The 57,671-nt window shown below is 54.2% G+C and carries 39 protein-coding genes and 1 tRNA gene (2 of these 40 cut by a window edge); 19 read left to right on the top strand and 21 right to left on the bottom strand.

Annotated features, from left to right (window positions below):
- From KF752_19005 to hflC, 4 genes are all read left to right on the top strand, one after another.
- Window positions 1–8,837: the 3' portion of a VCBS repeat-containing protein gene (locus KF752_19005; GenBank protein ID MBX3423651.1), read on the top strand. The gene continues 4,753 nt to the left of window position 1, outside the view; only the last 8,837 of its 13,590 coding nucleotides appear in the window; the start codon falls outside the window, past its left edge; its stop codon occupies window positions 8,835–8,837.
- Between the two features lie 788 nt (window positions 8,838–9,625).
- The gene (locus KF752_19000) at window positions 9,626–10,537 is read left to right on the top strand and encodes a PEP-CTERM sorting domain-containing protein (GenBank protein MBX3423650.1); all 912 of its coding nucleotides are present in this window, start codon (window positions 9,626–9,628) and stop codon (window positions 10,535–10,537) included.
- Between the two features lie 953 nt (window positions 10,538–11,490).
- Window positions 11,491–12,498 carry an FtsH protease activity modulator HflK gene (gene hflK, locus KF752_18995; protein ID MBX3423649.1) on the top strand — a complete coding sequence of 336 codons (1,008 nt, stop codon included), beginning with the start codon at window positions 11,491–11,493 and terminating at the stop codon, window positions 12,496–12,498.
- Between the two features lie 8 nt (window positions 12,499–12,506).
- On the top strand, window positions 12,507–13,469 hold the full coding sequence (gene hflC / locus KF752_18990; protein MBX3423648.1) for a protease modulator HflC: 963 nt from the start codon (window positions 12,507–12,509) through the stop codon (window positions 13,467–13,469).
- A gap of 162 nt (window positions 13,470–13,631) precedes the next feature.
- On the opposite strand, the gene KF752_18985 is transcribed toward hflC, so the two are convergent.
- The 5 genes from KF752_18985 to KF752_18965 all read right to left on the bottom strand — a co-directional run bounded on the left by KF752_18985 (window position 13,632) and on the right by KF752_18965 (window position 19,011).
- Window positions 13,632–14,456, bottom strand: coding sequence for a hypothetical protein (locus tag KF752_18985; GenBank protein MBX3423647.1), 825 nt, complete (start codon window positions 14,454–14,456; stop codon window positions 13,632–13,634).
- 169 nt (window positions 14,457–14,625) lie between these two features.
- On the bottom strand, window positions 14,626–14,886 hold the full coding sequence (locus KF752_18980) for a Uma2 family endonuclease (GenBank protein ID MBX3423646.1): 261 nt from the start codon (window positions 14,884–14,886) through the stop codon (window positions 14,626–14,628).
- A 270-nt stretch (window positions 14,887–15,156) separates the two neighbouring features.
- Complete coding sequence (locus tag KF752_18975) at window positions 15,157–16,611, bottom strand: NADH:flavin oxidoreductase (GenBank protein MBX3423645.1); 1,455 nt, start codon at window positions 16,609–16,611, stop codon at window positions 15,157–15,159.
- 54 nt (window positions 16,612–16,665) lie between these two features.
- Window positions 16,666–17,694 carry a cytochrome c family protein gene (locus KF752_18970; protein MBX3423644.1) on the bottom strand — a complete coding sequence of 343 codons (1,029 nt, stop codon included), beginning with the start codon at window positions 17,692–17,694 and terminating at the stop codon, window positions 16,666–16,668.
- A gap of 54 nt (window positions 17,695–17,748) precedes the next feature.
- Entirely contained in the window at window positions 17,749–19,011 is a 1,263-nt protein-coding gene (locus KF752_18965; GenBank protein MBX3423643.1) for a 2Fe-2S iron-sulfur cluster binding domain-containing protein, read from the bottom strand.
- Between the two features lie 296 nt (window positions 19,012–19,307).
- On the opposite strand from KF752_18965, the gene rnc reads away from it, so the two are divergent.
- Window positions 19,308–20,039, top strand: a complete 732-nt coding sequence (gene rnc, locus KF752_18960) for a ribonuclease III (protein ID MBX3423642.1) — start codon at window positions 19,308–19,310, stop codon at window positions 20,037–20,039.
- A gap of 300 nt (window positions 20,040–20,339) precedes the next feature.
- On the opposite strand, the gene KF752_18955 is transcribed toward rnc, so the two are convergent.
- A complete protein-coding gene (locus tag KF752_18955) occupies window positions 20,340–21,881 on the bottom strand; it encodes a Gfo/Idh/MocA family oxidoreductase (GenBank protein ID MBX3423641.1) in 1,542 nt (513 codons plus the stop codon).
- A 165-nt stretch (window positions 21,882–22,046) separates the two neighbouring features.
- Between KF752_18955 and nth the strand changes: the two genes are divergently transcribed.
- Entirely contained in the window at window positions 22,047–22,703 is a 657-nt protein-coding gene (nth, locus tag KF752_18950; GenBank protein MBX3423640.1) for an endonuclease III, read from the top strand.
- Between the two features lie 40 nt (window positions 22,704–22,743).
- Here nth and KF752_18945 read toward each other — a convergent pair whose 3' ends face one another.
- The 4 genes from KF752_18945 to gcvT all read right to left on the bottom strand — a co-directional run bounded on the left by KF752_18945 (window position 22,744) and on the right by gcvT (window position 26,379).
- Window positions 22,744–23,397: an FHA domain-containing protein gene (locus KF752_18945; GenBank protein MBX3423639.1), complete on the bottom strand. Its 654-nt coding sequence runs from the start codon at window positions 23,395–23,397 to the stop codon at window positions 22,744–22,746.
- Window positions 23,398–23,673: 276 nt separating this feature from the next.
- Entirely contained in the window at window positions 23,674–24,618 is a 945-nt protein-coding gene (locus tag KF752_18940; protein ID MBX3423638.1) for a hypothetical protein, read from the bottom strand.
- Complete coding sequence (gene gcvH / locus KF752_18935; GenBank protein ID MBX3423637.1) at window positions 24,596–24,985, bottom strand: glycine cleavage system protein GcvH; 390 nt, start codon at window positions 24,983–24,985, stop codon at window positions 24,596–24,598. The genes KF752_18940 and gcvH overlap by 23 nt, the downstream gene beginning before the upstream one ends.
- 248 nt (window positions 24,986–25,233) lie before the next feature.
- Entirely contained in the window at window positions 25,234–26,379 is a 1,146-nt protein-coding gene (gcvT, locus tag KF752_18930; protein MBX3423636.1) for a glycine cleavage system aminomethyltransferase GcvT, read from the bottom strand.
- 812 nt (window positions 26,380–27,191) lie between these two features.
- On the opposite strand from gcvT, the gene KF752_18925 reads away from it, so the two are divergent.
- Window positions 27,192–27,446, top strand: a complete 255-nt coding sequence (locus KF752_18925) for a response regulator (GenBank protein MBX3423635.1) — start codon at window positions 27,192–27,194, stop codon at window positions 27,444–27,446.
- Here the strand turns inward: KF752_18925 and aroA are convergent.
- A complete protein-coding gene (gene aroA / locus KF752_18920) occupies window positions 27,402–28,736 on the bottom strand; it encodes a 3-phosphoshikimate 1-carboxyvinyltransferase (GenBank protein ID MBX3423634.1) in 1,335 nt (444 codons plus the stop codon). The genes KF752_18925 and aroA overlap by 45 nt on opposite strands.
- A 256-nt stretch (window positions 28,737–28,992) precedes the next feature.
- Here aroA and eboE point away from each other — a divergent pair, with 256 nt between their 5' ends.
- Both eboE and KF752_18910 read left to right on the top strand, forming a co-directional pair.
- Window positions 28,993–30,201, top strand: a complete 1,209-nt coding sequence (gene eboE, locus KF752_18915) for a metabolite traffic protein EboE (GenBank protein ID MBX3423633.1) — start codon at window positions 28,993–28,995, stop codon at window positions 30,199–30,201.
- A gap of 35 nt (window positions 30,202–30,236) precedes the next feature.
- On the top strand, window positions 30,237–31,031 hold the full coding sequence (locus tag KF752_18910) for a glutaminyl-peptide cyclotransferase (GenBank protein MBX3423632.1): 795 nt from the start codon (window positions 30,237–30,239) through the stop codon (window positions 31,029–31,031).
- Window positions 31,032–31,153: 122 nt separating this feature from the next.
- Here KF752_18910 and KF752_18905 read toward each other — a convergent pair whose 3' ends face one another.
- From KF752_18905 to KF752_18875, 7 genes are all read right to left on the bottom strand, one after another.
- Window positions 31,154–32,494: a hypothetical protein gene (locus tag KF752_18905; GenBank protein ID MBX3423631.1), complete on the bottom strand. Its 1,341-nt coding sequence runs from the start codon at window positions 32,492–32,494 to the stop codon at window positions 31,154–31,156.
- A gap of 426 nt (window positions 32,495–32,920) precedes the next feature.
- Window positions 32,921–34,018 (bottom strand): chorismate synthase, encoded by a 1,098-nt coding sequence (gene aroC / locus KF752_18900; protein ID MBX3423630.1) that lies wholly within the window; start codon window positions 34,016–34,018, stop codon window positions 32,921–32,923.
- 70 nt (window positions 34,019–34,088) lie between these two features.
- Window positions 34,089–34,448 carry a (2Fe-2S)-binding protein gene (locus tag KF752_18895; GenBank protein MBX3423629.1) on the bottom strand — a complete coding sequence of 120 codons (360 nt, stop codon included), beginning with the start codon at window positions 34,446–34,448 and terminating at the stop codon, window positions 34,089–34,091.
- A gap of 178 nt (window positions 34,449–34,626) precedes the next feature.
- Window positions 34,627–34,986, bottom strand: a complete 360-nt coding sequence (locus KF752_18890; protein ID MBX3423628.1) for a DUF1805 domain-containing protein — start codon at window positions 34,984–34,986, stop codon at window positions 34,627–34,629.
- Between the two features lie 226 nt (window positions 34,987–35,212).
- Window positions 35,213–36,106 (bottom strand): hypothetical protein, encoded by an 894-nt coding sequence (locus tag KF752_18885; GenBank protein ID MBX3423627.1) that lies wholly within the window; start codon window positions 36,104–36,106, stop codon window positions 35,213–35,215.
- Window positions 36,107–36,226: 120 nt separating this feature from the next.
- Window positions 36,227–38,767 carry an ATP-dependent Clp protease ATP-binding subunit gene (locus KF752_18880; GenBank protein ID MBX3423626.1) on the bottom strand — a complete coding sequence of 847 codons (2,541 nt, stop codon included), beginning with the start codon at window positions 38,765–38,767 and terminating at the stop codon, window positions 36,227–36,229.
- Between the two features lie 694 nt (window positions 38,768–39,461).
- Complete coding sequence (locus KF752_18875) at window positions 39,462–39,995, bottom strand: hypothetical protein (GenBank protein MBX3423625.1); 534 nt, start codon at window positions 39,993–39,995, stop codon at window positions 39,462–39,464.
- 260 nt (window positions 39,996–40,255) lie between these two features.
- Here KF752_18875 and KF752_18870 point away from each other — a divergent pair, with 260 nt between their 5' ends.
- Both KF752_18870 and KF752_18865 read left to right on the top strand, forming a co-directional pair.
- Complete coding sequence (locus KF752_18870) at window positions 40,256–40,645, top strand: DUF3127 domain-containing protein (protein MBX3423624.1); 390 nt, start codon at window positions 40,256–40,258, stop codon at window positions 40,643–40,645.
- Window positions 40,646–41,036: 391 nt separating this feature from the next.
- Window positions 41,037–43,526: a hypothetical protein gene (locus KF752_18865; protein MBX3423623.1), complete on the top strand. Its 2,490-nt coding sequence runs from the start codon at window positions 41,037–41,039 to the stop codon at window positions 43,524–43,526.
- 146 nt (window positions 43,527–43,672) lie between these two features.
- Here KF752_18865 and KF752_18860 read toward each other — a convergent pair.
- Window positions 43,673–43,745 (bottom strand) — tRNA-Phe (locus tag KF752_18860).
- 443 nt (window positions 43,746–44,188) lie between these two features.
- On the opposite strand from KF752_18860, the gene KF752_18855 reads away from it, so the two are divergent.
- From KF752_18855 to KF752_18820, 8 genes are all read left to right on the top strand, one after another.
- Window positions 44,189–45,745 carry a hypothetical protein gene (locus tag KF752_18855; GenBank protein MBX3423622.1) on the top strand — a complete coding sequence of 519 codons (1,557 nt, stop codon included), beginning with the start codon at window positions 44,189–44,191 and terminating at the stop codon, window positions 45,743–45,745.
- Window positions 45,746–45,825: 80 nt separating this feature from the next.
- Entirely contained in the window at window positions 45,826–46,716 is an 891-nt protein-coding gene (locus tag KF752_18850; protein MBX3423621.1) for a hypothetical protein, read from the top strand.
- 84 nt (window positions 46,717–46,800) lie between these two features.
- Window positions 46,801–47,454, top strand: coding sequence for a MotA/TolQ/ExbB proton channel family protein (locus KF752_18845; protein MBX3423620.1), 654 nt, complete (start codon window positions 46,801–46,803; stop codon window positions 47,452–47,454).
- Window positions 47,455–47,511: 57 nt separating this feature from the next.
- Window positions 47,512–47,997, top strand: a complete 486-nt coding sequence (locus KF752_18840; protein MBX3423619.1) for a biopolymer transporter ExbD — start codon at window positions 47,512–47,514, stop codon at window positions 47,995–47,997.
- Window positions 47,998–48,026: 29 nt separating this feature from the next.
- Complete coding sequence (locus KF752_18835; protein ID MBX3423618.1) at window positions 48,027–48,803, top strand: biopolymer transporter ExbD; 777 nt, start codon at window positions 48,027–48,029, stop codon at window positions 48,801–48,803.
- A gap of 82 nt (window positions 48,804–48,885) precedes the next feature.
- The gene (locus KF752_18830; GenBank protein ID MBX3423617.1) at window positions 48,886–52,374 is read left to right on the top strand and encodes a PQQ-binding-like beta-propeller repeat protein; all 3,489 of its coding nucleotides are present in this window, start codon (window positions 48,886–48,888) and stop codon (window positions 52,372–52,374) included.
- Window positions 52,371–54,779, top strand: coding sequence for a hypothetical protein (locus KF752_18825; GenBank protein MBX3423616.1), 2,409 nt, complete (start codon window positions 52,371–52,373; stop codon window positions 54,777–54,779). The genes KF752_18830 and KF752_18825 overlap by 4 nt, the downstream gene beginning before the upstream one ends.
- Window positions 54,780–54,791: 12 nt before the next feature.
- A complete protein-coding gene (locus tag KF752_18820) occupies window positions 54,792–56,852 on the top strand; it encodes a hypothetical protein (GenBank protein ID MBX3423615.1) in 2,061 nt (686 codons plus the stop codon).
- 97 nt (window positions 56,853–56,949) lie between these two features.
- Here the strand turns inward: KF752_18820 and KF752_18815 are convergent, their stop codons facing one another.
- Both KF752_18815 and KF752_18810 read right to left on the bottom strand, forming a co-directional pair.
- The gene (locus tag KF752_18815) at window positions 56,950–57,288 is read right to left on the bottom strand and encodes a cold shock domain-containing protein (protein ID MBX3423614.1); all 339 of its coding nucleotides are present in this window, start codon (window positions 57,286–57,288) and stop codon (window positions 56,950–56,952) included.
- Between the two features lie 256 nt (window positions 57,289–57,544).
- Window positions 57,545–57,671, bottom strand: the end of a protein-coding gene (locus KF752_18810; GenBank protein ID MBX3423613.1) for a cation acetate symporter. Its footprint extends 1,844 nt past the window's final position; the window shows 127 of its 1,971 coding nt (coding positions 1,845–1,971); its start codon lies off the right edge, out of view; its stop codon occupies window positions 57,545–57,547.

The following is a 57,671-nucleotide window of genomic DNA, read 5'->3' as shown; positions in this document are numbered from 1 at the left end:
TCGACGGCATCGGCGATTTGGCAGTAACTTTGTCTGAACAAGATCAGACGTTGATTCTCTTCGGAATGGGCAACGGACGATTCACTCGACCTCAATCGATTGACGTGGGAAGCCAGCCTGTGGGGTTGAGGGTGAGCGATGTCAATAGCGACGGACGTCCGGACCTGTTGGTTTCCAATCGCGGTGACGACACGGTCAGCGTGATCGTCAATCGGTTCGATCCAGTGAAGGTCTATAAATATGACGCTCTAGCCATCGACCCAGATGTCGATCCTGTGCATTATGAATTGACTGAATCTCCTGGTGGAATGATGATCGATTCGGCAACTGGAGACATCCGCTGGGCTCCCAGCGGATATCAAGTCGGATCACATCGCGTTTTGATTCGAGCCGCCGATGATCGCGGCGGATGGACAGATCAGTCGTTCAACATCGAGGTAGTAGCCCAGCAAACCAACACTGCGCCAGTCATCCTGACTCCCGCTTCGCTTACGATACCAGCAGACCAGGCGTTGCAGCATTCATTGAAAGCTGTGGATTTGGATGACGACACGCTACGGTTTCGACTCCTTGAAGGTCCAGCCGGTTCCTCGATCGACCCATTGACTGGAGAGCTGCGCTGGGATCCTCGCCAACAAGGTATCGATTTTGGACCGAATCGGCACGAACAGAGTGTTGTCAGCATTCCCCATCACCCAAGTTTGGAATTAACTTCGCTGACTGCCGAAGGGTGGTTCCGTTTCGACCGCAACGATCAAAATGTAGTTCTATTCCGCAAGACAGTCTGGAACCCCTATCCCTTCGCGGAGGAATCGTACACGCTCCGTTGGCAATGGGGCATGCTGCGAGGACAGATCGGCAGGGCTTATTTCGATTACGATTCCGCGTCGTTTCCCTGGACTCCGGAGATTGGCAAATGGTTCCATATTGCAATGACATTCGACGACGCCAGCAAAGCGATTCGAGTGTTTCTGAACGGGATCGAGGTGGCCAGCACAATTACCGATCAACGGATTCGCATGGATGATAATCCATTACAGCTGGGCCTCTCTGGGGACGAGTACTTTGGAGCCATCAGCCAGTTTCGGATATGGGATTCTGCCCATGATGCGAACACTATTCGCTCGCGGATGTTTCAAACCGTGCCCGGCGATTCTCGAGGATTGGTCTTGGATTATCGCTTCCAAGAAAGCGATACTGTGTCGGTGCTCGATTCCTCCATCAACGCCGTGCATGGCAGTCTGGGTGGCCACCAATGGCCTGCCCGATTCCGGACATTGGCTGATCAGCAGACCGCTGTATTTAGAGTGGGAGTCGAGGATGGACGTGGGGGAATGGACGAGCAAACATTCATCGTCAATGTTTCTCCCATATTGCGAGGAGTCATAACCGGCCAATTATTTGACGACTCTAGCGGAGATGGAGTCAAGCAAGACCAGGAGTTGCCCCTGCCGAGTTGGAAAGTGTATCTCGACAACAACGCCAATGGTCAACTGGACGATGGAGAGTCAACATCAATCACCGACGTAAATGGGTTCTTTCGAATCGATGAACTGTTGGCCGGGAGTTACCAGTTATCGGTCCAACCGCAAATCGGGTATAAGGCAATTGTACCTCACACTGTAGCAGTCCTAGCCAATACAACAAGTTCGGTACATTTGCCGGCTGAGGCCAATGTTGGTGGAATACTGCGAGGCAGCGTGACCCAGTCTGCATCAGGCGCAATCCTGCCTCACCAGCTGGTATTTGCAGATATCAATGGCAATGGCCTGTGGGATGCGGAAGAGCCCTACAGCTACACCGACCAGCAAGGGAGATTTGAGCTGTCGGGACTGGCCAATGGCAACTACAAGCTTCATTCGAGCCCTCCACCGAGCTGGACGGTGACATCTCCGTCAACTGTGGCACACGATGTGGTGTTGGAGAATTTCGAATTATTGGATGGCCTAGATTTTCAGCTTACCCCGATGAACGAGTGGGCGGCACAGCAGCCCCAGTTTCGCTCGACCGCGCCCAAATCGGCTTCGATCGGCGAGAGATATCGCTATAGCCCTTCGGTCGTCAGTCCCGATAATCGCCCCTTGACATTCAGCCTCTCACTGTCGCCCCCGGGCATGGTCGTCGACCCGCCGACGGGTGTAGTCGTCTGGACGCCGGCCCAGGCGCAAACCGGTTCTCACCAAGTCGTGCTGCGTGCTGCCGACGACCAGGGGCATGTCCGACTACAAGACTTTACAATCGTCGTTGCCGAACCCAACACATCGCCCGTGATTACGTCCGCGCCCAGCTTGCTGGCTACCGCAGGATTTGTCTGGCAGTATCAAGTCCGAGCCCAGGACGCTGAACAAACGCAACTAACATACGAATTAGTAGGTCCACCGGCTGGCGCAACCGTCAATAGTCAATCGGGCCGAATCAACTGGGTTCCATCCACGGAAATGGCATCGCAGTCAATTGACATGACTGTAAGAGTACGTGATGGACGGGGTGGCCAGACCGAGCAGATTTTTTCGGTGCAGGTGTTCGCCAATCCACCTGACAGCTCGCCGTTTACTATTCAAGCGCCCAATGTTCATGCTTCGCTGTTGCTGGGCTACGCGGCCAGAACCGGTGGGCAGGATGGGTTAGGTCAGGAGTTGAGCGTCGAACTGATCAGTGGTCCTGCCGGTCTTGTTCACCATGGTGATGGACTGTTGCTGTGGCAACCCACCAGCCAACAAATAGGCGCGCATCCGTTAGTACTTCGCTATCGAAGTCCAACTGGACAGCAGATGGATCAAACATTCTCGATTGCTGTAGACTCGACTGCGGTTCGCGCACTACCTGAAATCCAATCTCAGCCGCCGGTCTTGGCGGTAGTTAATTCAATGTATGCGTACGACATCCTGGTGAACAATCCGGATGGAGATGCACTGACGTACAGTCTACAGCAGGGACCATCCGGCATGAGCATTGGTGCAGCTAATGGTACGTTGCGCTGGACGGCCAGTCGCGCTCAAGCGGGGCGCTGGCCAGTGACTATTCAGGTTAGCAACTCGCAGGGCGCTTCGACCACGCAGACTTTTGAGGTGAATGCACGATTGGCCAGCGGACCTCCGGTCATCACCTCAGTACCACCGACCCTCGCCTCTGCTGGCATGACCTATCTGTACAGCGTGTTGGCTATCGATCCAGAAGGTGATCCGTTGACATTCAGTGTGCTCGAAGGGCCCATCGGTCTGGCCATTGACCAGCGGACCGGTGAGCTGAGCTGGACACCGACGGTGCAGCAAATCGGCCAACATCCAGTAATTGTTTCGGTAGTTGACGGCTCGGGCAACCAGTCGACTCAGGGCTATTTCATCGCAGCCTCACTGGGACAAGCCAACCGCGCTCCCAATATCTCCAGCCAGCCTGAGCTGTTTGGTTCCGTGGGCCATGAATTCAATTACGCTCTTTCCGCCAGTGATCCAGAAGGCGGGCACATATCATTTCAACTGCGTCAAGGCCCCATTGGAATGACGGTGGATTCAACCAGTGGTCTAGTTCGCTGGACACCGACTGTCGCTCAAGCCGGGCGGCATATCGTTACTTTGATCGCCGTCGATCCGCAGGGAGCTGCAGGTGTCCAATCGTTTGAGTTGGATGTCTTGGCCGAGAACTCCGCACCGACAATCACATCTATGCCACCTGCCTTAGTCTATGCAGGAGGCTGGTTCCACTACGACATTCTGGCAACCGACGCTAATTTAGATCCACTGCGTTACGAGTTTACCGCGACCGTTCCTGCAGGCATGAGCTTGGATGCTTTGGGGCGCGTTCGCTGGCAGAGCAGCCACGCCGATCTGGGACAACATTCGACCACGGTTCGCGTATACGATCCGCGCGGTGGCCAAGCGATGCAGCAGATCAACTTTCAGGTTATTGCCGACACCATGGCACCCAGAATTTCGGTTACGGCAACCCCCGGTCGATGGCCTTGGGACGGCCCGATTCTTGTCCAGGTGAGTGCCATCGACAATGTCGGCATCATGGATTTGAGATTGGTTGTAAACGGCAGAGCAGTTGCGCTGGACGCGCATAAGACCGCGCGGCTGTACTTTGATGATTGGGGCATTGGAGACTTGACTATTGAGGCCACTGCCCGTGACGCAGAGGGCAATAGCGCCACGGCCAGCACCAGTTCGTTCTACCGCAATCCGGAAATCGACTACGAATCTGGACAAGGCGTTCCCATTGCTTTAATTTCCTCTCCGAATGACGGAGGCACCGCTTTCGGCATGGTCGAGATACGTGGCAGCGCGCTGCGCGGTGCCGCTCCGGGCACCGGTTTCAAAGAGTATCGTTTGTCATACGCGCTGGCTGGCACGAACAACTTCATTGAATTTGCTCATGGGACGTCGGAGGTTACCGATGGCCAACTTGGGTTGTGGGACACCACTCTGCTTGAAAACGATGCCTATGTTGTGCGACTAGAAGTTGTCAGCCAAGGCGGAAATACCGGAGTGTCAGAGATTACCGTCGGCCTTTCGGGCAGTCTCAAGCTAGGCAATTTCCGATTGAGTTTTGAAGACTTGACGATTCCTGTGGCCGGTATCCCGATTTCTATCGTGCGCACCTATGACACACTTAGATCTGAACGCGATGGAGACTTTGGTTTCGGATGGCGACTGGAATATCGCAACACCGACTTGAGAACCAGCCTGCCAAAATCGGTTCTTGAAAACATTGGCGTCTACACACCATTTCGGCCAGGAGTCAAAGTTTACATGACGCTACCTGGAGGCCAACGTCAGGGCTGGACCTTTACGCCTGAGTTGCGTGCGCTGGCCGGATTCGGCTCCGGAAACAACCTGTTACTGGCGCTCCCACGTTTTACGCCAGACCGAGGCAATACCAGTTCACTGACCGCAGGTAACAATTGGGTGATGGTCAATGAGTCTGGCGAGCTGTACGCTACCGGTGGTATTCCCTGGAATCCAGCCAATCCTGAATTCGGCGGATATTCCATAACTACCCATGATGGTCTGCGCTACCAAATAGACGGGAGTACGGGCTGGATGACTTCGGCTGCCGATCGCAACGGCAACCGGCTGCTGTTCACTGAGGACGGAATACATAGCTCGTCGGGCGATGTGGGGGTTACATTTCACAGAGACCGCGTCGGTCGGATTACTGCAATTGCCGATCCTCTGGGAAATGTTCTGCGTTACGCTTATTCTGCATCCGGTGATCTAGTTCGCTCCACTGATCGTGAGGGCAACATAAGCACCTACAGCTATCGTTTTGATCGCAGACACTACTTGGACAGTTTTCACGATCCGCTCAGCCGCGAAGTCATGCGCGGGAATTATGACGACACTGGAAGACTGCAGGCAGTATTAGTGAATGGTTCGGCGTTAGGGTTTTCTTATGATACCGACGCCATGTTGGAAATCGTACAAGGACCGTTGGGCCAACCCGTTCTCCGTGAATTCAACGACTGGGGACAGTTGGTGCGGACGCAGGATACCATGGGGGCGGAAAGTCGTTTTAGCTACGATTCCTCCGGTCGTCTGTCGAGCGTAATTGATCCTTTGGGAGCCGCCCAAAGCTACACGTACACCGCAACTGGCCAACTCGCTTCGACTATAAATTCTGCGGGTCATGTCACGCAATTTGCTTATGACGCGTCCGGGCAACTTACGACAATGATCGACCCAATCGGAAGAAGCACCCGATTTGAGCTGGACTCGAATGGAAACCGCACGGCCGTCTGGGATGCGCAGGGAAATGCAACTCGCTTTGATTTCGATTCTCGTGGTAATATCGTCAAGATCCTACATCCTGATGGTACGCATGAGACCATCCAATACGATGCTGCTGGACGAAAAATCGCTCAAACGGACATCGCCGGAATCCGTATTGAGTATGCATTGGATGCAAACGGTAACATTCTTTCCTCTCTATTAGTCGACCCTACAACTCAAGAAACAGTCGCGTTAGGGGCGACATCGTATGACAAGAATGGCCGCATACTCACCGAAACGAATGCGGTCGGAGGTGTTCGACAATATGAACTCGATGCTTTAGGCAATAGGACTCGCATAATCGAGCCTAGCGGTATTGTGATTGAACAAGCCTTTGATTCGCAGAACAATCCGGTTCGCATCTCTTTTGCCAATGGATTTCATGTGCAGCAATCGTTTAATAGCGCAGGACTACTCGAGAGTTCAAGCGTTAATGGATTCAACAATTCAAGAGTCGCCTACGACGATGCTGGTCGTCCGATTTCATCCACGATAGCCACTGCGGATGGAAGCCAAGATTATTCCAAAGGCTTCAGCTACGACGCCAATGGTCTGCTGACTCAGCTACATCTCCCTGACGGAAGTCTGTTCGGATATCAACGCGACATTGCTGGTAACATTACTGGCCTAAGTGTCAACGGACAGCTGACCAGAGCAGTCTACGATGCGGCTGGCCGTGTAACACAAGTGTTGGATGATCTGGGACGGACCGTGCTGGTAGACCTGGATGTATTGGATCGCCCTGTACGTAAGCAGTATTCTGACGGCTCAGTCGAGTGGTTCGAATACGACATTCGAGGCAACCTTGTTCGGCATACGGATCGCACCGGACGTAGTTCTCGGCGAGAGTTTGACATGGCTGGTCGAGTTGTGGCCGTCGTCGATTCGCTGGGTCAGCGAACGAATTATACCTACGACATACTCGGCAATTTGATTACTCGGACGGATCCTGACGGCCACACAGTTCGAACGCTATATAATGCCTTAAACTTACCTACAAAGAGAATTGATCCTTTAGGAAATGAAACAACACTTCAGTGGGATCAAGCGGGTCGATTAACCAGCGTGACCGATGGAAACGGTCGATCTATCCAGTATGGCTACGATGCCAGCGGACTGGTTACGGAACGAATTGTCGATGGCCGGCGACAGACCTTTGAATACGATCAACTGGGCCTATTAGCGAAGTTTGTCGAACAAGGTCGCGAGCACCAGCTTACCCGCGATGCCTTCGGTCGCATCGTCCAGCGATCCGACCATCCCAACCAGCAGGTAGCATTCGCCTACGATGGCTCGGGACGAATTGCCTCGTATACAACTACTGGTGGTTCCACTTCCTATCAATACGATGATCGCGGACGCATCCGGCAAGTGAATTTTCCAGATGCCAACTGGGTGCGATATGAATTCGATTCGCATTCGAGGTTGTCGGAAAAGCTGCTGAGCAACGGGATACGTGAGATTCGACAATACGACAATAACGATCGGCTGACCAAGATTACCATCACGAATTCGCTCAACGAAGTCGTTGACTCCGTCGAGTACGTCTACTCATCGGCTACTCGAATTCAGTCTGTGCGTTATAAAAACGGCAGCGAAACTCAGTTTACTTATGACGCGGCAGGTCAATTGGTTGTAGAAAAGTACCTGACTGCCGGAGTTCCTACACGCACGATCGAACACACTTACGATCGTCGCGGCAACCGGATTCGAGAGCAGGATAGTGTTAACGGTACAACCATGTTTAGCTACGATTCCGCGAATCGACTCATCGAAGAATCGATGGCTGGACAGCTTACCAGATATTCCTACGATCAGGCTGGACGGCTTGTTCTCAAGTCTTGGGGAGGCGACGAAACGCAATATTTCTGGGATGCGGATGGAAAGCTTACAACAGTGCGGATATTCCGTGGTAACCAGGTGTCGATCATCGAGTATGAATACGACAACGCGGGAATCCGCACGGCCAAGATCGTTGACGGAATTCGTACGGAGTACGTAGTCGGAGAAATCAATGGGTTACCAGAGGTTTTGTACGAACAGACACAGGGCAAGTCGGGAGTCCATTATGGATTTGGATACGGACTTGAAGCGGTTTCCGAAAACAGCAACGTGACTTTTCACTTGTCGGATATTCGAGGAAGTACGGCCGGCCTGTTCGATGGAACGGGGCATCGCACGGCTAGCCCCAAATTCTCCGCCTTTGGTGAACTGGACGGTGCGGACTCCGGACTGAACGCTCATCAATTATTTGCCGGCCATGCAGTGGATCCGGAAACCGGACTGATCTATATGCGTGCTCGCTATTATGATCCGCTGACTGCAAGGTTCTTGACGATCGACCCAGCAGCAGGCTCCGTTCTTGAAGCCATATCCCAACATCAGTATCAATATGGCTACAATGACCCGGTCAATAATTCTGATCCAACCGGAAAATTTGTCGTTGAAATTACCAGTACATTGGTGGCCGTCGGAATTGTAGGATTACTATTGGGATTGATGCAGCAGACTCCAGTACTTGTAAATCGTGACTACGACGTACACTGGGACGGGTACATATTCAACCTTCAAATTGAAGCTAGTGTGGGAGTGGGTGCGGGGTTCAACTTCTCGTTGACATATACTGAGTCTACTTCATCAGGGGGATTCAAGGGACGCGGAATGCACTTTCTGTTTGGTTTAGGTTTAACAGTTAGCGTACCTGGGCCTCAGATTAGCGGTACCCTGGGAACTCTCAATCTGAAGGTTCCTAAGGTACTTGGTTCTGGACTGACTACCAGTTGGGGCGCTCTGAGTGGCGGATTTATTTTTGGCGGATTCAATCTGACGACAGTAGCGAATTTGGTTTCTGCCAGTCTGGCTGTGCAGGGATTTGGTCGCGGGGTTCAGACCGGCGCTCCACCCTTTAGCGATACGAATCCGTTCGTAGTTTCCGGCATTGGCTGGGATCAAGGGATTACGGTTGCCGCCGGTTTATCGGTACCAGTGTATGGTGAGCGTGTCCCTGCTAGTCAACCATTTTCTTCATCAAACAACAAAGATAGAAATTTCTTCATATTTGGGTTTTAGGGCTTGGCGGCCAAGTAATTCATTTCGACTTCCAGCTCCCTTCCAACGCCAGGATTCATCACACTGCAAAGCGAAGATATACTGACCGCGAGGACCGTGGAAGCTGTGTGGCTGATTGACTTACCGAAGAGCCAATCATGTCCCATTCAAGTACAGTGCAACTTGAACTGCTCACTGAGAACTTCGAAAGCTTGTCCGATCCCAGAAACACCTAGAATCGCGAACACACATTGACCGATCGGGTCGTGATCTGCACTTGCGCGATTATCGTCGGTGCCAAAGGTCCGGCAGGCATCGAGCGCTGGGCCAAGGGCACGGCATGACACCGCAGGAGTGCCGATAACGGAGACACACAGTCGAGCCGAACGGATTTGCAACTTTAAGATTTGCGCGAGCGAGGTCTTTCTCGTCTAACAGGCCCTCTCTCAATGCGACTCTAACTGGACCTTTTAGGCGCTCGCTGACAGGTTGAGTCGTATCGCTCGGAACGTGAACCCAGGTTACTAGGCCGCCACAGGACTGAGGTCGCTGGAAACTCAAAGGCTGATAGTCTCCCGAAAATTGGCTTTAAAGGATCTTGAATGCCATAAAATTCTTGAACCTCATCCGAGATTTGGTATATAGGAGTTCGCCCCTGACTGGGCTCCGGCAAGTATGCGTCAGGAAAAGTGTCGACTGCAACTGGAGAATTGTGTGTCAGCGAGTTACCTGTAATCGGTAGGATTATCCTGTAAACAATGTACAGAACCCGCTGATTTGCTGTCATCGAATTTTTTGGAGGGTGGTCAATGTACACTCGAGTTCTGTTTTTAAGTGCGCTTCTTTTAGTCTCGATCAGCTTGTCGACTCAGGCACCGGCTGCTTTGCTGAACTGGACCCTCGATTCTCAGCAGAGTTACGTCAGACTCAATTTACCGCTGAACACGGGGTTGACGATCAATGGGATCGCCGTGAACGTTCGCTTACGGAACCCCGACAACTCCAACTGGTCTGATGCTGGCGGTCGGGCGTCTCAAATTGCGGGAACATTTTCGACACAACTTGATGTGGAGACAAGTACGTTAATCTACCTCCCGGATTCTCAATCGATCCACGCAGTTGAATTTGGAAGTTTTCGCCCAAACCCGGCTGCTTTCGAACCCACGGCCACCAACACCAACAATCCGGGTGGCCAGTACACAGACACCAGCGGGGCACCTGTAGCTTTCGCCCTTCGTATTAATTACAACTCTCTCCTCTTCAATGTTACTGCAGGATTTCTTGCGCTCCGCGATGTGAGCTATGCTACCGGTGGGTGGATCGCACTCTCTGAGTCTGACGGCGCACTGGTCGGCACAGGCGGCACTTTTGGGATCGAGTCCGGGTTTCTCGACATCGATGGCAATTCAGTCACTGTAGGTAATATCACTGAACAGTATCTAGTCGACACTCGAGGGGCTAGCTTGACCGGTTATGGGCTGCTCGGTCAGAAGACCAATACCGGTACCGTCAGCTATCGCCAGTTTTCTCCAAGTATTCATCAATTGGAACAACTGATCAACATACCTTTGGTATTCGATATCGAGGGAGTTCAGATCGCCGGTTCGCTCACCGGACGGATTCTCGCCCACGCCGTACCAGAGCCCGCCAGCAGCGGTTTGGCGATCATTGCCCTCGGCCTGGCGGTTTGGCGAAGACCCCTGACTCGCGCGAGCCGCTGAGACTGCCGTGCGAGTAGTTGCAGGGCCGAAGAATATACTAGGACTGAATGACACCTAATCAAAGTAAGTTGCATAAGCGAAGAAGCGGATTCAGTGTAATTTGCACAAAAGCGCGCCACTTGCGAACTGTGATTACCACTATCCCCGCCGGCACGGTAAGGTTTACTTCCACGCCATGAGGAGCCGACTTTACAGCCAGACTGTAAGTTCCTTGTTTTTTTGTGGCGATGCGCCGGTGTTGGTGGTTTTTGAAATTCAGGTTTACGGCGCCGCCGGTGCTCGAATATTGTCCGCTAACGTTACTAACTAATGGTGGGGGCTGCTGGACTGCCGATAAGGGAGACACACAGTCTCCTCAAATGGATTTACAACTTTTAGACTTGCGCGGGCGAAGTTTTTCTTATTGCCAGTTGCAATTGGCAACTGATATTGCCAGACTAGGGCGGCAATCAATCTTTCTTTAAACGGCGTTACACGTATGCGGAGTTTTAGATTTGCCCAAAGAAATGTGTCCCGTGCGCCGATGTCACCGTGTCCATGTCCAAAATCGTCAAGTAGCGAAAGCTCGACTCTAGCCACTTTGTACGTATGCATCCACTGGCAACTACGCGATAAGACATCCGTCGATTCGGATTCCAGCGGCTGAAACCAGTCATGCGACGGGCAGTCGTTGAGCCATGGCAATTACCCTAGCTGGCACGGCTGCAAGGTTTTTTCAGCAAGTGCTCAGCGGCTTTAAGTATTTAGCGCGTTAATACAGCTAGAATCGCGCTGGACAGGTGCTTGATGGGGCTTATGGGTCTAGTTTTCCTGTCGGTCCAGCTTCCTTTGCGTCAATTCCTGACCTAGGCTATCTATCCAGCGTCTGCAAACTGGCTTAGATATGTCCATGAGTTTGCAGCGCGGCTTACCATTTGGTAATTGGGATACACGATTTAGGGAAGTCAAGAACGATGAAGTCCAATCGCAGGAATCGGAACGAATTCGACTGGAGACGGTTTGATTGGGAGCGAATTGATTGGAAGGCTCTCGAACAGAATCGTGGAGCCCTCATGCTTCTGGCCGCAGTGGTGATCGTGATTTCGGGGCTGCTGACCTCGCTCTATACGGTACAAGCCGAATCGCAGGGAGTTGTGCAGCGATTTGGCAAATACATCAAAACGGTAGATTCGGGCTTGCGTTTCAAGCTGCCTTTCGGGGTCGATCGAGTGAACATTGTACCGGTCAAGCGGCAAATGAAGCAGGAATTCGGTTTCAGCACTGAGGGGGCTACCAATCGCTGGCAATCCTCAAACGAACAGGATTTTGAACGGAGTATGGTTACAGGAGATCTTAACGCTGCCAATGTCCAGTGGATTATTCAATATAGAATTCTTGAACCCAGAGACTACCTTTTTAGCGTACGCGAACCAGACGACACATTGCGGCACATATCCGAGGCGGTGATGCGAACCGTTGTCGGTGATCGCACGGTCGACGAAGTGATCACGATTGGCCGACAGGAAATCGAATCCGAAGCGCTCAGTCGCTTACAGAATCTAACCAACAAGTACCAATTAGGGCTGAGCATTGACCAGGTACAGTTAAAAGATGTCGATCCACCAGAGTCGGTTCAGGCATCGTTCAACGAAGTCAATCAAGCTCAGCAAGAACGCGAGCAAATGATTAATGTCGCCAATGGCGAATACAACAAGGTGGTCCCCCGAGCCAGTGGTGAAGCCAAACAGAAGATTCAGGCGGCCGAGGGTTATGCGATTAAGCGGGTGAACGAAGCTCAAGGCGATGTTTCGCGCTTTGAGGCCGTTTTGGCCGAATACTTGAAAGCCCCCGAAGTGACCAAGCGCCGCATCTATGTCGAAACGATGAGCGAAGTATTGCCCAAAATGGGCAAGAAGATCATTCTTGACGAACAGGCCAGTCAAATCCTGCCATTACTCCAGCTTCCCACCAGCGGTAATTGAGGTCCACTTTGAACAAAATGCATTTACCGCTAGTCCTTGTTGGTTTGCTGGCCGCCATCTACGTTATGGGAGGCGGCTTGTACACCGTTTCCGAAACCGAGCAAGCAATCATTACGCAGTTTGGGAGACCTGTGGGCGAACCGATCACCGACGCTGGCATCCACACCAAACTTCCTTTCATACAGAAGGTCATTCGCATCGAGAAAAGATTTCTTGAATGGAATGGTCGTCCCAATGAAATGCCTACCAAAGACAAAACCTACATCATTGTCGACTCGTTCGCACGCTGGCGCGTTGTTGATCCGACACAGTTTTACTTGCGACTACGAGACGAACGCAGCGCGCAGTCTCGACTGGACGACATCCTGGGCAGCGAAACTCGCAACACGATTGCCAAACATGAATTGATTGAGGTTATTCGCACCACCAAAGATCGTCAGCCTGCCAAGGATAGCAGTTTGGGAGATCTGCCCGGTAGCATGGGGACACTCTATCCCATCTCGGCTGGACGAGAAAAGTTAGAGCAGGAAATCCTCGTCAATGCTGCCAACAAGCTAAAAGACTTTGGCGTCGAACTGCTGGACGTGAGATTCAAACGCATCAACTACAATAAAAGCGTTCAGTCGCAAATATTTTTACGAATGATCAGCGAACGCCAACAGATTGCCGAGCGGTTTCGTAGCGAAGGGGCAGGCGAAGCCGCCAAAATATCAGGTAGGAAAGAACGAGACCTGCTGGAAATCGAATCGACGGCCTATAAAGCGGTCCAAGAGATTCGAGGGGCAGCGGATGCTAAAGCTACCGAAATCTACGCCAACGCTTTCAATCAGAATGCACAGTCGATCGAATTCTATGAGTTCAGCAAGACGATGGAAACCTACCCGAAAATGTTAGACCAGGACAGCACGCTGATTCTCACTACGGGCAGCGACATTTTTAAGTTTCTGAAAAACATCTCTCAATCCAAGTAAGAATTGACTGTGATTTGATAGACGTAGTCTGGCAAATCATTTCCTGATGCCTCACTACGCCGAGAGAACTGAATCACGAGCACCCCGTTTTGCAACGAAGGCTGGCGTAATTCAGTTTTCGTAGTTTGCGCACGGAAAGGTCTCGGCTGGTGTACGGCCGCGCTATCGTTTGCTGTCGCGCCGGGCTTGCGAGCGCTGGCCGCTGGCTGACAAGTGTGCTTGAACTCGTTTGCCGCCACCTCGGGCGATGCGTGCCTTGGCTGCGCGAGCGGCCACGGGGCGATTGCTGCTAGCCAACGAAGCGCCGGTCGGCACAACCAGTTTGCTTCTAGTCTTGGTACCTGCTGCCTTGGCCGTCTGGCTGACGGCTACCGCAGGCCGCTTGGCCAGCAGCTTCTTACGACTGCTGGAAATCGCCGCAATCTTTTTCTTACCAGCCGATTTTCCAGCCGTTCTGGCCGTCGACTTGGCTGCGGACGAAGCAACCGTTTTGGCTGCCGAAGTGTTGACATCCGTAGACCGCTCTACGACTGCGGTGACCGCCTTGGCTTTACTCGTCCGGTTGACGGCACGCTTGGCTTTCTTCAACTCGTCCTTCACAGTTGATCGGACGGCTCGGGTGACAATCTTGCGATCTTGCTTTCGTAGCACGACCTGTTGCGAACCGGTTGCAGCACCGGAACCTGATTGGTCCACCAACTTGTCACGTCGCTCGACAAATACCCGATAGACCTCAGCAAACAGCGCCGCCTTTTCATCGCTCCGAGCGTTGGCTGCAGTCTGTCTGGCCCCCTTGGCGGACTGTGTAGATCGACGCTGAGCACGCGACATATTCACCCATTTATCCCGCAATGTGCGGCTTCGCTTAACTGCATCATTCAGTTCAGCGACTGTCAGGCTGGCGAGCAGTTTGGGGGCAGCCATTTCATACAGCTTAAACTCGGCGGCGGTACACAACGACTTGGCGGTTTGACGGTCAAGGAGCATCTTAGTATTCCAATACTCAGGAGGCGAAAAGTAATGGCAGATAAGGCGTAACATTTGCACAGCCTAGATGCACAGGTAGGATATCAGAGTTCGGCGGCATTGAGAACCAGCGAATACGGATCAGAGCGCAGCGATCAAAAGTTCATTGTTTGAATCGATTTCCAGTAGCTTACCAAACGAGCGCCGGGTCGACCATCGACCGTGGTTGAACCTGCATGCAGATCGACTCGGTCAGCGGTTCCCCAACGTACCTACCGCCAACATGCACTAACTGCAACACCTGATGCTCGTTGGGGAACACGATCCAGTATTCCGGGATACCGGCGCTTTCATACAATCTGCGTTTGGTTTTCAGATCGTGGTCAGGATTCGAAGGTGATAGAATTTCGACCACCAAATCCGGAATTCTGTTGATCTTGGTAGGAGTCAAAATATGCTTCCGCTGTCACGTTACGACAACCAGATAAGGCTGCACGATGTCATGGTCGGAAAGCTGCAGGTCGACAATATTCATTGTGGCTGGCAACAAGGGACCAGGCAATTTTGACTGTTCGGTGACCAAGGCAAGGCAGTTAGTTGGGCGCGCGACGGTCTAAAATTTGCTGTAGCCAACGTCGCCAGTCGGTGGTCTTTGGCCGACATGCACCCTCTGGCGACGGTAGCTTCGTTTCTGCCGAAGCACAATCTATTGTTAATCTGCTCAAGGCTTTGGTTGGGCTACTTTGGCTTGTTGCAATTGCTCGCGCTGAGGCAGATGTTTATAGAAGTCATCCAGGGGATAGCAACCGCTGACCAGTCCATTGCGCGGAGCGGTGGTGCAGTCGCTGAATGTTCTGCATATCAATTTACGATTGGGCGGTTGTCCGCCCAAAGTGTCATGGGGCAGGGTGGGATGTGATAGCACCATCCTGCCCAGTCCAACCAAGTCTGCCATGCCGGCGCGAACGATGGCTTGAGCCACCAGCGGCAAGAATTCTTGCAGGTAACTATAGCCGGTTCCCACGATAGGCAGCTCCGGGAATGCTCGCTTTATCTGCGCTGTGACGCGAATCTGTCTAGCTACACCCACCAACGGATCCTCAGGCGGCTGATAGCCATCGCTGGGCGGGAAAATTGCCGGACGCTGGATGTGTGGACAGTAGTAGGGACTGCCGCAAGTCGCATTGAACATGCCGACCCCTGCGGCTTGCAGTCGCCCAATCAACTGGATGGGCTCGGACAGATCAATCTCCAGTGGATTGTGCGGATCAACTCCAAAGCCAAATAGATACGGTTCATTCCAATTCCAGTTGTCTGGTTGGCCTACATCCTGTCCGGGCTGATAGGGCAGGGTGTCGAAGACGCTTAACCGAACTCCAATCGACAGATCCGGACATTCGCTGCGTATTCGATCGACGATGGTCAACAAAACTCGCGATCGGCCATCTAAGTCTCCACCAAATCTGCCGGGCCGCGTCCGAGCGCTCAGCAGTTCATGCAGCAGGTATCCGTGACAGGCCTTGACATCGACAAAGTCAAAACCAGCGCGCCGAGCCAACTGAGCGGCTGCGACATAATTGTCAATCAACCGCTCTAAATCATCATCACTCCACAGGCAACTGTCGTCGTCTGCAGCGATTCCTACTCGCGCATCCAACAGCGGATGATGGTAGGCAATGCGCGGTTGCCACTGTTTGTGACTGTTCGGTTTGCAAAATCTGCCCGAATGGGTCAATTGCAAACCGACGACTAGGCCCTCGGTTGATCCGCAAGCCTCAGTGTGGGCTTGCCACAGGGTCTGCAACAATGCCCGTAGCCCGGCCTCATTGTCTCCGGTAGCCAATGTCTGATTGGGATTGGCGCGTCCGTCAGACTGAACTGCAGCGGCCTCACCACCCCAGATCAGCTTGGCACCGCTTTGTCCAAAACGTTGCCAGCGGCGCAACGTCAATGATGAGGGCGAGCCATCGGGATGAGCGTCCCAGCCCTCCATCGGATGAATGCACCAGCGATTGCCGATTGTCAACGAGCCCACCTGTATCGGCACAGCCAGCGGCGACCCTTGGTCGGCAGACAGCAGTTGCGGATCACAGGGAATTTCCACGCCTAATGCGCTCAGCCGCTGGCTGAGTTGAGCGGCGCTGCGCAGTTGAGCTACTTTGGGATATCGACTCATAGACAACTCAAATGGCCACGATTCTGCACGTTTAAGTCGTCTATGATAGCCTGACTATTTCCACTTGTCTTGGGCGGGAATGAATGGGTCGATCGCCTCGAGCTCATTTCCCGGTACGCTAGCCGCAAAGCGAATGCCCAAGAAATTGATCTGATCGGCTGCTTGCATAAGTGGCTGGCGATGATTCATTTTCAGCTCGACGCTGCCAAAGACGCCCAACACTTCATCCAGCAGAGGTTGGCGGAGCTTGGACTGTGCGGCGGCTAAGCGTTTGGCGGCTCGCGCAGCGCGGCGGGCGGCGTTAACACCAAAATCAGCCTTTTCTGTAGCGGCCGCAGTGGCTCGAATGCTGAATTCCAAGTCGGCGATCATGCCAGCCATAAACATTTGTCGCAGTCGATCACGACTGGAAGGATCATTGGATTGTCCCTGAGTGCGTGAAAAATTGTGCCGCAGGGTACCTTGCGACCAAGCGACGAACTCAAAATCCATACTACCAGCATTGTGACCACCGACGTTCACCAGCCGCTCATCGGGCACTGTATGGCAGCGGTAACAGCTTTGAGCGATCAAGTAGACGTTAACCGGATTGCGCATGCCTCCACCGATGCTGGCCCGCAGACGCGCCAAACGATGCTGAGGTGATTCCGTTTGGCGAGTAGCCCGAGGCCCACCAAAATCGTTGTGAACTTCGATCCATTTCTCTGCCGCTCCATGGCACGATTCGCAAGAGATTCCGGAAATCGCTTGCAAGTTATGATGGGCGTCGGCTTGCATGGTGTAGTGACACTTAATGCAATTGGCGTCGTTCTTGAAGGACTGAATGCCAAGACGATCGGCGATTTCTTGAGCTGCCGGATTGCGATGGAGCGTCATAAATGTTGTATGATGCGGAGTCAGTTTCCAGACACCAACTTCAGCTGCGTGACACTTCTGACAGCTTTCAGCGCCTAGTACCTGATGCGGATTCAAATGCACATCGGTCACCGCATCCCGTGGCTCTTCGGCACTAACCGGGCTGGCAACCACCACCGCCCACACTAATGACAACACCAGCCGATTGATTATTTCATACCAGTTCATGCTTAACACTCATCTATCCAAGGAGAATTCAACACGCAACTTCGTTCTGACTGGCTAGGCATCCAAAACAACATCCGAGGTCGGTCGGGCGACGCAGGTCAGACATTCGCCGTCTGCCAAGCTGACACTAATCTTACGATCGTAGGCAACAGAACCTTTGAGCAATTTGACACGGCAGCACCCGCACACGCCGCTCAAGCAGCCGCTGGCAATAGTCACATCGCTGGCCTGGGCCAATTCCCACAAGCTTTGGTCCGGGCTAGACCACCGTGTATCGGTTTGACTCTTGTGAAATCGTACGGCATGGGCCTGAGCAGGATTCACATCGCCGCCAATACTGGGAGCTGCACCGCCAAAGGATTCCCAATGGATGTGAGCTTCCTGAATGCCAGCCGACAGCAGTTCTTGTCGCATTGAATCCATCCAGGACTCCGGACCGCACATATAGTAGTGGGCTGACCGACCAGCTTTTTCCGAAGCAATGCCTCGTATGTCAATCTTTCCAGCGCGAAACTGGTCGGCTGGTACCTGATGGCTCGCTTCGCTCGATAACGTGCCGCGACTGACATATGTAATTGCCTGAACGTGTGAGCGATTCTGACAAACTGCATGCACCTCTGGCCCCAATGGCCAGTGATGTAGATCTGTGACCTGATAGTGCAACCAAACCGGACGAGTGGGCGTGTGAAAGATCGAATGCTGCATCATGCTGGCCATCGGCGTGATGCCCACGCCGGCTGCCAGTAGCACCAGCGGACCCTTGAATTCCAGGGGCAGATAAAAGTGACCGGCGGGACCACCGATCAGCAAGCAGTCACCGTCGCGGATATTGTCGTGCAGCCAGTTGCTTAGCCCTCCAGACTTGCGATCGACGCGCAGCGGTTTGTCCGATGGCTGTCGCTTGACGGTAATCCGCCACATCTTGTCATTTGGAGCGACGGACAACGAATAACAGCGCGTCGACTGATAGGCACCGGCCAGCGCTGGCCGCACTAGCAGATACTGTCCAGGAAAAAACCCGGGCAATGGTTGACCATAGGGGTCACTCAGGTAGAAGCTCCTGACGTCCAACGATTCCTGGACCACCTTGGCAACTTCCATGACTCGCCACTCCCCAGCATGGCCAGGCGCAGTGGTGCTTTCAAGTTCGCTGGTCAGTCGGGCGATGCGGGTAGCGCTACGCAGTTTCTTAAACTGCCGCTGACGGCGAGTCTGCTGTCGGTGCCGGATGCGTTGCCAGGTCACTCCGGCCATCGTGAAATGACCAGCGGACGTAACGATTAGGCCCAGTGCGATAACGAGAAAAGTCAAGTGCATGGCGGAATCACACAGAAAATGGTTTATGAAACTTAGGTTATGACTAGGCAGACGCGACCCGCCAGGTGTCTGAATGTGCGATCGGATGGACTCGGCAGGTTGACACTAATTGATACGACCGTTACTCTCAGGCCCGAGGGGTGAGCATTTTCCCAGCTTGTGTGCTGCGTGCATGTTGCGCTCTGGTAAGCTGGTGAGTACGGCGTGAATCGCCGGCAGACTGCCGGTCATAGATATTGCCGATGAGGCCTGTGCGGCAGATCCAGAACAATACTCTTGGTCGTCATTATCGTTGTATGCCAGAACAACCTGCCGAAGTCGCTGACCAGGAACGGCTTGAGCTGTGCCAACAGCGAATCGGTTATCGGTTCAACGATCCACAGCTCTTGCGCTCTGCGTTGACTCATGCATCCGGAGTGTCTTGCCGCCTGGACTCCAATGAGCGACTTGAGTTTTTAGGCGATTCCATTCTGGGATTCTGCATCTGTGAACAACTATTTCGGCAGCACAGTCAATACCTTGAGGGTGAACTGACGCAGATCAAATCGGCGGTGGTCAGCCGTCGCGTGTGCGCGCGCATTAGTCACACGATGCGCTTAGACGAATGCTTGATCTTGGGGCGCGGGGTACCGCAAGGGTTGGGGGTACCCAAGAGTTTACTATCCGACGTCTATGAGGCGATCATCGCGGCGATCTACTTGGACGGCGGGATGGAAGCCGCTCGGTCTTTCATCTTACGGACGATGGACGACGAATTGCGACACGCCGTCGAAGGTCATTCGAGCGGCAATTACAAGTCGGCCTTGCAGCAACTGGCTCAGCGTGACCAAGGTCCTAGCCCCGTCTACCGCTTGATCGACGAGACAGGCCCCGACCACAGCAAACAATTTCAGATCGCCGTCGAAATCAAGAAACGTCGATTCTCGCCCGCCTGGGGGCGCACCAAAAAAGAGGCAGAGCAGCGAGCGGCTGGCAATGCGCTGGCCGAGCTCGAGAATCGCCAACCTCCCTACCTTGATCCGCTGTAGAAATATCGTGCAGGGTGGAACAAGCGGGCCAGCGGAAACTGGTTGTCAGACTTGAAGAGAAACTCACAACGCAACGAATCTCGTTCAAGCACGGTTAGTCCGGCCCGCCACAGGCGAGTGCTATCACTTCGGGCGGGGCACCAATTGCTGTGGTATGTTTCGCAAGTCGGTGATGTGACAGTTCAAACTTAAGTCGTCACCTGATGCGTTTTGCCGACTTAAGCGCACCGTGGACTGCCCAATTGCTGCACACAGCCTACGGCTACTACTCACCAGATCGATGGAGGAATCACCACATCCCTATACTTGGCTAGGTTTAGGGCATACGAAGCCTTCGCGATAGTTGCGCGTCAACCATTGGTTGGCATTCACGTTGTTTGTAAAGACTTCTTGATCGGGATCGAACTGAAGCACTGGCCCAACCGACAGCGGTGTCGCTGCTAACTGAACACCGTTCTTTTCCAAGTGTGCCACAGTGCGATCGACTGTAGTCGCGACATCGTCCATGCAAGCGATACCGGCCAAGACCGACTTCAGTTCTGCGACCGACACGCGATTGTTTTCACCTAGGTAGTAAGAAATGTTGCCCAAGTGGCTGAGCCCAGCAGACAGATGGCCCTCACGGACATCGGCCGTTAGCATTCGGTGATCCAGTTTCTCGCAGGCATCCAAAAAGTTGTCAAAATGTCCCATGTCAAAACCGGTTCCATGAAACTCACCGATCAAATTCATTTGCTTATCAAAGGCCACGCAGTGGTTGTAGGAACGCTGGACCACGTATCCTTGCGATCCGTAAAACACGACACCCACCTTGTTACCAGAATCGGAACCGAATAGTTGATTCAGATGTTCGTCGGCGCACTGGTCGACGCTCAGACCCCGCGTTTCAAATACGATGCACTTGGAACCATAATCGAAAATGGCCACTTCCGTATTGGCTGTGTCACCAGCGTCTACATATTCTGGATCATTACGCTCAGCCTGGTAACCCAAGCGACCGCCATAAGTGATAATCGAACGCGGATGGGTATCTAAGCCCAAGCCCCAGCGGGCCACGTCTGTTTGGTGAGGGCCTTGATTGCCAAAGTCGCCATTGCCGTACAATCGTTGCCAGTGCCAGTCGTAGTGGAATTTGGGGCGAGTCAGGCGAGGAGTAGTCAATTCCGCAGGACCGCTCCACAATTCAAAGTCAACTGACTCTGGCAGCGGGTAATCGCCAATGGCACCGATCGATGAGCGCCGCTTGTAGCACAAACCACGCGCAAAGTTAACTTCGCCAATGCCACCGTCTGCCATAAACTTCACGGCATTGATACAGGCATCGCTGCTACGGCACTGAGTTCCGACTTGGCACATGCGGTTGTACTTGCGCGCAGCCGCCACCAGCGCTGAGCCCTCCATGACGTTGTAACATACCGGTTTTTCGATGTAGGCGTGTTTGCCGGCCTGCATCGCCCAGATTCCACCCAGAGCATGCCAATGGTTGGGGGTAGCGATAGTCACGATGTCGATCGAATTATCTTCCAATAATCTGCGAATATCCGAAACCACCTGAGGACGCGAACCCTGCTTGCTCTCAACTTGACTGGCACGACTATTTGCGATGGCTGCATCAACTTCGCACAGGTGCGTCAATGTTACGCGATCCGAATTCAGCATCGCGCCAATGTGACTGCCTCCACGGCCACCCGTTCCAATCACTGCGGCATTCATTCGCGAATTGACCAGCTCGGTTTCCGTCTGCTGCTGGCTGTGTACCCCACGAGCCCCGGTCAGCAGCGCAGCGGCGGTCATAGTGGAGGTATTTCGCAAGAAAGTGCGTCGATTGGGTGTTCGCGTCATGGCAGTCGTTCCTTTGCTTGAGGAAGGAGGTAGGTGGTACGTCTTCCACGCTTTGGCGAGCGTAGCTACGTTAGCCGTTCTGAACCTTTCATCGATTCAGCCTTAAGACTATAACAGGAACAGCTCTGTCTGTCTCGGCGGGGCTGCTTCGCCAGCCTTGAAGGAATTCGCATGAACCGCCAACAACGCGCCGATATCGTTCGCGAGCGTTTAGAAGCCATGTATCCTGATCCACCAATACCGTTGGATCACTTCGACGAATATAGCTTGCTGGTCGCGGTACTACTGAGTGCTCAGTGTACCGACAAGATGGTCAACAAGGTTACGCCCGATCTATGGCGCCTGGCTCGCGATCCCTCAGCCATGAGCCGCGTGCCGGAGCAGGCCATCTTGCGAGTCATCCAGCGGCTAGGTCTAGCACCGCGCAAAGCCAAGGCTATCCGCCAGCTTTCTCAGCAGTTAGTGGACCAGCACCAAGGGCAAGTTCCGGCAGATTTTGAAATGCTGGAAGCGTTGCCTGGCGTAGGGCACAAGACGGCCAGTGTCGTGATGGCTCAAGCCTTTGGCGTGCCTGCCTTTCCAGTCGACACGCATATCCACCGGCTAGCTCAGCGCTGGGGACTGACCGGCGGCAGGAACGTCGTGCAGACCGAGCACGATCTGAAGCGACTTTTTCCGCGCCAGTGTTGGAACAAACTACACTTGCAAATCATCTACTACGGACGGCAACATTGCACGGCTCGCGGCTGCGACGGTACCGTTTGCCCGCTATGCCGCGAACTTTATCCATCGCGCAAAAAACCGGTCACAACCCAGCGGTAGGGTGTGTGCAACACGCTGTGTGGCGTGACGATTAGCAAGCCTATCGGCCGCCGCTGAAGAATTTGCGGAGCGCTTCGGAGGCGGCGTCTTTGGAGTTCGCCGTAGAGGGCTTGGTGGGCGTCGGCGGTAGCTTGCCCGGCTTGCTCTTGGCCGGTGCTCCGGCTTGAGTGTCCAGGTCGGCTTTCACTTCATAAACCGTCTCTTGGATCTGCCCGGCTGAGATAGTGAAATGATTCGTGTCGGGGTCAGAACCGCGACGGTCAAATTGCTCTGCTTCGTCCAGCCAGAGACTGATGTCAACGGGTTCAGACTGGGCACTAGCAGCGTTGCCTGCCACGCGTACAGCGGCGTCCTTGATGCTCTTGACCTCGTCCTTTTTGACAGTCGATATGCCGGGTTCGATCACGGCCTCGAATTCCAGCTTGCCAATGCTGATCTTGTCGCCATGCTTGAGCGCTCGGGCTTTGGCAGGTACTAGTAACTTGTCGTTGACAGCCGTGCCGTTGCGGCTCTTGAGATCTACTAACAAGACCATATCGTCCTTGCGGACAATAGCGCAGTGACGGCGGCTAATCGAATCGCTCCTGGGTCGCAGATGGCATCCATCGCTGCGACCAATTAGGAATTTCTCGTGGTTGACCGATATCAGCTTTCCAGCAAGATTGCCAGACAGCACCTTCAATTGCACCTGCATGCCTACCCTCACGCATTACGACCATCCAACGGCCCGTCCTTCGATACGTTCAGTTAGAAACGAACGAATGTCAGACTTCATGTCCACCAAGTTATAGCGGCATCGTCAACACACGACATCCTGGATCTTGTTACTTGGCAGCTACAGTCAACGGAAAAAATGCGAAGGGAAGGGAACAAGACTTGCGTATCGCGAAAGAATTGGGGCAGACCGAGCGCAGCAGCGTACTGGAATTGAATGGAATAAATAAAGTCGCTGAGCACTAAAGTCCACGCATTAAATTCTACCTATCCATGGCGGGCTTTCAAGCCTGCAAATATCTTCAGCTGAGGCGGATATCCAGTCTGGCTGGCGATCGGCGAAGGCAAACATGATGCGATATTCGCGGAGCAGACTGTCAACAATCGCTTCCACCCATCCGGCAAACTCAACACAACGCGGTGGGGCCGTTAAATCTTCTAAACCCGGCAGGCTGGGCGCGAATGGACTCATCGCCAACAACAGACTACCGTGTTGCAACAGCGCTCCCGACAAACGTCGTTGAGCACTGCCCATAACTTTATTGGCTCCAACAACCACATCGCCTGCATGCCGCCGCTCGAAGCACAGAAATCTACACGGACCGCAACTCGCCCCCGTAGCCACATGGCCAGGCGTCTCCGGAGTGGCGTAAAGGCCGGCATCCCAGTGTAATCCCTGAAGCCAGACGGCTACCGCCAAATGGATGCATTCGTACAGCCCGGTTGCAGCTCCAAGTTGGCGGTTCTTGGGTTGGGTATTAAGAGCGATTGAGTTTTGACAGGGGGTGTTAGACTGGGTGTTGGTCAGGGATGGTTGGGTAGTTGTTACCTGCGCACTGGAGACCGTAGCTTTATGCAGATTGTTAGATCGCAGTTCGGCGGGAACCGTCAGCGAGTAGGTCCAATCATGGTGATGGACGATGGCCCCGCCTCCGGTAGCACGCCGCACCACCGGCAAAGTTCCCACAAGCGGAAATTTCTGATAGTCGCCAAACTTTTGAAAATAGCCCAACGATACTGTGGGCTGGTCCCACTGATAGAATCTCAAACGCGGAAGGCGATCCTGAGCCGTGCGCTGGAGCATGGTCTGGTCGATCGCCATATTTTCGATGCCGCTCCGCGGGCGGTCAATCCACGCAACACCGGCGATCATGCCGCCAGCCTGGCCTAAAATCGGATCATTGCCCGCACTGCTGGACATACGTCTGGCGATCTAGCAGCCTGTCGAGCTGCGAACTGTCTGTCAAGCGAACTTTGATTAGCCAGCCATTGTCGTAAGGATCGCTGGCCAGGTTTTCGAGCTGGTCGACGAGTTCGCCATGCACTTCCACGACCTCGCCAGAAACGGGGCTGTAGAGTGGGCTGACGGCTTTAACCGATTCCACTTCGCCAAACTGCTCGCCCTGCGTCACGTGGGCTCCAACCGCTGGCAATTCCATGTAGACCAAATCCGTCAGTTGCTCGAGCGCAAAGTCGGTGATGCCGACGACGGCAATTTTTCCTTGTGCATCCTCGACTACGCCCACCCACTCGTGGGACGGATTGAATTTTAGATCGCGCGGATCCATCGTCAGTGCTCCTAATTGCCAAGATGACTCACAGTGGTGATTATCGTAAGGCAACTGGCCCATTCGGGAAATGTGGGAGGCAGAAATTCTGCGGCGCTGCGAGTCGAGCCTAGGGGCAGTTGGCTAAATAAATGGCCTTGGCTCATAATCTCAACGGTTGGCCACCCGCCTCCAACTACCCGCCTCCATTTTGAATCGTCGATTATGCATTTTCCATCATTAGCATATCCACCGCCTGGCGACGGCAGCTACGAAGAGGCCTTGTAAAACGGCAGGGGGACAACCTGAGCTTCAACTCTGGATCCGCGCACATCGACGCTCAACATGCTACCGACCGCCGACAGTTCGGCAGACACGTAGGCCATGGCGATCGGGCGCTGTAAAGTGGGAGAAAACGTACCGCTGGTGACTCGTCCAACGATCCGCTGGTCAGCATCTAATACGTGGGCACCTTCCCGGGCCGCGCGACGCCCCTGCAGTTGCAAACCCACTCGACGCTGCCGAACTCCGCTGGCTTGCAGTGTGCGTAGCGCATCTGAGCCAATGAAAGATCGGTTATCCAGATTAACGGCAAAACCTACGCCAGCGGTCAATGGATCAATCTCTTCAGACAATTCGTGACCATAAAGCGGCATGCCAGCTTCCAGGCGCAATGTATCACGGGCGCCTAATCCGGCTGGCAACAATCCGTGTTCCCGACCAGCAAGCATCAGATTCTCCCAGACTCGCAGCGCCGATTCTGATCTAACGATCAATTCAAAACCATCTTCACCCGTGTAGCCAGTACGACTGACGATCACCGGCTTGCCCATTTGATGGGTCACTAGACTTCGATAGTATCGTAGCCCCACCACGCGCTTGGCATATTCCGGAAACAACCGCTGCAGGATGGTAGCCGCTTTGGGGCCTTGCACAGCCATCATGGCGGTGGAGGCCGTAACGTCGCTAAGGACTACATCAGGAAAATCGGCGGCGTGTGGTTGCAGCCACTTGAGTATCTTCTGGTGGTTGCCCGCGTTAACGACCATCACGTAAAACTGACGACCGCTGGGCGCTTCTAAGTAACTGACTAGTACGTCATCTAAAATACCGCCTGCCGCATTGCAAATCAGGGCATACCGTACCTGGCCAAGCCGCATGTCGTGGACAGGTCGCGTTAGCAGGTGATCCAAGAGCTGAGTGCTGTTTGGCCCCTCGAAACGCAAGCGAGCCATATGGGAGACATCAAATAGTCCGGCAGCTTGTCGCGTCGCCAAGTGCTCGGTAACAATCGAACCGTACTGCACTGGCATTTGATAACCGGCAAATTCCGTCAGCTTACCGCCATGTTCGACATGCCATTGAGCAAGCGGAGTTGCCAAAAGTGATCGTGAGGCAGACGCGTTATCAGTCATTACCAATTCCTATTGCGATACAACTCATCCATAATCGCCTAGACTGCCAGCCTTCGATTGCCAACAGCCCGGACCCTTGCCAGCATGTTAACCAACAGCTCTTCAGCTGTCTCTAGACGTGTTATCACTTCAGCATCCTTCTGCGAATTCTCACCCACGTAAAACGCCAATTCGTGTGAGTCGAATTGTGTGCGCGAATACTTGGCCTATAGCAGGTCCAATACCGTGGCCTGCTCGATAGACGTACTTTTGCAGTCGGTGTCCGATTCGCTGCTGGCTTCGGCATGACCGCCTTAAAGCTAGTGCGCGATCAGCCTAGCGTGACCCCGACATCAATTTGAGATACCCGCCCAATGGAACAAACCACCCGAAAGGGCCGCATTCCCTTCAGATAGTTAACTAATGCTCTCTAAGCCCAATTGAACTATCAAGCAAAAGATACCTTGCGTGCTTTTAACTTCCTGTAGAGGTTGACAAAGCGGTTTAATCGTCCAATAATCGGTTTCAATGGATTTACTCCATGAGTGATTGGCTTTACGACATGCCTAATCCGCCAACGCACCTGACGCCTCGAACCAACCGACGTTTTGAGCGTACATAAACGTAGATGCAATGGAGGGTAAACTACGGGCACGCCAAATGGCAATCAAAATAGTGCAGGTAGGCCAGGTTGTAAACGAACCTCGCTCACCGACAAGTACTCTATGACATGACTGCCCAGCTTTGATGCTCTAAGTTTTCGGACGATTTTAGGATCGCACCCGCCGAAAGATCAATGCTTGGCGGGAGGCATATCAATGGAGAGTTCTGAAATGGCAGCAAGAACCTGTTTTAATCGCTCGTGTCCGACATGTGGCCGCTCATTGGAGATTCGGGTTGAGCTGCTCAATCGTCAGGTTGAATGTTCGCATTGCTTGGCAACTTTTGTGGCTAGCCACGATCAATTTGGGGCTAGCCTGTGCCAAGAGGAATCGGTGTCCGATCTGAGGATCGAACAAGCGCTGGCCCGAACTCAACAGTTCCTAGCTGACGCTGGCGTCAATACGACTACCAGTAAAGTTGGCTAAGTCCTGCCAGTATTCCGGATAGGTCTTGGCGGTGCAATCCGGGTCTCGAATGACAATGCCAGAGGTCCGCAACCCTACCAAGGCCAGGCTCATAGCCATCCGGTGATCATGATAGGTAGCAATCTCTGCTGGCCGGATTTGAGCTGGCGGACAGATTCTCAGCCCGTCGTCCAATTCCCGAACATCTGCACCCAGCTTGCGCAGTTCGTGAGCCAAATCGGCGATACGATCCGTCTCTTTAACGCGATTGTGCGCCACGCCGCAAATCGTGGTGGGACCGTCAGCAAACACGGCCACTGCCGCTAACGTTTGAACTGTATCGCTGATATCCGCCATATTGACGTCTACACCCGACAGTCGGCCGGTACCTTGGACCTCGACTGCATCATTTTCATATTTAATGCTGCATCCCATTTTCCGGAGCACTTCGCAAAAGCGCACATCGCCCTGCAGACTATTTTTTGACAGACCTTCCACGCGTGCCCGTCCACCGGTGATTGCGGCTGCCGCCCAAAAGTAACTTGCCGCTGAAGCGTCGGGTTCAATCGCATAGTCGGCAGCCCGATACGCGTGTTGACTCTCGATGACATAGGGGCCTGACGAGTCTCCCGAAACGCTGGCACCGAACGCCCGCATCACCTGGGCCGTCATGCTGACGTATGGAATTGAAACCAGCGGTCCCTCAACTTCAAGGGTTACCGAACGCCGGGCAAGTGGAGCCGCCAGCATGAGTCCCGACAAGAACTGGCTGGAAATGTTGCCGGCAACCACCGCCAAACCGCCGGATAACCCTTGAGACTCGATCTTCACCGGTGGGCAGTCGGGAAATTTCGAGTTGATGCTGCGAGCCGTCCCGCCCAATTGCTCTAAACCGCGCAGTAGGTCGCCAATTGGACGCTGCCTCATCCGATCAACACCGTCTAAAGTAAAACTCCCGCGACAAGCACTCAGCGCTGCGGTCAGAAAGCGAATCGTCGTACCGCTATTGCCTACGAATAATTCAGCCGACCTGGTGGGCAATTCTCCCCCACAGCCAACGATCTCCAAGCTGCTGAAGGCCGGATCATGATGGACGCTCAGCCCCAATTGCCTCCAGGCCTGGATCATGACTTGAGTATCTTCGCTATTCAACACCCCTTTCAGCCGGCTTGTCCCGTCAGCCAGCGCCGCGCACACAAGGGCTCGATTGGTAATACTCTTACTGCCCGGAGGCCGAATTGTACCGGCAACTGGTCCAACTGGCGTGATGCGAACCGTTTTCACTGATGTCAGATTCCCGTTGGCCAAAATTGATAGACTTGAGAAACGTAGCGCCTGACGCAACACAAACAGATGCAGGCCCCGCAGCAGAGGTTAATCGGTCGAGCAGGATTCGTGTAGGTGGGTATGATAGAATCCTGGGGCTACCGTCCTCACCTAACTACCGTGGCCACGCGGTGGAGTTATAGTGCTTCCAGTGCCTATCCGCTCCGAAGGCCGTATTAGAATTGAATTTGGCTCGACTTGGGCCTTCCACCAAATCGACAGCGTAGAGGGGTAACCGGGTTTGGAAACCGATGAATTGACTTTTGGTTATTGCACCAACGTCCATGCGGCTGCAGATTTGTCAGGTGCCCTCAGCAACTTGGATACCTATGCCACAGCCGTACGCGATCGGGTTGTTGGAGATGGTCGATTGCCGGTTGGCCTATGGTTGCCCGAAGCGATAACCAGTAGCGTACTGGCCGCTGGTCAGGCTGTTTGGCTCCGCGACTGGCTGATGGACCGCAGGCTGGTTCCATATACGCTAAATGGCTTTCCTCAAGGCGATTTTCATCAGCCGGTCGTTAAGCACGCGGTTTACCAGCCGACCTGGATGTGCCCCTCGCGCGCCCGTCATACGCAACAATTAGCTCAGATATTGAATGCTATTTTGCCCAGCGGTCGAAGTGGATCGATTTCGACGCTGCCGTTAGGTTGGCCGCACGCTCCGTGGCACGCCGAGAATTTCAAATTGTCCGCCGACCACCTATTAGAGACGGCTCGATTCCTGGATCGCATTACTCAGCAGCGTGGCTGCGAGATTGTTTTGGCCATTGAGCCCGAGCCTGGGTGCGTGCTGGACACTGCCGCAGACATTATCGAATTCTTCCAACGATATTTATTCAGTAGTCCAGATGCTGAAATGGCTCGGAGATACCTAACAGTCTGCCACGATGTGTGCCACAGCAGCGTGATGTTTGAACCTCAACAACAAGCGCTGGCCGCATACCTGAATGCCGGCATCCGTGTGGGCAAGGTCCAGATATCTTCCGCAGTCCATGTCCCCTGGGATACAGCGGATGGCCAGCCAGAAGTACAACGGGCCATGTTGTCTCAGGTGCAGCAATTCAACGAGCCGAAATATCTGCATCAAACCACGCGCTGTGGTAGCGACAGGCAATTGAATGGATTCTGCGAAGACCTATCGGTGGCTCTAGCGACGTGGCACAAGCACAAGCTTCCCCTTCAGCCCTGGCGGATCCACTTTCATCTGCCTATCTTCGTTCAACAGTTCGGCCATTTATCTTCGACGCAGGCGGACATCAGCGCAGCCTGCCGGTTTCTGCGCCAGCAGTCGGCCACAGAGGTAGCCGGCCGTAGCTGGTTCACCGGTCATTATGAAGTAGAAACCTATGCTTGGACTGTTTTGCCGCCTGAGCTGGCGGCGACTGACCTAGCCTCAGGCATCGCTCGGGAACTACAATACTTCGCCGGGCTAGTAGACCGGCTGTAGAATCGCATTCCTTTGCTGTTGGTAACGAGTAACCCATGTTTCGTAAGCCTTGGTGGCTGATCGTTCCGCTAGTCAGTCTGGTAGCGCTGGCGTTCAGCTTTCGTCATTACGACACTGCCGATGGCCATCAATCCAGCCCTATCATGCTCCGCGCAGAAGTCATTGCCGCGTATGCGCACGACCCCAACGACTTTTGCCAAGGTCTAGCCATTGAGGACGAAACGGTTTACGAAAGCACCGGCCAGTACGGCAGTTCAAAACTTAAAAAGTATGATCTGCGTGGCGGCACTCCGCCAACCGAGATTAGCCTGCCTCCACAATTCTTTGGTGAAGGTATTTGTCTGTTTGAAGAACGCATCTATCAGCTAACCTGGAAAGAGCGGGTCTGTTTTGTCTACGACAAGCAGACGCTTCGATCCACCGGCAGGATTGGCTTTACTGGGCAGGGCTGGGGATTGACTACCAACGGCAAACAGTTGTTTATGAGCGATGGCTCGGCCACTATTCAGGTACTCGATCCCGCCACGCTCAAGCCGCTGCGCAGGATCAATGTAACCTACGGTCGCAAACGTCAAGATCGGCTCAACGAACTGGAGTTTGTAGGTCAAGAATTGTGGGCCTGTATCTGGTATGAAGATCGCATCGCCCGCATCGAACCCACCAGCGGCCAAATCAAAGGCTGGATCGACTGCAGTGCACTATACCCTGCCGCAGGCCGCGACCGCGAACATGTGCTCAATGGCATCGCTTACGACGCACAATCCAACCGACTATTCGTTACCGGCAAGAATTGGCCCAAAATATTTGAACTTACCCCCCCTCCGCAGTGAGCGTTCTGTTGTGCATCAAGTGCGCGTCGCTCACAAATCGACAGAGGCACCATGGTCCGTCTTGATTTGGCAGTCACCCATTCACTGTCTGGCGACGGTCAGCGTCCGAAGAATTGATAGGTTCAATTCAGTTCATGATGCGGCTGATTGCGACTGATGCGCAATGCAGCCGAAGCTTGTTGGCGTTGACGCTCTTCTAGTGGCAACCACACCAATGCCTGTCGAGCCAGCGCTGGATGCCCAGCGCCAATAGCATAAACCAAATTCGTCAGCGGAATGGGCGCGGGATCCAGTCTGGCTGCCAGTGGACCGCGGGCGTCCTGCAAAATACAACCGGAGGGGCTCAATTGCCCGAGCAATTGAATCTGCTGCGGCTGGATGCGGAAGGCGGCCGCCAGGCGATCAAAGCTGACACTATCGACGGCCAAGTCGGACTGAGGCAATTGAATTTGCGCATAACGTCCCAACGACTGCAAAAAGCTGGCATCGATGCGGCCCGGCCCCATTTCCAAGCGGCCTTCGGCCCAATCCAGTCCCAGTGAACCGAATTTGGCTTGGGCAATATGCAAATCGGCTCGACCACTCATGACTGCCGATTGATTAAACGCCCAGCGACTAAGGTCCAATTGAGAAATCTTTACGTCGGACAAATACAAACTACTTGAATTGGACTGATAACGCACATCCAACACTCCAGTCAGCCAAGCGGGTTGCAATGTCGGCCAGCCGACAGGCAGCGAGTCTGCCGAAGGTGGACCTTGAAAGAATTCCCACAACAGCCAACAGGGCAGGGGAGTTTCAGCGCGCAACTGTAATTCGGTAGCTGACTGATTCGTGTCGTGACGGCGAACCATCAGTAGCTGGCTTGCCTTAGTGGGCAATTTGGGTTCAGTAGCGTCACGGTGGTGAAAAGTGGCTTTGAATCCCCATTTGTCGGTCTCTGGAAAAGTCTGTACCACGGCATCGTCTATGCGCTGCGATTGCTGTGCCGACTCGATGATCAGTTGTTTGCAAGTCACCGTGGCTCGGTAGCGCTGTGCACCTGGGCGGCACATGTACCATTGATGCACGATCCGGCAAGCTTCCAGGCACTGGTCCAGTTGAACTTGCATATCAGTCAGCGATGCCATCCATTGGCCGCCTTCCCAGTGAAGATCAACACTACTGGCCTGTCCGATAGCAGCCTGAGTTTCTGGGTGCAACAACTGGACTCCTGTTACACGATACCGGTAGGGCGCTAAAGACTCGACCGCATCAATGCGAAACGTCAGACCATACATGCCAGCCAGTCGCTGCTGCCAACGGTCAGCTTGAAGTTGGCCATAGCCGGGCAGATAGGATGCTACCGTCCAAACTAGGCATAGCGCCAGAGGCAGTAGGCTAAGCAAAACGAAACTTGCTCGGCAGATTGCGCGCTGAGTCGATTCGTGCAAGCGAATTGTTCGACCGGTGACAGTTGCCATGCGGCGGATGGATTATCGGTAATGCACAGTTAATTCCAGCCCGCGGCGCGCTGTGCCCCAAACTAGCTGAACTGGAGTTGATTAGGGGACTCTAGCGATTTTAGGTGCCACTTGTCTACCGTGATCCCCTGCAAGAATCTGATTGGGCCAGCAGTTTATGATTAGCTACCATCGCCAAATGGCGGGCGAGCTGGTTTACCATCTTCTGTAGACGGTAGTTTTACACGGACAGCGGAAATCTAGCAGCCCTGGGAGGCATAGGTAGACCAGGCTGAAATTGATGTAGTGGGAAAGTTCCAGCGATCCAGTCGAAGCATTCGCATTTGGCAGCATTTTCGGTGCCAGTGCTGCTGCAGAGGCCTATGCGGATGACCTGAAAACCCACCATGTGGACTTTTCTGTGGGTGCCGGCTACGCCTGGTAGCTTTAACCAACTCCGGTCTGTCCGCGGTGACGTAAATAATGATCGGCCAGGGCGCAGGCCAACATGGCTTCGCCAATAGGGACAGCGCGAATTCCTACGCATGGATCGTGGCGCCCTTTGGTAATGATGTCTACCTCCTGTCCCGTTGCGGTCACGCTGCGGCGGGGCGTTAGAATCGACGAGGTAGGTTTAACGGCAAAGCGGGCCACAATCGGTTGTCCTGTCGAAATGCCGCCCAAAATACCACCGGCGTGATTGGACAAGAATTCGACTTGGCCTCCCTCCCCACTGCGCATCTCGTCTGCGTTCTGACTGCCTAGCAGTTCCGCTACGGCAAATCCGGCACCAATTTCTACGGCCTTGACGGCGTTGATCGACATCAATCCGGCAGCAATATCTTGATCCAGCTTAGCATACAGCGGCGCTCCCAGACCGACTGGCACACCATCAGCCACCACTTCGATCACAGCACCGATTGAATCTTTACTCAGTCGAATTTCATCTAAGTATCGACTCCACAACTGAGCCGCCTGCACGTCTGGACAGAAGAAATCGTTGGCATCGACTTGCGACCAATCCCAGCGGCTGCGATCGACTCGATGCGGTCCCAGTTGAATCAGCGCTCCGCGCACACTCATGCCTGGCACAATTTTGCGAGCCAGTGCGCCGGCAGCCACACGCGCGGCCGTCTCACGCGCTGACGAACGCCCTCCGCCACGAAAATCGCGCAGGCCGTATTTGGCCTGATACGTGTAGTCTGCGTGGCCCGGTCGGTAACGATCCTTGATCTCCGAGTAATCCTTGGAACGTTGATCCTCATTGTGAATCATCAGACTGACCGGCGTACCGGTGGTTATCAACACTTCAGCCCGATCTGGATCAGGCATCACGCCGGACAGTACCGACACAGCATCGGATTCCTTGCGCTGCGTCGTATACCGCGATTGACCGGGCTTGCGCTTATCCAAATAACTTTGAATTTCTGCGATCGTGAATTCAATTCCCGGCGGGCAGCCATCTACGATGCAGCCCAGTGCGGGACCATGACTCTCGCCCCAGGTTGTGACGCGGAACAGATGGCCAAACGTGTTATGTGACATCAGCGAGTCAAACGAATAGGTTTGCGGTCGAGAACGATGAGGTGATTACGGAATTGTGTCAGAGAACACCTTACGAGCGAGTCTCCCACACCGGATCGGGACTTATCTCGGGCCGCACCGGCGAGCCTTGGTCAGCCCGACCGCTGCCCGCCAAGCGGCTGATGACGCGGACTGTCATGTCCTGGTCGCAGGCAATCTGGCAACTTAGACGCACACCGCTCAGGCCCCGCGCAGCTAGACAATTCTTTTCAGCCTGCGTCATGCGTTCGGGCTCACCATCCACAAATTCAACTCTGCAAGTCGTGCAGCGAGCGTTTCCACCGCACGCGTGCAGTTGGTCGATGGCAGCGTCCTGGGTGAGCGCCAGCACGAGTCGTTTGCCTGCGGCCACTTCGATGGGAGCTTGTCCTTCGATGGTTAACTTGGGCATATCAAATGCGATCCTTGTTTCAGAGTTATCGAAAATCTAAATTCTGTGTCTGTTCGGTATGGTGGCGGCCCGGCACGGGGGACAAAACTATCGCTGAAACGCACCAGTTGAATAGCAACATACAATAGGCTTCACGGTCACTTTACGTCAGCCCCGCTGGTCCCACCCTACGACTCGATCAACGAAGTGCCGGCTGTGGACTCTCCGATGACGCCTTGAGCAGCAGTTCCAGCGCTTCTTGACCACTCATTCCAACGCGGATGCCTAAATCGGCCGCTACTCGGCTGACCTCGGCCACGTCCGCAGTCAATAGGTCTTGTGGGACGCACAACGGTGATTGCGGAGTGCCCCGAGCAATGGCTAGCGCATAGCTAAACTCGCTGGCACTTCGGCAATCGAACACGCCGCACGCCAGGATACCACGATCGGTGTGAATTGCGCAGTACTGACCTCCAGGCCAGCGGTAACTGCACCCCAACGCTTCACCGGCCGGGAATTTCATAACTTCATGGTTATATTGTAATTCTCTGAGGCTCATGGCTTTCACTGCGATCGAGGGCTGTGGGGCTGGCCGTTGACAATGCTGACGCTCGTTAGTTCCGCTGCTTGGCTGGGGACAGCCGTGTATTCTAATCCATCCTCTCAAGCTACGGAACGTCGAAGTCACACTGACATTTGAGGTAGCGACGTTCGTAGACGTGGACTGCACTTGCGCCTTCCAGGTCCCGCTTTGGTGCGCATAGCCACAGACAGCCGTCCAAGAGTCAGTTGGAATGCTGCCTCAAGTTGATGGTCCACAGCGGGGTCGGTGCGAATTCACTAGAAATCAACAGCGTGTTATCGTCGGCAAAGCCGATCGCCTCCCCCTGACGTCGCTTGGGGAGAGGCAGACGCACCATGGATTTTTCGCTCCAGCGGCCATCGACGCGTGGCAGTAAGTAGGCCGGTCCATAAGTGCACAGGGCCAGCATTTGACCATCGGCGCTAATATCAGCCGCTGTAACGATAGGAACACTGATCGTCTGTAAAAGTTCAGCTTGTATCAATTCGCTGGGTGCCGGCGTCACATCGGCTAGCGACGGAACACTGTTGAGATCAAACGGCACAGAAAAAATCCGGCTACGAAAGAATTCTTTAGTGGCCATCAACCAGCGGCGGTGCAGGGGATCAAATGCCAGAGCTTCACAATCGACCGCGCCCTCTGGGAAGCGAACGCGGATTGTGGAATATCCGGTAATCGGCCTGAACTGGGGAGCCGTAACATTTCCCGGCTCGACACCGCCGAGCGTCAGAGTGGGTTCCTCCAGGACGTGTATCAGCACCTCCTGGCGGCGACGGTTGTTGTCGCCCACATCCCCTATAGCCAGGTAGCTCTTACCTTCGAGCTGAAAGCTGCACATATCCTCCCAATCGACGCACCGGGCACCCGCCAATTCAAATGTCGCCAGTAAGTCGCCGCGCTGGCGATTGAATAGAAACAAGCGTGGCGGACTACCGGAATCATTGTGCGTCCAGACATTTCCAGGATCGAGCTGCGAAATGGCCAGCCCTGACGACTCGTCCAGCTCGGAACAGACCAACGCTACAGGCTGCTGACCATAGAGAACACGGCAACCCAAGGACACCAAAAGTAAAGTGGTCAGCAGTGCGATTCGCATGGCGGATTGACGTAGTTAGGCGGGCGGCGCACTGAAAGCCACCGTCGCCAGACGGCGGCAAAGCGAGTAGCCACCGTCTGGCGACGATGGCTACTGGTAAATTCCTATTGGCCGCGCACTTTAGTGATCTTGTCCGGCCAGCACTGGTTCCACTGGAATTGGCTGATCGCGGTTTTCACCGCGAAAATCCAGCCGGATGACTTTGCCTTCTTCATTCTTGACGGCGTCCACCACAATTGTGTTTACACCTTCAAATGCGCCGCGCAGAATTTCTTCGGCCAGCGGGTCTTCGACTCGCTGCTCCAACGCGCGACGCAGTGGTCGAGCACCGTAGTCCAGGTTGGCACCCTTTTCGATTAAGAAATCCTTGGCCTGATCGGTCAACACCAGCTCAAAACCACGTTCCTTTAATCTCACGCGCACCTTGGACATTTCGAAGTCGATAACCTTCTTGAGGTCGTCTTTGTTCAAATGCCGGAAGATGATGGTATCGTCCAAGCGGTTGAGGAACTCAGGACGGAAGACCCGTTCAATCTGATCCATGACCCGCGTCTTCATCGACTCGTACGAACTGTCGTCGTCGGGCCGCTGGAATCCAAACGCCGATTCGTTTTTGATGGCTTCGGCACCGGCGTTGGTGGTCAAAATCAAGATTACATTGCGGAAGTCCACGTTGCGACCGAACGAGTCGGTCAGGCGTCCCTCTTCCATGACTTGTAGCAGCATATTGAAGACATCGGGATGCGCCTTTTCGATTTCGTCCAGCAACACTACCGCATACGGACGGCGGCGAATCTTTTCGGTCAGTTGACCGCCTTCTTCATAGCCGACGTAACCCGGAGGTGCACCGATCAAGCGGCTGATATTGTGCTTTTCCATGTATTCGCTCATGTCGATATGCACCAGCGCGTCGGAGTCACCGAACATGTACTCAGCCAATGCCTTAGCCAGCAAAGTCTTACCTACGCCGGTCGGGCCAGCAAACACAAAGCAGCCGGTTGGGCGACGCGGATCTTTCAATCCACTACGGCTCCGACGAACCGCCTTGGCCACAGCGGCAACGGCCTGCTCTTGGCTGACAACCCGCTTGTGTAGTTCATCCTCCATCTGCATCAACCGAGCACTATCTTCGGTGCTCAGCCGAGTCAGAGGAATTCCGGTCATCTTGGAGACCACTTCGGAGATGACTTCTTCATCAACAATTCCATCTGCATCGCGACTGCGATCACGCCATTCACGCGACAGCGTGTCCTTCTTCTTGCGGAGCTTGTCAGCTTGGTCGCGGAGTGAGGCCGCCTTTTCGAAATCTTGATTGGCAACCGCCTCTTCCTTTTCGCGATTCAACTTTTCAATGTCCGCGTCCAATTCCTTCAAATCGGGTGGCTTGGACATGTTGCGTAGGCGGATACGTGCACCCGCTTCGTCGATCACGTCGATCGCCTTGTCCGGCAGACAGCGAGCGGTAATGTATCGTTCGCTCATTTCGACCGCAGCTTGGATGGCATCGTCCGTGTATTTGACTCGATGGTGCTCCTCGTAACGCTCTCGCAGACCATGCAGAATCTCAATCGTTTCTTCTTTACCGGTCGGATCGACAATGATCTCTTGGAATCGGCGAGCCAGCGCGTTGTCCTTTTCGATGTATTTGCGGTACTCGTCCAACGTCGTCGCACCAATACACTGAATTTCGCCACGGGCCAACGCAGGCTTGAGCACATTAGCAGCATCGATAGCGCCTTCAGCACCACCAGCACCTACCAACGTATGCAATTCGTCGATGAACAGAATGGTGTTCTTCGCGCGGCGAACTTCATTCATCACCGCCTTAATACGCTCTTCAAACTGTCCACGATACTTGGTGCCGGCCACCATCATGGCCAAGTCCAGAACCACAATCCGCTTATCGGCCAAGATTTCGGGAACATCCCCGGAGATCACGCGCTGCGCAAAGCCTTCAACAATCGCCGTCTTGCCAACTCCGGCCTCGCCCAGTAGCACCGGATTGTTTTTGCTGCGTCGGCACAGAATCTGAATGGCTCGCTCGATTTCACGAGCACGGCCGATCACTGGGTCGAGCTTGCCTTGTCGCGCCAATTCCGTCAAGTCGCGACCGAAACTGTCCAGCGCTGGTGTCTTGCTCTTACCCCCTTTGGAGGACGAACTGGGTGCATCGCTGCGCTCGCCTGCTTCAGCTCGACCGCGCTCACTATCGCCACTTTCCATGCCGTGGCCGAGTAGGTTCAAGACCTCTTCGCGCACGTCATCAAGCTTCATGCCAAGATTCATCAAGACTTGAGCCGCTACGCCTTCTTGTTCGCGAAGCAGCCCCAGCAGAATATGTTCGGTGCCCACATAATTGTGATTCAGATTACGAGCCTCCTCCATGGAGTATTCAATAACCTTCTTGGCCCGTGGAGTTTGAGGCAGTTTACCGATGGTCACCATTTCGGGACCGCTCTGGACCAGCTTCTCAACCTCCAGCCGAATTTTGCGGAGATCGACATCCAGGTTCTTCAACACATTGGCAGCCACTCCGCTGCCTTCCTTTACCAGACCCAACAGAATGTGTTCGGTGCCAATGTACTCGTGGTTGAAGCGCTGAGCCTCTTGATTGGCTAACTGCATTACCTTGCGAGCCCGGTCGGTGAAGCGTTCGTACATACAAAATACCCCTTCGATGGTGTAACTGTGACTTCCACGGGCGACCGCAGAGTTGTCCACGATCAATTATCAGGCCGTTTGCGACGGCAGCTAGTCGGTATCGAAACTGCAAAGACTATGCCAGCCCGTCGCCATGCCAGTCTGACACGGATGAAAACGGACTGCCATTTCGAGTCTTACTAACTGAAGGTGCGTGCCAGTTGGCAGTTGGGGAACCCAAGCATGCTTGGTTTCCCCGACATTTGAGCCCCTTAGCAGGTAAGCCTAACGATTTGGTTAATGGTAGCGGTTTGAGGGATTTTACGGCAGATCACCTGAACGAAAAAAATCCCACGCATTTTCCGAAAGCGCCAAGACACTCGGCAATTTGGCAGCGTTAACCTGAAAACAACCAATCTTAAACTGCGGCTCCCTTTCACGGTTTGGCGATTAATCGCTGAACAGCGGAAAAATTCTGAAGGATCATTAGTACCCCAACTGTCTGTCGAGCTTGAATGTTCGAGGCCCCGGTTGGAAGGCACTGTTTAACCCAGCTAATTGCTGAGTTTTCAATGTGAAATCGAGGTGCTGTCTGGGTGTCTATTAAAGAATTCGCTTCGACCAGTGTTTATAACCGTCAGTTGCTGCTCCTCGGGCAGGTAGCCAATGAAAGCGAAACCATTCCGAACTATGTCAATTAAGCAGTAGTGTCCGCCTAGTTGTTTTCACGAGCCCGAGCAATGCGAGCAGCGATCAATTGCCGCTCACGTTCGATTTCAAATCGCCATGGTGCTGCAGTTTCCAGCAATTGCAGCTGATCGAGCCGACGTAGTGCTGCCGACCATCGCTGCGACTGGCGCAATACGTTAACCAACAACAGCAACGCTTCGGCGTCTCGAGGAAATTGGCTCAAAACATCCAACAAAAGCGCTTCGGCATCAAACCACTGGCCACGAAGATAGGCCACTTGTGCCTGCTGAAATAACTGCCCTGCCTTGTGATCTGGCAATCCGATGAGTCGCGGAAGCCCAAAATGGCTGATAACTAGGCTGACCAGCCAAACCACCCCCATCACCGCCCATAACACTACGATCCCCCAACTGCTGACCCACTGCGGCCAAATAAACGTCGCCAATAGCAGCCAACAGCATGTCCAACTGTACAGTATTGCCCAGCACAACGAGCGTGTATCTCCGCGGTACCACAGCTTGGCCAATCCTGGCCAACAGCAGACAAGGCGAATACCCATATGCTCTAGCTCCTTCGAAAATTGTTCAGGTTACTCATTTCCAAGAATATCCACTGCCCGTGCCCCATCGCTAGGTCAGTCGGACTAGCGCTCAACGGCTCTCGCACAGCTCATATGCCTTCGCTGCCCCAATCAAACAGCAAATAACCAATGCTTGCATTTGCCTGTAAGCCGGTAGAGCTGTATCATGGCCACTTCGGACAGTGGTATTTCGCGATTGATACAAAACGCACGAGTATTTGCAGATAGGAATCGGGGTGATGGAAGCTGCTAAGGTTCAGGGCAAAGTCCATTTAGTTGAAGAGACTAAGGTTTTCGGGCAGAAGGGCTTTCGTAAGCGATTGGTGGTGCTTGAGCAGGATAATGGTCGCTTTCCCAATTATGTGCCGGTGGAGTTCTTGCAGGATGCTTGCGATCAAGTAGATGCTTTGTCTGTGGGTGATGAAATCGAAGTCTGCTACCGATTGAACGGACGACGTTGGCAGCGAGATCCCAATAGCGAAGTGAAATACTTTCTCAGTTGTGAAGCGATCAGCTTTCGACCACTAGGCGGCGCGGCGCCTGGATCTACAGGCCGTTTTGACGCAGGCGACGTCAACGCCAGCTTGGCACAAGCGCAATATGACGAAGACGACAGCGTACCGTTCTAAATCTTAATTTGTCGTGCGAGGTAGCTTGGATCGCCAAAGCCTGAAGTAGCTACGTTTGCCGAAAACGTCAGGCAGCGTCCCTCGCCCGAGAACGTCAGTCAGCTACGCTCGCCGAGAGCGTGGAAGGCAGACGCGCGCTGCAAACCAGGGGCATCTCCATCTGCCATGGGGCGATAGCAGCTTCGAGCGATTACTCCGGTAATGACTATTCTGCTGGCCTCAATGGGGCCAATCCCTGCCCAGTCTCTGCCTGGTTCCCAGCGAATGTGTGGCGATTGATGGTTTTTTGCAGTTTCCGATTTGCTCTCGGTGCGGAATCGATCTAGGTTTTCGATGGCTCCTAGCTCACCCTAGATTTTCATCCTGATTCACTTCATCGAGGTTTCTGTGCATGGGCTCTATCAGCCGACTTCCCGTCTCCCGTTCTCTCAAGAACCGCCCCCCGCTGACGCTGGAACAGTTGGAAGCTCGAATGTTGATGGCGTTCGATGCTCTAGGCAGTCAACTCGACCAGTTAGCTCAGTCTGAAGGACTAACGCAACTGGCTCCGTCGGTTCCCAGCGTAGAGTCAACACTATCCAACACGCTGCGATCGCTGGCGCTCGTCGCACCCGATGGTACGTCGATTGTGGGCGGGCGGACGCTAACCGTCGGCACCACCAGCCTACAATTGCAGATACGCCCTTTGAATTCCGCTAATCAGATTCTCAGCAGCCTACCCAAGACTACCGTCAGCGTGACATCCACCGACCGCTTGGCGCGTGGTACTGTGAGCTTGTCTGGCACCCGACTGACGCTGTCGTTCAATCGAGCTGCCGACTACAACGTGGTGACCACCTCGGGTTCGGTGACTCACCGATTTACCATTCGCTACAACCCCAATGCCGTTGTGTCTTTGGCGGTTATCAATGCGACCAACAATCAGCGCATCGCCGATAATGGTCTGGTTAGTATTACCACGGTAGGTCAAGGATTCAAGGTTCAAGGACTGACCGCCCGCGGTTCGACTGTGGCATTGTCTGGTCAGACTACCTGGACAGTCGTTAGTTCGCCTGCTGGCGGAACTGCCACGTTCCAAACATCCAACGGTGTGACCACGGCTACTTTCAATCGTGCAGGCGGCTACACATTGCGTGTCACTAACGGCTCCATGACCTCACGCGTGCGGGTTCAGGTCACCTCAACCTTGACCAGCATTCTAGTGACTTCACCAAGCAACAGTGTTAACGCTGGCAGCAAGCTGCAATTCTCGGCCATAGGTCGCGATCAATTCCAGCAGGCGATGGCTCAACAGCCAACCTTCACCTGGACAGCCGGTGGCGGATCGGTTACCGCCAGTGGTCTCTACACGGCCGGGGCCACGGCAGGCAACTTTTCTGTCACTGCCCGATCAGGAACGATCAGCAACTCAAGGGCGGTGAGCGTGGTTGCCACCAGCCCCGTGAACCCTGTGATTAGCGGAATCAATGATGCGGCCCTACGTAGTTTGATAACGACGTTCTATGCGGACAATACGATCAGTCGCGACGAGATGATCCAGATCCTCCGCAGCACCGGCAACGACGGAACGGTTTCGTCAACTGAACTGGCCGACTTGAGAACTATGGCCTCAGCCAACTCGACGATCAATATGCCCACGCATGTTCGCGGATTATTGCGCAATGTTGTCAACACCAACTCTGCCAATTTGAAATATCAAGGCCAAACCGCTGGCAACTTGCAGGCCGGCAGCAACGCCACGCTGCTGAACAAGCTGGTTGACAAGTGGTTTTTGGGCACCGATTTGCCAACACTTACCAATAACAACTACAGCTATCAGCATGCTGTAGGCAGCCTCTATGTAAGTGCTCCATCGCTTGCGAATTCGCGTCAAGGCATGTTGGGTGACTGCTATTTCCTGGCAGCGCTGACGTCTATTGCGCAGCGTGACGAAAACGCCATCCGCAATATGTTTATCGACAACGGTGATGGCACTTTTACCGTCAGATTCTACGCCGGTAGTTTAGGCGCTTTCTATCAAGGCAGCCTAATTAGTGCTGGGTTCATTTCGGGTTCGGGAACGGCTGATTGGGTGACCGTCAACCGCAGCCTGCCAACCAACTCCAGTGGTCAGTTGGTCTACTCGGGCTATGGCCTGAGTGCAGCCAGCACGTCAACGGCCCTCTGGCTGGCCCTGGCCGAGAAGGCATACGCCCAGTGGAACGAAACCGGTCGCGCTGGCCGCAACGGCACGAATACCTACGCGGGCATCGAAGGCGGTTGGATGCACAACGTCAACGCGCAGGTATTGGGATACAACTCGACCTACTACGAAGTGAATTCCAGTACCAAGCAAGCCATGGTTAACGCTCTGAATGCTGGCCGGGCCGTGACGATGGGCACCAATCCCAATGCCTCGACTGGCAACTTGGTCGGTTCCCACGCTTACGTGGTGACTGCCTACAATGCGAGCACGGACACGTTCAGCATGTATAACCCGTGGAGCAGCCATCACCCCACACCGCTGACATGGACTCAAATGATTGGCCAGGTATCGGCCTTCGTGGTCGTCGATCCGACAGGCTCGGTATCCTCTGCAAGCCAGGGCAACCTGAAATCGTCAAATCAGCTAGCTGCCGCTGCATCGACGACTGCTCAGCCAACCACGCAGGCGGCCCAGCGCACCCAGTGGTCGCAACAAATAGACAGCCTGCTCAGTACCGAAGTCGAGCTAGCCTTCATTGCTGCCGATTCGCCGCTTGCCAGCGCTGCTCATGAGACACCGTCAGCGGCCAGTGACATCTGGACCGATACCGACCTACCATCGGCCAAACTGGCGGATGTGCTTAGCGAAATGGCCCTGCTGAGCACCCAGGCTCACAGCGCTCTGTGCCAATGCTGAAAGACACACTAGCGCTGGCATCTGTATGCTAGCGCGGCGGAATATAAGGCGAGTCAGGCCTGCTGTAGAATTGATCCTGACCGACGGAGCCGGAAGTCGTCGGAAATTCGACCCTGGAGCAATTCTCGTCCTCATCCAATACGCAGTGGCCAGGGCCGGGATCGAACCGGCGACACACGGATTTTCAGTCCGTTGCTCTACCAACTGAGCTACCTGGCCATCGCTGTAACAACATCTGGAGGCGCGACCCGCTAACGCAACTTGGACAATTGCTGCGTCGGCGAATGTTTCCAGCGTGCTTTCGCAGCCGCCCTGCGGGCTATTGTGCTGTCCCGCAGTGGGTCAGGCAGCTACTATAAGTCACCTAAGTACTCTGTCAACGCCTACTCTGGTGAAGCGTGCGATGCCTGTCGCGGCCGCTTATGCTGCGGTCCCCTTTTGGGCTGTGGCGGTTACAATTAATCAGCACATGGAAAATGGCGGGGGCCGCTGGCAGTCGCTATGAATCTGATCAGCAGAATGCGAACTTGGCGGAGCTACCTACTGTGGGATCGGTGTTTGGTTATTTGAGTTCGAGTATGGTCAGATGCATGATCGGTCAGCCAGTCCGCTGGCTTGCAGCAACGACCCTGCTCATTGGGCTTGCGCCTCCGAGTTTGTCTGTGGCCGAGCAGTACAGTCCCGACCATCCGCGCGTCATCCAGATGGTCGAGAAGGCGGTTGATTTTCTAAGTCAACAGTCTATGCCATCCCATTATGACGGCTCCGATGTACTGGTTGGGTACTGCATCTTTCTAGTCCGGGGGGATGCCAATCATCCTAAGGTGGTGGTCGGCATCGACACCGCCAAGCGAATCATCGCCAGTACTCAACGGACCTCAGCCAACGATCAGTCTGGCCCCAAGGAGTCCGTTGTCTACGATTTGGCGGTAGCTTGCATATTGTTGGCAACGGTCGACTCACGCAAATATTCGGCTGAACTGGAAGCGTCCCGTGAGTTCTTGATCCGTGTTCAAAAGCCGCATGGAGGGTTTGGTTATTTGAATGAGCATCGGGGAGATACATCGCAGGTACAGTACGCAGTACTGGCCATGTGGATGCTGGAGAAAGTTGGATTGAAGGTTTCCGAATTGGTTGTCGAGCGAACAATCGAATATTTAATGGGAACTCAAGACCCGACGGGATCGTGGGGCTATCAGGCCACGCCCACGCGTGGGGCCCTGGTTCCACAGCAAAACCCCACCAGGTCGCTGGGAACTGCCGGGATCTGCGCGCTGCTCATGGCAGGTGACTTACTGAAGTTGTATGGTGTACGTGGCGAATTGGAAGATGGTTTGCCATCAGTATTCGAGCGCATCGATCTCAACGCCAAGAAGGAAAAGTCTTCTGCCAACGAAAAGGCTAAACTGGGTTATAAGGACGTTGAACCCACAATTCAACGTGCTTTTAACTACCAGGACAATAGTCCACCCTACGACGGTGACTGGTACTACTATTGGCGATACTCTCAAGAGCGATACGAGAGCTTTCGCGAAGTGGTTGTGCGTAAGCAGAATCGTAGTCCGGATTGGTACAATGAAGGTGTCGAGGCACTGGCCAAAGTCCAATCTGAAAATGGTTCGTGGAGCAACAAGACGAGCCTGGCAGGCTACGTGGTTGATACCTCTTTCGCTGTCCTGTTTCTATTGCGCAGCACGCAGCGGGCCATCGGCAAGCTGAGCGAAGGGGTGACGTTTGGTGGCTATGAATTGCCAACCGACATTGCCAACGTTCGCATGCGCGGCGAGCGACTGGTCAGCGATGAGGAAGCGTCCGTCGAGAACCTGCTGAGCATGATGGAAGATGCCAGTCAGCGAGTGCGTGAAGGCATGTTGCCTAACGATATGCAGCTCAGCCCGGACGCCCAAGTACGCGCGGCTCAGGTTGCCCGATTGACTCGGCTGTTGGGCAGTTCAAGCTTTAGCGCGCGGCGGATTGCGGCCAAGCTCCTCGGCCGCTGCGAAGACATTCGCGTGGTTCCCGAGTTAATCTATGCACTTCAAGATCCCGATCCCTTGGTACCTCAAATTGCCGAGGAAGGACTACGATTACTGAGCCGAAAACTCAGTACCCGCCTGCTGCAGCAGGACCCTTCGCCCGAACAGCGCGCCCGGGCCGTACAGTACTGGAAAGAATGGTACCGAGGCGTTCAGCCGAGCCACGTGTTTGTGGACCCCTAGGCACTCCTGTTCTCGGTTGTCACTCAATATCGCACGATTCCCTTAGCATACGTTCTCCCGATTCAGCCCTGCAGCATACGATGAGCCAGACTTCGCGGCACCCCGGAAAGAATAGCTTGCAAGCACAACGAGTCGACTCGGTGGCCAGTGCGCTAATGGCGTTGTTGATTGTATTTGGCGCGCTGGTAATGTTGTTGTTCGTCTACTGGCTGACACAGACGCTGACCTGGACCAGCGGTAATATTGTGATCGAACAGGAGCAGGTTGCAGGACGCGGCGATCACGCGGCTGGATTTGAACGCGACATTCAGCCTCCCGGAGCCGAAGAGGTCGAGGTGCTGAACGAACCAACTCTCGAAGAAACGCTGGAAGCAGTGACCGATACTGCTACTACCGTTCAGGCGTCGATTGAATCCTTAGATTCCAACGCGGTGTCGACAGTAGCTGGTGCTGGACGCGGTGATTCTCGTCCACCGGGACCGCTGGGTGAAGGCGATGATGTTGTACCCAGGTACGAACGCTGGGAGCTCAAGTTTCAGGCCAAGAATCTCAAAGACTACGCTGTGCAGTTGGATTTTTACCAGATTGAGCTGGCGTGTATCGGAGGCGGAAACAGCCAAGTGGATTACGCCAGTCGCCTTTCGGGCAATTCACTGAAGCGATCGGGCACAAGCCAAGAAGAGAATCAGCGGCAGCGTCTGTACTTCATGTGGCGTAGCGAGGGGCCGCTCAAGCAGTTTGACCAACAGCTGCTAACGCAAGCCGGTATCAGTACCACCAATCGGCAACTCCTAAAATTCATTCCCAAGGAACTGGAAGACAAACTCGCACAAGTTGAATTGGCCCATGCATCCAACAACGGACGAAAGACCGTTCGTGAAGTCGCCAAAACTATTTTTCAGTCGCAGCCATCCGGCGATGGATTCGAGTTTGTTGTGTCTCAACAACTGTACCGAAGTCCTCGTCCCTAGCAGTCATCGACGTTACAATTAGCTTCGCGTCGCGGATGAAAACGCGGGCGAAATATTGAGTAGCTTAAGAGTAAAGCGTAATTCATGCCACAGACTATATTTGATTGGATCGGTTTAGTGATTTACCTTGCCTTGGCTGGAGTAGCACTGTTCGGAGCATTCTGTTGCGTGATGGTGTGGACTCGCGTTGGTCAGAAATGGTTCAAATCCGAGGATCAGCAAGATGCCTTTCTGGACTCCATTGAAGCGGATTTGCTGACAGGGAACTTTGACGCAGTCCAACAGACGTGTGCCGAAGATGCTCGCGCCGTCCCCATGCTGGTATCGCTGGGATTGCAGAACAAGGAATTGGGGTACGCCAAGGTCAAGCACTTTCTGACCGAGCGATTTCAGCGAGATGTACTGGCTGATTTGGAAAAACACATCAGCTGGGTTACCACCGTCATCAAGACCGCGCCTATGTTAGGACTTCTGGGAACGGTGGTGGGCATGATTGGAGCCTTTGCGACATTGGCGTCTGCGCAAAGTGTCGAGCCCACGAAGCTAGCCAAGGACATCAATGTCGCGCTGTATACCACGGCAATCGGCCTTTCCATCGCGATCCCGTTGGTCATGGCGCTCAATGCAGTCAACAATCGCTTGCGGCACATGGAGGAATTGGTTGGCGCTGGTGTGACGCGCTTCCTGGAGGCGTTTCGGGTGGGACTGAAACGGCTGGGACTTGATCGTTCGGCGTAATCGTCACTACCTAGATGACTGTTCGCCGAGCGGGCGGTCGCCGTGAATGAGGCTTGTATGGCGGAATCAACACCCACTGCCGACCAGGAGATCGAAGTCGATACCGACTTCTGGCGCCCCCGCGCCGTCGAGCTAGATAATGAAATCGATATCACACCGATGATCGATATCGTTTTTCTGCTGTTGATTTTCTTTTTGGTTTCGTCGCAAATGACCGGCGAGGCAACTGTGGATTTGCCTGCCGCCCGACACGGTGGCGTAGTGGCTGCCAAGGAATCCGTAATCATTCTGATGCGCCGCGGAACTGGCGAACAAGCCGAAGTATTGCAGTTGGATGGCACGCAATTTTCGGCTGATTTGGAGCAGCAACAGTCGGAAATCGCCGAGTATGTTGCTGGTGGCTTAGACTCTGGCAAGAAACATGTCATCATCCGGGCCGAAGGATCCGTACGCCATGGCGAAATCGGTCGCGTGAGTCGCGCGATTGCAGAATCACTTCCCGAGGGCGAAATGATTCACATTGCGGTAATTGAACAAGGTTAGAGCCCTTATTTGTGCAGGCGGGTTGATTGGTGACTATCAAGATTCGTTGTCCGGAGTGCGGTGCCACAAACGCGATTCACCAGCGCGTTTTGGGGCGTGAAGTGCGCTGCCCGCAATGCGCTGTACCGTTGCAAGTGCCAACGCAGGAGGCGGTGGAGACCCTGCGCTCCCAACGCGCGCAGCAGCGCATTTTTGAAGACAAATTAAAGCAGATTCTGGGCAAACTTGGTGGGCGACAGCCCGTCGCATTGCAGTCCACACAGCCACTGGACTTGGAGCGATTCTTACAGTCTGGGGGACTGGAACAATCGCTGGACGAACGCAGCGAGCACGAGTTGGCCGCAGCCAAGGTCAGTTTTTCGCGGCCTCAGACAGGGGACGCAGCGGAAATGGATATGACGCCAATGGTGGACGTCACTTTCTTGCTGCTGATTTTTTTCATGATTACCGCCTCGTTCGTTGTGCAAAAAAGTATTCAACGACCTGCCGAACGCGAGCAGCAAGCTAGCCTGAATTCACAACCCCAGGTTGATGACGACCAAGATTCGGTGCGCGTACAAGTTGATGAATTCAATGCCTACAACGTGGTGTATGGGAGCGTGGACACTGCCGCCAGCAGCAAGCAAGATTTAATTGTCGTTTTGAATCGGGCGCATGGCTCCGCGGCTCCTGGTGCTCAAGCCAGCAAGTTGATTATCGAAGCACATGAAAACTGCATTCACGCCGCAGTGATTGCCGCATTGGATGCGGGCCGTGAAGCACAGTTTGAAAATTTTCAGGTTCTGACGGTCGAGCAATTTGACTGACTTGATGGTAAACATTTCGATCCCGGCATGGCCATCGATCGCGCACTGATCCGTAGTACTTACTTGCGACAACCACAGCGTTATGCGTTCCACTACCGAACAATTTCTGAACCTTTTGTCAGGCAGGCAGCTGTTGCCTGACGATGTGCTGACCGAACTTCGCGATCAGGTCGCTCAAAGCAGTGCGCGACTGACACCGGAGTTGATCGCACGCTTACTGGTCGAGCATGGGCACTTGACCAAGTTTCAAGCGACGCGCTTGGTGGCCGAAGCTAAGCCGCTCAGTGCAGATTCAAAATCCTACGCAGAAGAATTGGGGCTAGTACCCGAATCAGGCATTGCGCAAATCGTCGTTGACAGTCTGGACGAAACCGACGAAGTCCAATCCGTTGACCAGGGGCAAGGCAACCTGGAATCTTCTGCCGCCACGCGGGCCAGACTGTCGGGTTTGACCAATCAAGCTGCCCAACCCTCCGGCGCTACGGACAGCAGTTCCGGACCGCCAACAACTTCCGGCTCAGAAGCTGCTGCACAATACGCTTCGCTATCCGAGAAGCGGGCCACAAGCTCAGTCAACAAAGCCAAGAAGCCAGCAGCAGCCGATCACGAAGGTGGCTTGGCTAAACCCAGCAAATTCATCAAACCGGTACGCTCCAGCTCTCAGAAAAACCCTTGGGATTCGTTTCGTATTGTGGGCGTAGCATTGCTGCTATCGCTGGTGGGCGTGGCGGGATTCTTTTTGATTACCTGGATGTTGCGGGGCAACGCGACTGACGCCTTGCAGCGTGCGGATACCGCTTACGAGCAGCGGAGCTACGAAACGTCAGCCAGCATGTATCGGGATTTCGCACAGAATTGGCCAGCGCATGCCAGCGCTTCGTACGCTAAAGTCCGGCAAGCACTGTCGCTGCTACGCAAAGACGTTGAAGGCGCGGCCAATCCGCAAGTGGCCCTGAAAACCGCTGAGAGCGTGCTACCGCCGTTGCCTGCCGAATCAGCCTTGCGTGAGCAACAGTCCGATTTGGCAGGGGCGATGATTACGCTGGCCGAAAAATTCACAGCCCGCATCGACGCCACGCCTCAGGGCAGCGAGCGTCGCGCACTGATGGCCGACATGGATAAACTAATGAATTTTATCCAAGACCCGCAACTGGTCGGTGCAACGCAGCGCACTCAGTTGGCCCCGACCTTGCAACGCATTGAGGAAAGCCGCTTGCGGATACAGCGAGAAATTCAGCGCGATGATGAACTTGCACTGGCGCTTTCCAAAATTGATGAGCATTTGCAGGCTAGTCGGATCGATGAGGCGCACGAAGTCCGTAAGCAGCTGATTGCACGTTATCCTCAATTGGAATCGCACGAGGAAATTAAACAGCGGGTCCTCAGTGCATCGGCCCTGCAGCGCGACAGAGTGCACAATAGTACGGTTCAGGCACAGTTGGTCACCGAACTTCCTGGGGCGGATGCACCCAAAGCATTCGTTTTTGCACACGCGCAGGGCAGAGTGGTTTCGGAGCTTGAAGGAGCACGCGTTTATTTCAATGTCAAAGGCTCCGTTTATGGAGTCGACGCGCAACAAGGCAACGTTCTGTGGCGAAGGTACGTTGGTTTGGAAAACGATTGGCAACCCATCCGCTTGTCGGAAGATCCAGGTAGCGATGTGTTGATATGCCAGTCGTCGGCGGGGCGAATTTCACGCTTGGCCGGGGACACGGGAGTCAGTCGTTGGACCGTACAATTCGGCGAACCAGTAACGCAACCGGCAGTATCCAATGGTGAAGTATTCGCGTCCACGCAGTCGGGGGCGGTGCTGTGTTTGGATGCCGTCGGTGGGCAAACCAAATGGGCCAAACAGTTGCCTCAATCGTTGGAGGTGGGACCGGGCATTTACCAGTCTGGGCAATTCCTCTACCAACCCGCCGGCCATAGCAACATCTATGTACTGGATCGACGGCAGGGAGATTGCCACCAGGTTTATTATCTAGGTCATCGCGAGGGAGCAATTCGCGTGGCCCCGGTCGTGGTGTTGGGTAATCTACTGGCCTGCGAAAATATCAATAATGAATCGGCACGCATTCGAATTTTGTCAATAACAGACCAAGGGTTGCAACAGGCACAGCCGGCCGTGGCTGTTGATGGCAACGTGCTGGTCCCTGCTCTAGCCGATCGGCGTCAGGCTTTAGTGCAAAGCGATTTGGGCAATACCCTGATTCTAGAGGTTGATCCATCAGCCACGGCGCGACCCGTGACGGTTGTGGCACGCGTTCCCAAGAACCTGGATTGGCCTCAGAACTTTGGCGTGGCCTTTGGTCGCAATCAAGTGTGGCTTGCGGAAAAGCGGTTGGCCCGGCTGGACTTGGTTGTTTCTCAAGAAAAATTGAATCGTAAATGGAGTCGTTACGAAGGCGACCAATTCGCTGCGTCGCTGCAACTCTGGGACAAGTACTTATTTCATGCGCGGCGCCCATCGGGCAGCGACGGCCTGATGATTTCTGCCTCGATGGCTGAAGATGGAGAGCCGCTATGGGAAGTGGAAGTTGGCAGTCCTGTGACTCTGGTCCATCGAGCGCCGGGCGATCGCATCGACGTTGTGCTCGGCAGCGGCAACTACTACGTGCTAGCGCCTAGCAAGGGGGTGCGTAGTCAGGCCGACTCCAGCTTGAGTGACAGTCTCATCAGGAGGCGACTAACGGCCCCTGTTTGGCCTACGGCAGGTCGATCGCTAATGCTGAATCAGTCCAATCCACGGGAATTGGTGGTCTATAATGCCAGCAGCAATCCGCCGATCAGCCCCATTCCATTGGCACTTGGCTCGGCGCAACCTGCCAGCCCGCTGGTGGTCACTGATCAGCGGGTCGTCGTGGGATTGGACAACGGTCAATTAGTTCAACTGGATTCTATGAACGGCCAATTGTCGGGGGATGCTTTTCAACCCACTCCTATTGAGCCAGGAACAAAAGTCGAGTGGATCGCACCGACCTTTGTGTCCGAAACACAATCCCTGATAGTACCCATGCGAACCGGCAGCGTTCATCGCGTCTCCGCGGGTGATTCACTCCGTTCCCTCTCAGAACAGCCCCTCGATCGCCCGTGGCGCGGCCCGCTGGCGGTGGTCAAGGATCAATTATTGGGTGTGCGTGTAGCCGATGTCGGCGATGAGGCAGTTGTGCTGGATGCCAACAGCCTACAAGTCAAACAGCAACAACCAATCCACGGAGGATTGATCTCGGGGCCATACAGCACTTCCCGGGGTTGTGTGCTGCAAACCGATCGCGGCTTGATTGCATTTAACCAGGCGGCAGAACTTGTGTGGGAGTTGTCCGAGCTGAGTCATCGGCTGGCGGGACCACCCGTTGAAACAGGCGAACTTTATGTCATGTCTTGCCGACAAGGTCAAATCTGGGTTGTGGACGCGGCTAGCGGTCAAGTTCTTGGTAGCACGAGTGTCGGTCAACCGCTGAATACGCCGCCACTGATCTTGCAGAAGCGGATTCTGGTGGGCGGAGACGACGGAGTTGTATGGGTGGTGCCCGTCCCGACGCAGCACTTACTTGGCGGAGGTTCGCAGTGATAGAGCGCATCACCTCTGAGTTCTTTACCGCCAAGGCTAAGGCTTCGTCATGGGGCAAAAGCGCGGCTGGCTATCGTATGGCAGCGCGGCGCTATCTGTGCTGGCCGATGATGGCTTGGCTGGTGGTCCTTCTTACCGTTCAGACTGCGCAGGCGCAGGAGGACTCCGCGTCAACCTTGGATCCGACCGGCCAAGATATACCGCTAATCGACCAACAGCCGTTTGACCTGATTCATCTGAAATCAGAGGCCGGTGGAGGCACGTTCGGCGTGTTTCCGTTGCCATTTGCCGAGAGACGCGTTCCCAGTTCGCCGGATCCCAGCGACCGACTTCAGGTGGTCCTAAAAAAGTTTCCCGAACGGCTCTATCAGATAGCTTGGAAATGGATCGATCGCATCGACTTGTACGAAGACTTGGTTCTGCAGGAAGCTCAGCGCCAGATGTCCGACAAGAATTTGATTGGTGCTTTTCAAAATCTTAGTTTTCTGATGAAAAACTATCCGTCGATGCCTCGATTGTTGGAATTGCGGCGCGAATTCTTGTTTAACAGCTTGACGATTAGCTTCAGCTCCAAACAGTACGCTCAGACCTTGTCTACATTGGAAGAGCTAAAGGAGACGGCACCCGGTTTTCGACAGGAAGCGGTGGGTCGTGCACTGAACACCGTAGCAACATCCATGTTAACTGAATTGGAGCGCGTCGGCGATCTGGAATCGGCACGGCAACTACTGGCCCGACTACAGAAGAAACACGGAGATATTGATTCGGTTAAACGCTGGAACGAGCGTCTCAGCCAGCTCGCCAGTGCCAAACAAGTCGAAGCCAGTGAAGCGTTTGCTGCCGGACGATTTCGTCAGGCCTATCAAGCCATCTCTGATAGCCTCAGTATCCTGCCGACCTTCACGGGTGGTCGGGAATTGCAGCGAGAACTTCACCAGCGATACCCACTGGTGCGAGTCGGTGTAATGCAACCCAGCCGCCAGTTGGACGTCAGCAGTTTGACTGATTGGTCGGCGCGCCGTAGCGGTCGATTGGTCCAACGTGCACTGTTTCAGTTCCAGCAAATTGGCAACGAAGGTGGAGTGTATAGTTTTGGGCTGGGCAAATTCCGTATCAGCGATGATCAGCGACAATTGATTTTGCAGTTCGACCCCCGAACTTCCAGCAGTCGTACTCGGCTTGAACTGTTTCAAACTCTGATTGCGCGAGCCAACCCCGAAGACGAGCAATACGATGCGAACTGGGCATCAGTTTGTGAAACTGTAGCTCTGGGAAACGAGAGTCAGTTGGTCATTCAATTGCGACGACCGCATGTGCTGCCTCACTCACTTCTGCAATGGCCACTGTCAGAAGACACCGAACTGGGAGCCCAATTGGCCGGTTTATTTCAAGTGCCGATTAACCAAGAGCAGAGTGCATATTTTGTCGGGAGATCCCTGGAACAGTCGGCCGGCAGGCCCGTGGAAATCATCGAAATACACTACTCGAATGCTCAACAAGCCATCAACGACCTAATTCGAGGGCAGATTGACGTTCTTGATCAAGTCTTTCCAGCAGATGCTCGACGGTTGGCTGCCCTGCGTAACGTTAAGGTAATACCCTACGCCTTGCCGACGTCGCATATGTTGATTCCTATTTCAAACCATGCTTACTTGGCGAGCGAGAAATTTCGTCGAGCGCTGTTGTATGCCACCAATCGCCAAGAAATTTTACACAGCGAGTTATTGGGCAGCACCAATCCTGCGGAAGGTCGACTCCTGAGCGGCCCATTCGCCGTGGGTCAACGTGACACCGAACCCTTGGCTTATGCGTACAACGAACAGGTGCCTGCGGTTGCATATAATCCCCTGTTGGCCAAGCTGTTGGTTAGCATTACCCGCCAAGAATTGGAAAAACGTGCGCTTAAAGCGGGCCAGCCTCAGCCCAACTTGGAAACGTTGGTAGTGGGCTGCCCGGACTACGAATTAGCGCGCGTAGCTGTTGAGGCCATGATCCAACAGTGGGCCATCGTGGGAGTGCCCGCCGAGATGCGTGTACTTTCAGAAGGGGTTTCGCAACAGTCAATTGTGGATTGCGATCTGCTGTATGTTATGGCTGCCATGTGGGAACCGGTTGTGGACATCCAGCGATTGCTGGCCGGCGACGGACTAACTGCCAGCAATCACCCTCTGCTAGTTCAGTCGCTGGAGCGAGTCCGCGACGCTAGAAATTGGCGCGAAGTGCGAACATCGTTGCAAGAATTGCATCAGGTGATTGCCTACCATTTGCCTCTGCTGCCCTTGTGGCAAATTACCGATCGCTTGGTGGTGCGCAGTAGCGTACAAGGCATCAGCGATCGTCCCGTTTCCCTTTATCAAGACGTCGACCGCTGGCGACTCCAGCCCGACACTCTTGCCGCGCAGTAGGGAGAAATGTACTTGCCAACTTTCGCTGCTGCGACTGTACGATTGTTAAGCTGTTGGAGCTATCCATCGCGTGTCTGGGTTGGCTACCTGTTGCTGGCCATTTGGCTGTGTGGCTGCTGGAATGGTTGGTCCTTGGCCAGGGCGGCCCAAGCTGCCTCGGATCCAACAGAAACAAAAGTTTGGGAATACGCTCCCTATCAAGTTCGTATATGGTACGCAGTTCACCCAGATGTGAATTTGCCAGAGGCGGCCCGGTCGCATTGGCTTGGTCAACTGGAGTTGGACCTGCAGCGAGCCTATCAGGCAACTTGGCGTTTACAAATCGACGCTATTCCCGATGTCCTGTATTGGGAAGCAGTCCGGCACTTGGAGTATATGACTCTAGAAGACCTGCAGCGACACGAGTATTCATTAGTTGTATCCACAACACATGCCGACACTCAGTCGATCAAGAGCTTGACGGCAGCTGCCGAGCTACCCACGATTGCGATTTCAGAAGTTTCACAGCGTCTGCTGCAACACCAGGCCGAACGCGATCCCCCCGATCCCGACTCGCCAACCGGGCGCGTGCTGAACAAATTGAACGCAACTCGCGAAAGCGATTTGACAATTGCTCGATCCGTGGCGGATGGTTCACTTGCTGCGGCGCTGGTGCCGCGCAGTCTAACAACGAATGCGGAAAGCTTGCGACAGTTGCCTACTCTATTGTCCTGGCAGACTGATGTGATCGTCAATCGTTGTGACAAGATATTCTTCCTGGTGGTACAGCCAGGCGACCAGGGTTATCAAGTTCAAGTCCGCGAGCTGGATAGTGCGATGCGTCACTGGGGGCCAACGATCACATTCACCTCTGACAATTGGTGGCAGGCGGCGCGCATCTCGGCACTCGCAGTACAATCGGCGTTCGCCCCCGTGGCCCGCGTCGAACAAGCAGAAGACAATGTAGCTGTACTTCGGCACCGCGCCGGCGGCTTGATTACTGACGACGAAAATGCTGTGCATCCCGCACGAATTCGCGTTGGCGACGTATTGCAACCCATCATTCGGCGCGACGATCGCAACGGCAACGCCACCCTGTTGCAGACGCTCGATTTTACCTTTGCCGCTGTGACTCAGTCCGACGGTATTCACATGCGTGCCAACGTGTATACCTACTCAGGTGGGCCAGGGTTAAGAGGTCGACAGAATCCCAGGACAACGCGGTGGTTGCTGCGAGTTCGCCCGCAGGCGACCAGCAGCGAATTGCAGTTCGTCGCGCGCGGACAGCCTCAAAAGCAACTGTCGGGGTGCTTTGTTTTCGGCCAAGATCCATTGTCGGGGCAATTGAGTCAACTGGGCCGCAGCGATTGGCGAGGTCGAATGAACGTGCCAAGCCCCGATTCGCCTGTCAGAATTCTGCCTCATGAATTGCATGAACAGCGCATGACGACGCTGCGCAAGTTGCGCGACGATGCTATTCAAGAAGCTCATGAACTTCACCAACAGTCGGTCCAGCATGCTAAGGCAGCCGGACTCGAGCCGCCGCCTTTTGCTCCACCCAATTTGACCAACATCGATGTGCCTATCGACAGCAGCGCTTTAATTCAGCTCAATACCCCGATTGTTCAGGTGTATGTCAAGAATGGCAATCAAGTGGTGGCCAGACTGCCTATAGTGCCTGGGCTGAAGGCGGTGGAGCATGTTGAACTACCCGATGATGCGCTGAGGGTGCAGGCCGAAGCAATCGTGGGTGGGTTCCAAGGTCAGATTCTGGATTTGGTCGGGCAGCGCAATCTATTGGCGGCGCGCGTCAAGCTGGATGTGCAGAATGGTCAGCTTGAGCGCGCATCTGAGAACCTCAATCGCTTGCGTGACCTTGGCGACTTCAATCAAATGAACGATCAGCTCAGCCGTATTCAGCGAGATATCTTAGAGCGATCAGGAGACAGTCTGTCGGGCACTGTGCGAGCCCCCATCGACCGCATGTTCAAAGCGACCCGCGACATGCTGCAAAAATTCTTGCAAGACGACCTAGTCGCCCAAACCGCTCAGCTCATTCAGTCCGCGCCAGTCAGCCAGCAACCGGAAAACTGAATTGCCTTTTGGGGAACGCGCGCCCTCAAGTACCCGGACATCCTGTAACTGTCGCCTCTGGTGTAGCAGTCTTTTTGTGTTGACTGACCGCCGTATATTACTGCGTGTCGTCGGACTTTGACTTGCCACGCCAGGCGGGTCGTTTCTTACGAGCTTTGGGATGGTGTTGGGCCCGCAGACCAGGCGCATCGCTGGGCTTGAGCTTCATCGACAGCGGCCGTACCGATCGACGCACTCGAGTAGCCTGCAAGCGGATTTTCTGAAGGCGATGCAATTCGTCGATTTCATATTCCACTTCGTCACCATCCTCCAGTGGACGAGTTCCAACCTTCTCGACCTTGGAAAAATGAAAAAAAACATCCTCGGACAAATCATCCGAACGAATGAAGCCAACTTTCTTTTCAGGCAATACTTTGACTACTGTACCTATACGCATGTGTCGTCTTACGGATGCACGTTTAACCGCCTGGGCAACGCTAGCTGGATCAATAAACTCAGCCGGCAACGGCCCGGCGACCTGATGAAACCCAAGTCACCCAAACTCTAAATGGGAACTGCCCTATTGTACGTCAATCTCGCCGCATTGCGCCGATGGATTCCGCAAATTACACACATTCTCACCAGGCGGTTGCTGGTGGCTTGTGTTGTTAGCTGGAGGCCTGCGCTCCGTAAGTAGGGTCGCCCAACGCGGGCTACAACGGCAAGCGGCCCGCTCGTGGCGACGTTAGCAGCGACACTACGATCAGCGTTGCGAACGCCAGAGGGATGGTAACGATGCCGGGTTGGCTGAATGGAATCAAGCTGACAATCCACGCTGGC

The sequence above is a fragment of the Pirellulaceae bacterium genome (genome assembly GCA_019636385.1).
Classification (GTDB): domain Bacteria; phylum Planctomycetota; class Planctomycetia; order Pirellulales; family Pirellulaceae; genus Aureliella.
The sequence above is the reverse complement of the archived record's forward strand: the minus strand, read 5'-3'. Positions and strand labels throughout refer to the sequence as shown.

Excerpts from the sequence above, each read along its gene's own strand:
- KF752_19000 (MBX3423650.1), top strand. The coding sequence starts at position 9,626 with ATGTACACTCGAGTTCTGTTTTTAAGTGCGCTTCTTTTAGTCTCGATC.
- hflK (MBX3423649.1), top strand. The coding sequence starts at position 11,491 with ATGAAGTCCAATCGCAGGAATCGGAACGAATTCGACTGGAGACGGTTT.
- KF752_18985 (MBX3423647.1), bottom strand. The coding sequence starts at position 14,456 with ATGCTCCTTGACCGTCAAACCGCCAAGTCGTTGTGTACCGCCGCCGAG.
- KF752_18975 (MBX3423645.1), bottom strand. The coding sequence starts at position 16,611 with ATGAGTCGATATCCCAAAGTAGCTCAACTGCGCAGCGCCGCTCAACTC.
- KF752_18970 (MBX3423644.1), bottom strand. The coding sequence starts at position 17,694 with ATGAACTGGTATGAAATAATCAATCGGCTGGTGTTGTCATTAGTGTGG.
- KF752_18965 (MBX3423643.1), bottom strand. The coding sequence starts at position 19,011 with ATGCACTTGACTTTTCTCGTTATCGCACTGGGCCTAATCGTTACGTCC.
- rnc (MBX3423642.1), top strand. The coding sequence starts at position 19,308 with ATGCCAGAACAACCTGCCGAAGTCGCTGACCAGGAACGGCTTGAGCTG.
- KF752_18955 (MBX3423641.1), bottom strand. The coding sequence starts at position 21,881 with ATGACGCGAACACCCAATCGACGCACTTTCTTGCGAAATACCTCCACT.
- KF752_18945 (MBX3423639.1), bottom strand. The coding sequence starts at position 23,397 with ATGCAGGTGCAATTGAAGGTGCTGTCTGGCAATCTTGCTGGAAAGCTG.
- KF752_18940 (MBX3423638.1), bottom strand. The coding sequence starts at position 24,618 with ATGTCCAGCAGTGCGGGCAATGATCCGATTTTAGGCCAGGCTGGCGGC.
- gcvH (MBX3423637.1), bottom strand. The coding sequence starts at position 24,985 with ATGGATCCGCGCGATCTAAAATTCAATCCGTCCCACGAGTGGGTGGGC.
- gcvT (MBX3423636.1), bottom strand. The coding sequence starts at position 26,379 with ATGACTGATAACGCGTCTGCCTCACGATCACTTTTGGCAACTCCGCTT.
- KF752_18925 (MBX3423635.1), top strand. The coding sequence starts at position 27,192 with ATGGCAGCAAGAACCTGTTTTAATCGCTCGTGTCCGACATGTGGCCGC.
- KF752_18910 (MBX3423632.1), top strand. The coding sequence starts at position 30,237 with ATGTTTCGTAAGCCTTGGTGGCTGATCGTTCCGCTAGTCAGTCTGGTA.
- KF752_18905 (MBX3423631.1), bottom strand. The coding sequence starts at position 32,494 with ATGGCAACTGTCACCGGTCGAACAATTCGCTTGCACGAATCGACTCAG.
- aroC (MBX3423630.1), bottom strand. The coding sequence starts at position 34,018 with ATGTCACATAACACGTTTGGCCATCTGTTCCGCGTCACAACCTGGGGC.
- KF752_18895 (MBX3423629.1), bottom strand. The coding sequence starts at position 34,448 with ATGCCCAAGTTAACCATCGAAGGACAAGCTCCCATCGAAGTGGCCGCA.
- KF752_18890 (MBX3423628.1), bottom strand. The coding sequence starts at position 34,986 with ATGAGCCTCAGAGAATTACAATATAACCATGAAGTTATGAAATTCCCG.
- KF752_18885 (MBX3423627.1), bottom strand. The coding sequence starts at position 36,106 with ATGCGAATCGCACTGCTGACCACTTTACTTTTGGTGTCCTTGGGTTGC.
- KF752_18880 (MBX3423626.1), bottom strand. The coding sequence starts at position 38,767 with ATGTACGAACGCTTCACCGACCGGGCTCGCAAGGTAATGCAGTTAGCC.
- KF752_18875 (MBX3423625.1), bottom strand. The coding sequence starts at position 39,995 with ATGGGTATTCGCCTTGTCTGCTGTTGGCCAGGATTGGCCAAGCTGTGG.
- KF752_18870 (MBX3423624.1), top strand. The coding sequence starts at position 40,256 with ATGGAAGCTGCTAAGGTTCAGGGCAAAGTCCATTTAGTTGAAGAGACT.
- KF752_18865 (MBX3423623.1), top strand. The coding sequence starts at position 41,037 with ATGGGCTCTATCAGCCGACTTCCCGTCTCCCGTTCTCTCAAGAACCGC.
- KF752_18850 (MBX3423621.1), top strand. The coding sequence starts at position 45,826 with ATGAGCCAGACTTCGCGGCACCCCGGAAAGAATAGCTTGCAAGCACAA.
- KF752_18845 (MBX3423620.1), top strand. The coding sequence starts at position 46,801 with ATGCCACAGACTATATTTGATTGGATCGGTTTAGTGATTTACCTTGCC.
- KF752_18840 (MBX3423619.1), top strand. The coding sequence starts at position 47,512 with ATGGCGGAATCAACACCCACTGCCGACCAGGAGATCGAAGTCGATACC.
- KF752_18830 (MBX3423617.1), top strand. The coding sequence starts at position 48,886 with ATGCGTTCCACTACCGAACAATTTCTGAACCTTTTGTCAGGCAGGCAG.
- KF752_18815 (MBX3423614.1), bottom strand. The coding sequence starts at position 57,288 with ATGCGTATAGGTACAGTAGTCAAAGTATTGCCTGAAAAGAAAGTTGGC.